Source organism: Cupriavidus sp. PB-02, from assembly GCF_058252315.1.
The window spans coordinates 2,434,075-2,490,190 of the sequence record NZ_CM177695.1 but is presented as its reverse complement, the minus strand read 5'-3'; the positions used below and the strand labels follow the sequence as shown (position 1 = coordinate 2,490,190).

53 protein-coding genes and 1 pseudogene (2 of these 54 running past the window's edge) are annotated in these 56,116 nt (G+C 66.8%); 35 read left to right on the top strand and 19 right to left on the bottom strand.

Annotation, left to right across the window (positions count from 1 at the left end; genetic code table 11):
• Positions 1–377, bottom strand: the 5' portion of a protein-coding gene (locus AC10V3_RS32085; RefSeq protein ID WP_022539433.1) for a flavodoxin family protein. Its footprint begins 247 nt before the window's first position; only the first 377 of its 624 coding nucleotides appear in the window; it begins with the start codon at positions 375–377; its stop codon lies off the left edge, out of view.
• 321 nt (positions 378–698) lie between these two features.
• On the opposite strand from AC10V3_RS32085, the gene AC10V3_RS32080 reads away from it, so the two are divergent.
• Positions 699–2,885, top strand: a complete 2,187-nt coding sequence (locus AC10V3_RS32080) for a TonB-dependent receptor family protein (protein ID WP_041681841.1) — start codon at positions 699–701, stop codon at positions 2,883–2,885.
• Between the two features lie 11 nt (positions 2,886–2,896).
• Here the strand turns inward: AC10V3_RS32080 and AC10V3_RS32075 are convergent, their stop codons facing one another.
• From AC10V3_RS32075 to AC10V3_RS32065, 3 genes are read right to left on the bottom strand one after another with little or no spacing between them, the layout of a single operon-like run.
• Positions 2,897–3,322: a universal stress protein gene (locus AC10V3_RS32075; protein ID WP_022539431.1), complete on the bottom strand. Its 426-nt coding sequence runs from the start codon at positions 3,320–3,322 to the stop codon at positions 2,897–2,899.
• Between the two features lie 12 nt (positions 3,323–3,334).
• Positions 3,335–4,354 carry a TerC family protein gene (locus AC10V3_RS32070; protein WP_022539430.1) on the bottom strand — a complete coding sequence of 340 codons (1,020 nt, stop codon included), beginning with the start codon at positions 4,352–4,354 and terminating at the stop codon, positions 3,335–3,337.
• Positions 4,355–4,413: 59 nt separating this feature from the next.
• Positions 4,414–7,260 (bottom strand): AMP-binding protein, encoded by a 2,847-nt coding sequence (locus AC10V3_RS32065; RefSeq protein ID WP_022539429.1) that lies wholly within the window; start codon positions 7,258–7,260, stop codon positions 4,414–4,416.
• Between the two features lie 280 nt (positions 7,261–7,540).
• Here AC10V3_RS32065 and AC10V3_RS32060 point away from each other — a divergent pair, with 280 nt between their 5' ends.
• The 8 genes from AC10V3_RS32060 (at position 7,541) to AC10V3_RS32025 (ending at position 15,628) form a co-directional block, all read left to right on the top strand.
• Positions 7,541–8,167 carry a TetR/AcrR family transcriptional regulator gene (locus tag AC10V3_RS32060; protein WP_022539428.1) on the top strand — a complete coding sequence of 209 codons (627 nt, stop codon included), beginning with the start codon at positions 7,541–7,543 and terminating at the stop codon, positions 8,165–8,167.
• Positions 8,143–9,237 (top strand): metal-dependent hydrolase, encoded by a 1,095-nt coding sequence (locus tag AC10V3_RS32055; protein WP_022539427.1) that lies wholly within the window; start codon positions 8,143–8,145, stop codon positions 9,235–9,237. Before AC10V3_RS32060 ends, AC10V3_RS32055 begins: the two co-directional genes overlap by 25 nt.
• A gap of 130 nt (positions 9,238–9,367) precedes the next feature.
• Positions 9,368–10,792 carry a multidrug transporter subunit MdtD gene (gene mdtD, locus AC10V3_RS32050; protein ID WP_490923931.1) on the top strand — a complete coding sequence of 475 codons (1,425 nt, stop codon included), beginning with the start codon at positions 9,368–9,370 and terminating at the stop codon, positions 10,790–10,792.
• Between the two features lie 341 nt (positions 10,793–11,133).
• A complete protein-coding gene (locus AC10V3_RS32045; RefSeq protein WP_022539425.1) occupies positions 11,134–11,286 on the top strand; it encodes a hypothetical protein in 153 nt (50 codons plus the stop codon).
• Complete coding sequence (gene treF, locus AC10V3_RS32040) at positions 11,273–13,042, top strand: alpha,alpha-trehalase TreF (protein WP_022539424.1); 1,770 nt, start codon at positions 11,273–11,275, stop codon at positions 13,040–13,042. Before AC10V3_RS32045 ends, treF begins: the two co-directional genes overlap by 14 nt.
• Before the next feature lie 93 nt (positions 13,043–13,135).
• Entirely contained in the window at positions 13,136–14,020 is an 885-nt protein-coding gene (ku, locus tag AC10V3_RS32035; protein ID WP_022539423.1) for a non-homologous end joining protein Ku, read from the top strand.
• Positions 14,021–14,026: 6 nt separating this feature from the next.
• Positions 14,027–14,860 carry a tetratricopeptide repeat protein gene (locus tag AC10V3_RS32030; protein WP_022539422.1) on the top strand — a complete coding sequence of 278 codons (834 nt, stop codon included), beginning with the start codon at positions 14,027–14,029 and terminating at the stop codon, positions 14,858–14,860.
• 177 nt (positions 14,861–15,037) lie between these two features.
• Entirely contained in the window at positions 15,038–15,628 is a 591-nt protein-coding gene (locus tag AC10V3_RS32025) for a TetR/AcrR family transcriptional regulator (RefSeq protein WP_022539421.1), read from the top strand.
• Between the two features lie 145 nt (positions 15,629–15,773).
• On the opposite strand, the gene AC10V3_RS32020 is transcribed toward AC10V3_RS32025, so the two are convergent.
• Positions 15,774–16,250: a nuclear transport factor 2 family protein gene (locus AC10V3_RS32020; RefSeq protein WP_022539420.1), complete on the bottom strand. Its 477-nt coding sequence runs from the start codon at positions 16,248–16,250 to the stop codon at positions 15,774–15,776.
• A gap of 272 nt (positions 16,251–16,522) precedes the next feature.
• Between AC10V3_RS32020 and AC10V3_RS32015 the strand changes: the two genes are divergently transcribed.
• A complete protein-coding gene (locus AC10V3_RS32015) occupies positions 16,523–16,708 on the top strand; it encodes a hypothetical protein (protein WP_349607496.1) in 186 nt (61 codons plus the stop codon).
• Between the two features lie 83 nt (positions 16,709–16,791).
• Here the strand turns inward: AC10V3_RS32015 and AC10V3_RS32010 are convergent, their stop codons facing one another.
• Positions 16,792–17,682, bottom strand: coding sequence for an alpha/beta fold hydrolase (locus tag AC10V3_RS32010; protein ID WP_022539418.1), 891 nt, complete (start codon positions 17,680–17,682; stop codon positions 16,792–16,794).
• A gap of 127 nt (positions 17,683–17,809) precedes the next feature.
• On the opposite strand from AC10V3_RS32010, the gene AC10V3_RS32005 reads away from it, so the two are divergent.
• Positions 17,810–18,421: a CGNR zinc finger domain-containing protein gene (locus AC10V3_RS32005; RefSeq protein ID WP_022539417.1), complete on the top strand. Its 612-nt coding sequence runs from the start codon at positions 17,810–17,812 to the stop codon at positions 18,419–18,421.
• A gap of 30 nt (positions 18,422–18,451) precedes the next feature.
• On the opposite strand, the gene uraD is transcribed toward AC10V3_RS32005, so the two are convergent.
• Positions 18,452–18,970, bottom strand: coding sequence for a 2-oxo-4-hydroxy-4-carboxy-5-ureidoimidazoline decarboxylase (gene uraD, locus AC10V3_RS32000; RefSeq protein WP_022539416.1), 519 nt, complete (start codon positions 18,968–18,970; stop codon positions 18,452–18,454).
• Between the two features lie 118 nt (positions 18,971–19,088).
• A complete protein-coding gene (locus AC10V3_RS31995; RefSeq protein ID WP_022539415.1) occupies positions 19,089–20,033 on the bottom strand; it encodes a LysR family transcriptional regulator in 945 nt (314 codons plus the stop codon).
• Between the two features lie 423 nt (positions 20,034–20,456).
• On the opposite strand from AC10V3_RS31995, the gene AC10V3_RS31990 reads away from it, so the two are divergent.
• The 5 genes from AC10V3_RS31990 to AC10V3_RS31970 all read left to right on the top strand — a co-directional run bounded on the left by AC10V3_RS31990 (position 20,457) and on the right by AC10V3_RS31970 (position 24,809).
• Entirely contained in the window at positions 20,457–21,797 is a 1,341-nt protein-coding gene (locus AC10V3_RS31990; RefSeq protein ID WP_022539414.1) for an MFS transporter, read from the top strand.
• 1 nt (position 21,798) lies between these two features.
• Positions 21,799–22,335 carry a hydroxyisourate hydrolase gene (gene uraH / locus AC10V3_RS31985; RefSeq protein ID WP_022539413.1) on the top strand — a complete coding sequence of 179 codons (537 nt, stop codon included), beginning with the start codon at positions 21,799–21,801 and terminating at the stop codon, positions 22,333–22,335.
• 30 nt (positions 22,336–22,365) lie between these two features.
• Positions 22,366–22,701, top strand: coding sequence for a hydroxyisourate hydrolase (gene uraH, locus AC10V3_RS31980; RefSeq protein ID WP_022539412.1), 336 nt, complete (start codon positions 22,366–22,368; stop codon positions 22,699–22,701).
• A 354-nt stretch (positions 22,702–23,055) separates the two neighbouring features.
• Positions 23,056–23,610, top strand: a complete 555-nt coding sequence (gene moaB / locus AC10V3_RS31975; RefSeq protein ID WP_022539411.1) for a molybdenum cofactor biosynthesis protein B — start codon at positions 23,056–23,058, stop codon at positions 23,608–23,610.
• Positions 23,565–24,809, top strand: coding sequence for a molybdopterin molybdotransferase MoeA (locus AC10V3_RS31970; RefSeq protein WP_349607492.1), 1,245 nt, complete (start codon positions 23,565–23,567; stop codon positions 24,807–24,809). The genes moaB and AC10V3_RS31970 overlap by 46 nt, the downstream gene beginning before the upstream one ends.
• A 23-nt stretch (positions 24,810–24,832) precedes the next feature.
• Here the strand turns inward: AC10V3_RS31970 and AC10V3_RS31965 are convergent, their stop codons facing one another.
• Positions 24,833–25,273 carry a helix-turn-helix domain-containing protein gene (locus AC10V3_RS31965; protein WP_022539409.1) on the bottom strand — a complete coding sequence of 147 codons (441 nt, stop codon included), beginning with the start codon at positions 25,271–25,273 and terminating at the stop codon, positions 24,833–24,835.
• Positions 25,274–25,432: 159 nt separating this feature from the next.
• Between AC10V3_RS31965 and AC10V3_RS31960 the strand changes: the two genes are divergently transcribed.
• Positions 25,433–27,028 (top strand): MFS transporter, encoded by a 1,596-nt coding sequence (locus AC10V3_RS31960; protein ID WP_022539408.1) that lies wholly within the window; start codon positions 25,433–25,435, stop codon positions 27,026–27,028.
• 59 nt (positions 27,029–27,087) lie between these two features.
• Complete coding sequence (locus AC10V3_RS31955; protein ID WP_022539407.1) at positions 27,088–27,549, top strand: MarR family winged helix-turn-helix transcriptional regulator; 462 nt, start codon at positions 27,088–27,090, stop codon at positions 27,547–27,549.
• 26 nt (positions 27,550–27,575) lie between these two features.
• Here AC10V3_RS31955 and AC10V3_RS31950 read toward each other — a convergent pair whose 3' ends face one another.
• Positions 27,576–28,244, bottom strand: coding sequence for a response regulator (locus AC10V3_RS31950; protein WP_490923930.1), 669 nt, complete (start codon positions 28,242–28,244; stop codon positions 27,576–27,578).
• A 363-nt stretch (positions 28,245–28,607) separates the two neighbouring features.
• A complete protein-coding gene (locus AC10V3_RS31945) occupies positions 28,608–29,567 on the bottom strand; it encodes a LysR family transcriptional regulator (RefSeq protein WP_022539405.1) in 960 nt (319 codons plus the stop codon).
• A 956-nt stretch (positions 29,568–30,523) separates the two neighbouring features.
• On the opposite strand from AC10V3_RS31945, the gene AC10V3_RS31940 reads away from it, so the two are divergent.
• The 4 genes and pseudogenes from AC10V3_RS31940 to AC10V3_RS31925 all read left to right on the top strand — a co-directional run bounded on the left by AC10V3_RS31940 (position 30,524) and on the right by AC10V3_RS31925 (position 33,203).
• Entirely contained in the window at positions 30,524–30,814 is a 291-nt protein-coding gene (locus tag AC10V3_RS31940) for an IS3 family transposase (protein ID WP_022539404.1), read from the top strand.
• 78 nt (positions 30,815–30,892) lie between these two features.
• Complete coding sequence (locus AC10V3_RS31935) at positions 30,893–31,294, top strand: hypothetical protein (RefSeq protein WP_022539403.1); 402 nt, start codon at positions 30,893–30,895, stop codon at positions 31,292–31,294.
• Between the two features lie 59 nt (positions 31,295–31,353).
• Positions 31,354–31,725: pseudogene (locus AC10V3_RS31930) on the top strand (DUF3300 domain-containing protein); the annotation flags it as partial.
• A 386-nt stretch (positions 31,726–32,111) separates the two neighbouring features.
• Positions 32,112–33,203, top strand: coding sequence for an extracellular catalytic domain type 1 short-chain-length polyhydroxyalkanoate depolymerase (locus AC10V3_RS31925; RefSeq protein WP_022539401.1), 1,092 nt, complete (start codon positions 32,112–32,114; stop codon positions 33,201–33,203).
• A gap of 94 nt (positions 33,204–33,297) precedes the next feature.
• On the opposite strand, the gene AC10V3_RS31920 is transcribed toward AC10V3_RS31925, so the two are convergent.
• The gene (locus tag AC10V3_RS31920) at positions 33,298–34,617 is read right to left on the bottom strand and encodes an MFS transporter (protein ID WP_022539400.1); all 1,320 of its coding nucleotides are present in this window, start codon (positions 34,615–34,617) and stop codon (positions 33,298–33,300) included.
• 312 nt (positions 34,618–34,929) lie between these two features.
• Between AC10V3_RS31920 and AC10V3_RS31915 the strand changes: the two genes are divergently transcribed.
• Positions 34,930–38,910, top strand: coding sequence for a DUF748 domain-containing protein (locus AC10V3_RS31915; protein WP_022539399.1), 3,981 nt, complete (start codon positions 34,930–34,932; stop codon positions 38,908–38,910).
• Positions 38,911–39,087: 177 nt separating this feature from the next.
• Positions 39,088–39,285, top strand: coding sequence for a rubredoxin (locus AC10V3_RS31910; RefSeq protein ID WP_022539398.1), 198 nt, complete (start codon positions 39,088–39,090; stop codon positions 39,283–39,285).
• Positions 39,286–39,346: 61 nt separating this feature from the next.
• On the opposite strand, the gene AC10V3_RS31905 is transcribed toward AC10V3_RS31910, so the two are convergent.
• Positions 39,347–39,514, bottom strand: coding sequence for a hypothetical protein (locus AC10V3_RS31905; protein WP_022539397.1), 168 nt, complete (start codon positions 39,512–39,514; stop codon positions 39,347–39,349).
• A gap of 48 nt (positions 39,515–39,562) precedes the next feature.
• Positions 39,563–39,742, bottom strand: coding sequence for a hypothetical protein (locus AC10V3_RS31900; protein WP_022539396.1), 180 nt, complete (start codon positions 39,740–39,742; stop codon positions 39,563–39,565).
• 285 nt (positions 39,743–40,027) lie between these two features.
• Between AC10V3_RS31900 and AC10V3_RS31895 the strand changes: the two genes are divergently transcribed.
• From AC10V3_RS31895 to AC10V3_RS31870, 6 genes are all read left to right on the top strand, one after another.
• Entirely contained in the window at positions 40,028–40,531 is a 504-nt protein-coding gene (locus AC10V3_RS31895; RefSeq protein ID WP_022539395.1) for a hypothetical protein, read from the top strand.
• Positions 40,532–40,801: 270 nt separating this feature from the next.
• A complete protein-coding gene (locus AC10V3_RS31890; protein ID WP_022539394.1) occupies positions 40,802–42,160 on the top strand; it encodes a cytochrome c oxidase subunit II in 1,359 nt (452 codons plus the stop codon).
• A 10-nt stretch (positions 42,161–42,170) separates the two neighbouring features.
• Positions 42,171–43,928 (top strand): cytochrome c oxidase subunit I, encoded by a 1,758-nt coding sequence (gene ctaD, locus AC10V3_RS31885; RefSeq protein ID WP_022539393.1) that lies wholly within the window; start codon positions 42,171–42,173, stop codon positions 43,926–43,928.
• Positions 43,925–44,572, top strand: coding sequence for a cytochrome c oxidase subunit 3 family protein (locus AC10V3_RS31880; RefSeq protein ID WP_022539392.1), 648 nt, complete (start codon positions 43,925–43,927; stop codon positions 44,570–44,572). Before ctaD ends, AC10V3_RS31880 begins: the two co-directional genes overlap by 4 nt.
• A gap of 39 nt (positions 44,573–44,611) precedes the next feature.
• Complete coding sequence (locus AC10V3_RS31875; RefSeq protein WP_022539391.1) at positions 44,612–45,319, top strand: heme-copper oxidase subunit III family protein; 708 nt, start codon at positions 44,612–44,614, stop codon at positions 45,317–45,319.
• 8 nt (positions 45,320–45,327) lie between these two features.
• Positions 45,328–45,717, top strand: a complete 390-nt coding sequence (locus tag AC10V3_RS31870; protein WP_022539390.1) for a cytochrome C oxidase subunit IV family protein — start codon at positions 45,328–45,330, stop codon at positions 45,715–45,717.
• 64 nt (positions 45,718–45,781) lie between these two features.
• Here the strand turns inward: AC10V3_RS31870 and AC10V3_RS31865 are convergent, their stop codons facing one another.
• Positions 45,782–47,209: an NAD-dependent succinate-semialdehyde dehydrogenase gene (locus AC10V3_RS31865; RefSeq protein WP_022539389.1), complete on the bottom strand. Its 1,428-nt coding sequence runs from the start codon at positions 47,207–47,209 to the stop codon at positions 45,782–45,784.
• Positions 47,210–47,396: 187 nt separating this feature from the next.
• On the bottom strand, positions 47,397–48,179 hold the full coding sequence (locus AC10V3_RS31860; protein ID WP_022539388.1) for an MHYT domain-containing protein: 783 nt from the start codon (positions 48,177–48,179) through the stop codon (positions 47,397–47,399).
• A 347-nt stretch (positions 48,180–48,526) separates the two neighbouring features.
• Between AC10V3_RS31860 and AC10V3_RS31855 the strand changes: the two genes are divergently transcribed.
• The 3 genes from AC10V3_RS31855 (at position 48,527) to AC10V3_RS31845 (ending at position 52,446) form a co-directional block, all read left to right on the top strand.
• Positions 48,527–50,017 (top strand): MATE family efflux transporter, encoded by a 1,491-nt coding sequence (locus tag AC10V3_RS31855; protein WP_022539387.1) that lies wholly within the window; start codon positions 48,527–48,529, stop codon positions 50,015–50,017.
• A 451-nt stretch (positions 50,018–50,468) separates the two neighbouring features.
• Positions 50,469–50,930, top strand: a complete 462-nt coding sequence (locus AC10V3_RS31850) for a tripartite tricarboxylate transporter TctB family protein (protein WP_022539386.1) — start codon at positions 50,469–50,471, stop codon at positions 50,928–50,930.
• Positions 50,931–50,943: 13 nt separating this feature from the next.
• Entirely contained in the window at positions 50,944–52,446 is a 1,503-nt protein-coding gene (locus AC10V3_RS31845; protein WP_022539385.1) for a tripartite tricarboxylate transporter permease, read from the top strand.
• Between the two features lie 138 nt (positions 52,447–52,584).
• Here AC10V3_RS31845 and AC10V3_RS31840 read toward each other — a convergent pair whose 3' ends face one another.
• Positions 52,585–53,019, bottom strand: a complete 435-nt coding sequence (locus AC10V3_RS31840) for a hypothetical protein (RefSeq protein ID WP_454752718.1) — start codon at positions 53,017–53,019, stop codon at positions 52,585–52,587.
• On the opposite strand from AC10V3_RS31840, the gene AC10V3_RS31835 reads away from it, so the two are divergent.
• Together AC10V3_RS31835 and AC10V3_RS31830 are read left to right on the top strand one after the other, a co-directional pair.
• Complete coding sequence (locus AC10V3_RS31835; protein ID WP_490923520.1) at positions 53,018–54,265, top strand: ISL3 family transposase; 1,248 nt, start codon at positions 53,018–53,020, stop codon at positions 54,263–54,265. The two genes, AC10V3_RS31840 and AC10V3_RS31835, sit on opposite strands and share 2 nt — an antisense overlap.
• A 138-nt stretch (positions 54,266–54,403) precedes the next feature.
• The gene (locus AC10V3_RS31830) at positions 54,404–54,733 is read left to right on the top strand and encodes a helix-turn-helix transcriptional regulator (protein ID WP_041681840.1); all 330 of its coding nucleotides are present in this window, start codon (positions 54,404–54,406) and stop codon (positions 54,731–54,733) included.
• 83 nt (positions 54,734–54,816) lie between these two features.
• Here the strand turns inward: AC10V3_RS31830 and AC10V3_RS31825 are convergent, their stop codons facing one another.
• A complete protein-coding gene (locus AC10V3_RS31825; protein WP_022539383.1) occupies positions 54,817–55,596 on the bottom strand; it encodes a DUF4397 domain-containing protein in 780 nt (259 codons plus the stop codon).
• Positions 55,597–55,952: 356 nt separating this feature from the next.
• A protein-coding gene (locus tag AC10V3_RS31820; RefSeq protein WP_022539382.1) for a diguanylate cyclase crosses the window boundary here: on the bottom strand, positions 55,953–56,116 show its end. Its footprint extends 865 nt past the window's final position; 164 of the gene's 1,029 nt are visible here — the last part of the coding sequence; its start codon lies beyond the right edge, outside the window — the gene reads right to left on this strand; it ends in the stop codon at positions 55,953–55,955.

The following is a 56,116-nucleotide window of genomic DNA, read 5'->3' as shown; positions in this document are numbered from 1 at the left end:
CCGTGCTGCGCGGCGAAGATCGCCATCTGCTGCAGCGTGGCCAGCTTGTCGCCCGAACGCGAGGCCGCGTTGGTGAAACCCGCTGCCACCTTGTTGGCCCACTTGCCGCCCTTGGCAAAGACATTGCGCGAGGTGGCGTCCATGAATCCCTTGAACTGCGCCGAGGCACTGCCCATGTAGGTCGGTGCGCCGAAGATGATGGCGTCGACCTGTTCCAGCGTGTCCCAGTGCTGGTCGATGTCTTCCACCGGGATCAGCAGGCTTTCGGCGCCTGCGACGCTGCCGGCGCCGCGTGAGACGGCCTGGGCTTGCCTGGCGGTATGGCCATAGCCGCTGTGGTAGACGATGGCGACGCGGGTGAGTTCGGTGGTGGTCATGGTGTCGGGTCCCTGATAGTTTCGGAAATCTGAATACCGTGATGCTGCAACTGCGTGATGGATTGGTGCGGTTGCGGCGGGTGGTGAATGCAGTGTAGGGAGCGGAGAGGGCGGTTGCGTGGACATTCCTGCAACCAGTCATTGAATTTTTTTGAATATCGCCCAGCCTGGTGATGGCATCGCTCCGCCCGCGGGTTTTCCCCGCAATGCCGCACGTGGTAATGACGGTTCGGACACGTTAAAGTTGCGACACATCCACCTGTGGCCGGCGCCCCAGAGGTGCTCACGTGCTGCGCCAGCTTCACAACCGCTTCCCCACCCATGAGACCAGCCGGCACGCAGCGTTTGGCGGTCAGGCAGCACTACCGTCTCCTTATCCCGAGCCCTGCCCGGCATGCGCTGGCGCTCGCCGTGCTGGCGCTGGCCGGCGCGGGCGCGCATGCCGCGGATGCGCCTGGTACGGAAGCGGCCGTTGCCACCGCCGAGACCCTGCCCGATGTGGTGGTCAGCGCCACCCGCAGCGAACAGCGCCGGTTCGATGCGCCGGCCGCGGTCGACAGCGTGCCGGTCGATCCGCTGCGCAGCGCCACGCCGCTGGTCAACCTGTCCGAGGTGCTGGCCGGCGTGCCAGGTGTGGCGGTGCGCGACCGGCAGAACTACTCGCAGGACCTGCAACTGGCGGTGCGCGGCTTCGGCACGCGTTCGACCTTTGGCGTGCGCGGCGTGCGGCTGTATGTCGATGGCATTCCCGCCACCATGCCCGACGGGCAGGGCCAGGCTTCCACGGCGGATCTCGCCAACGCCAGCCGGGTGGAGGTGCTGCGCGGTCCGTTCGCGCAGATGTACGGCAACGCCTCGGGTGGCGTGGTGCAGGTGTTCACGCCGGATCCTCCCAAGGATGGCTTCACCGGCCGCGTGTCGACCGGCTTCGGCTCGGATGGCCAGTGGCAGGCCGGCGTGGCGCTGGCCGGCGGCAACGAGCGGCTCGGCGGCACGCTCGATGCCTGGACTTACCAGACCGACGGCTACCGCGACCACAGCGCGGCGCGCCGGTACCAGCTCAATGCCAAGGTCGTGGCGCAGCCCGCCAGCGGCACGCGCGTGACGGGACAGTTCAACTACTTCAACCAGCCGCTGGCGCAGGACCCGCTCGGCCTGACGCGCGCGCAGGCCGATGCCAACCCGCGCCAGGCGGTGCCCGCCGCGACCCAGTTCGACACCGGCAAGAACGTCGAGCAGGCCCAGGCCGGCGTGGTGGTGGACCACCAGCTCACCGGGACCGACAGCCTGTCCGCGCGCCTCTACGGCGGCACGCGCAACCTGTACCAGCGGCTGGGCTTCAGCGGCGCCGCGCCAAACTCGGCCGGCGGCATCGTCGACCTCGACCGCACCTACGGCGGCGCAGCGCTGTCATGGAGCCGGCGCACCACCGCCAACGGCCTGCCGCTGCTGTGGAGCGCGGGCCTGGAAGCCAACGGCATGCGCGACGGCCGCAACGGCTACGTCAACCAGGACGGCACGCAGGGCCCGTTGCGCCGCGATGAAACCGATACCGCGACCGACCTCGGCGCCTTCGCGCAATTCGACTGGACCTTCCATCCGGCGTGGCAACTGGTGGGTGGCGTGCGCGCCAGCCGGGTGCGGCTGGGCATCGACGATCATTTCATCACCGCGGCCAGTCCCGACGACAGCGGCAGTTCAACCTACAGCAATGTCAGCCCGGTGCTAGGACTGGTGTGGCACGCGCTGGACTCGCTCAATATCTACGCCAACCTCGGGCGCGGTTTCGAAACGCCGACGCTGACCGAGGTCGCGTACGGTCCCGGCGGTGTCGGCAGCAACCTCGGCCTGCAGGCATCGACCAGCCGCCAGGGCGAGATCGGCATCAAGTGGCAGGCGGCGGGGCAGCGACTGGAGGCGGCGCTGTTCGATGCCGACAGCCATGACGAAGTGGTGCCGCTATCGAACAATGCCGGCCGCACCGTCTACCAGAACGTCAGCGGCGTGCACCGGCGCGGCTTCGAACTGGGCTGGCGCGGCGGCTTTCTCGGGCAGGTGGGGACACCGGGGCAGGGCGGCGGCAGCCGCATCGAGGCGGGCCTCGCCTATACCTGGCTCGACGCCTACTTCGGCGACAGCTTTTTCAACGCGCAGGGCCAGACCGTGGCTGCCGGCAACCGCCTGCCTGGCACCGCGCGCCACAGCCTGAGCGCAGACCTGTCATGGCGGCCGCTGGCCCCGCTGACGCTGGGCGCCGAGATGCGTGTCGACAGCCGCGTCTATGCCGACGACCTCAACACGCAGGCCGCGCCCGGCTACGCCGTGTTCAACCTACGCGCGGGCTATGAATTCCGCATCGGGCCGACGCGGCTCTATGTCTTCGGCCGCATCGACAACATCACCGACCGGCGCTACATCGGCTCGGTGATCGTCAACGAGGCCAACGGGCGGTATTTCGAACCCGCGCCCGGGCGGCGCTTCTTTGTGGGCCTGCGCGCCGCCCTCTGAGCCGCGCTGCACTAATTCTTGACCAGCAGCACCGGGCAGTGCGCATGGGCAAGGACTCGCCTGGCTACCGAGCCGACGATGGCATCGAGAAAGCCGCCGCGGCCATGCGAACCCATCACGATCAGGTTGGCGCCGATGCTGCCCGCATACTCGACGATGCGGGTCGGCGCGAAGCCGGTGAAGCCATGGCGCTCGAACGGGATACCGGCTGCGCCCAGGATGCTGGCCACCGACTGCATCGCCTTGTCGTTCTGTTCGCGATGCCAGGCGTCGAGGGTGGCCCGGTCGATGAAGGTCTTGATATCGCCGGGCACATCCGGTTCGCAGTGCACCACGTGCACGACGAAATCGCGGGTGAGCAGCGGACTTTCTACCAGGTAGCGGGCAGCCGCATCGCTATAGGCCGATCCGTCGGTCGCAAGCAGGATCTTGTTCATGGCAATTGCTCCTCATGTGCGCCGGTTCCCGGCCCTGCGCTCGCGCGATGCGCAGTGGCCACCCAGTTCGTCCCCCGCGTGCGCAAGTGCGTGCCTGGCCCTGACCCGGCTGATCAGGACGGACACCAGCAACGTCGCGGCGACGGCGCCGAGAGACCAGTGCACCGGCACATGGAACCACGGCTCAGCCAGCATCTTCGCGCCGATAAAGGCAAGCACGATTGCCAGGCCGTACTTCAGGTAGTGGAAATGCTGCGCCATGTTGGCCAGCAGGAAGTACAGCGCCCGCAGCCCCATGATCGCGAAGATGTTCGAAGTAAAAACGATGAAGGGGTCGGTCGTGACGGCGAAGATGGCCGGGATACTGTCGACGGCGAACACCAGGTCGGTCGCCTCGACCAGCAGCACCACCAGGAACATCGGCGTCGCGTAGCGCAGGCCGTCCAGGCGCACGAAGAAACGCTCGCCGTGATAGTCCGGGGTGATTCGCATATGCGCGCCCAAGAAGCGAACGATGGGATTGCGCGAGAGATCCGGGGCACGCCTGGAGACGAACAGCATCTTGATGCCGGTGAACAGCAGGAACACGCCGAACACATAGAGGATCCACGAGAATTCGCTGATCAGCCACACGCCGAGCAGGATCATGACAGCGCGCATCACGATCGCGCCGACCACGCCGAACAGCAACACCCTGCGCTGCAACTCCGGCGGCACCGCGAAATAGCCGAAGATCATCGCGAACACGAACATATTGTCGACCGACAGCGACAGCTCGATCAGGTAGCCGGTATAGAACTCCAGCACCTTGCGATTCGCGGCCTCGCGTCCGGCGCTCTCGGCCAGCAGCCACCAGAGTGCGATGCCGAAGAGCACGGCCAGGGTCGACCAGGCCAGGGTCCAGCCCAGGGCCTCACGTGTCGAAACGCGGTGCGCGTGCCGGCCGCCAAGGACGAACACGTCCACGACCAGCGTTCCCAGCACCAGGATCAGGAAGCCGACCCACATCGGCGCGGTGGCAAAGGTATCCATGCCGCTAGTTTCCTGCTTCGTCAGCAGATGTCATGGCGAGTTCCTCGCGGCGCGGGACACTAGGCCCGCCTCGCATCGCGGTGCGTCATGCGCCGGGCATCCGGTTCGCCGCAGTAATGCAGGATCTCGGCGCGGGCGGTATTGCGCAGGCGCATGGCGGCCGGCCAGTCTTCGCCGTCCGGCCAGAGCGGGCTGCCGATGACCACGCCGATCGGCCCCCGGCGCGGCAGCCACTGGCCGTCGCGCAGCACCGAGCGGGTGCCGCGGATGGCGATGGGCACCACCGGCGCGCCGGCCCGCGCGGCCGCCAGGAAAGCGCCCGAGCGGAAGGCCTGCAGCCCCGGCGCCCGCCCGAAGGTGCCTTCGGGGAAGAACAGCGCCGAATGCCCGGCACGCACCGTGGCCACCACGCGCTCCACGTCCTCGTGCTCGCGCACGTTGTCGAAGCGGTCGATGAAGTCGGCGCCGATGCTGGCCAGGTAGGCGCCGGGGATGCGCTGGCCCTGCAGTTCGCGCTTGGCGACCATGCATACCGGCGTGGGCAGCGCCGCCACCAGCACGATGCCGTCCAGGTAGCTGGCGTGATTCGAGACCAGGATGCAGGGCCGGTCGCGCGGCAGGTGCTCAATCCCTTGCACGAACCAGGGTACCGCGCCCAGCCTGAGAAAAAGCCGGGCGGCGTGGTGGCTGAGCGCCCAGCCCAGTGTCGGCCGGTGCAGCGCAACCGATGCCAGCCAGGTCACCGGCGCCAGCGTTGCGAACAGGATCCAGGTGTAGAGGGCATATGACAGGCCCACGGCGGTCTGCCGGCCACGCCGCAGCTCCGGCCACAGCGCCCGCCAGCCAAAGCGCGCGATCTGCAGCCAGGGCGCTTCCACGCCGCGGCCGGGGCGTCCGTGCTCGAAGCGCTCGCGGCAGGCGGCGCGCCGGATCTTGCCGCTCGACGTCTTCAGGATGGTGTGCGGTGGCACCAGGGCGATATGGTCGGGCGGCATGCCCAGCACGTCGAGGGCGGTCTTCAGCGCCTGCCGGTGCAGCGCGCGGCGCGCCTGCACATCCTTCTCGGAGGTTTCCGCCATCACCACGATGCGTTCGGTGCCGCTATCCGGATCGGGACTGCCGAACACGGCCACGCAGCCCTTGCGTATGCCCGGGATGGCGCCGACGGCCTGCTCCAGCTCGTAGGGATAGATATTGCGGCCGCCGCGCACGATGGTCTCCTTGGCGCGCCCGGTGATAAAGACCTCATCGGCGGCGATATAGGCATAGTCCCCTGTGTTCAGCCAGCCGCGGTCGAACAACTGGCGGGTCTGCACGGGATTGCGGAAATAGCCGGTGGTGGCCGAAGGGCCGCGGAACTGCAGCAATCCCTCATGCCGCTCGGCCAGTTCGCGCCCGGTGGCGTCGACGATGCGGACTTCGTGGCCGTCCAGCGGCCGGCCACAGGACGGGAATTCCAGGGTCTCGCGCTCGCCAGGGATCTCGCGTTCGCCGGCGGGCACTGCCACGGAAGTGCGCGTGAATTCGGCACGGTCGATGCGGTCGGACGCCAGTCCGCGGCCCAGCGGCGGAAAGGTCAGGCCCAGCGAAGCCTCCGCCAGCCCGTACACCGGCGCCGCGGCCTGCGGGCGCAAACCGTAGCGGGCAAAGCGCTCCATGAAGGCGCGCATGGTCTGCAGGCTCACCGGCTCCGCGCCATTGAAGGCGAAGCGCCAGCTGGAAAGGTCCAGCCCGGCCAGATCGGCGTTGGCCAGCTTGCGCAGGCACAGCTCGTAGGCAAAGTTGGGCCCGCCCGAGAGCGTGCCACGGTACTTGTGTATCGCCCAGAGCCAGCGCTCGGGCCGCGCCAGGAAGGCAAGCGGCGACATCACCACCAGCGGGTACGCGTAGTACAGGCTGCCCAGCCAGGCGCCGATCAGGCCCATGTCGTGATAGAGCGGCAGCCAGCTGACAAAGACGTCCTGCGAGCCGACGGCCAGGGTCTTGCCCATGGCGCGAAGGTTGGTCAGCAGGTTGGCATGGCTGAGCACGACCCCCTTGGGCGAGCCGGTGCTGCCCGAGGTGTATTGCAGCAGGGCGATGTCGTGCGTGCGCAGCATCGCATGGACCGGGGCGCCGGCGCCGTCCTCCAGCTCCTCCGGCGTGAGCACGCCTTGCAGCGTTCCCGTGCTGGCCTTGAGCAGGGCGGCCAGCGGCCGCGCCTGGGCCACCGTGATCAGGATCGGCGCCTGCGCGTTGGCCAGGATGCCGGCGTGGCGCTGCAGGTGGTCGCCGATCTGCGCCAGCCGCGCCGGCGGGTAGAGCGGTACCGGAATCCCGCCCGCCAGCAGCACGCCGCAGAAACTGTAGAAGTACCCGGGGCTGGTGGGCAGCATGATGGCCACTGCCGTGCCCGCCCGCACGCCGCGGGACACCAGCCCGGCGGCGATGGCCGCGGCGCGGCGGTGCAGCTGCGCAAAGCTGATCTGCGTGTCTTCGCCGTCGCCGTCCTGCAGGATGATGTGGGTGCGGTCCGGGTGGCTGCGCAAGTGCCAGCGCAGCACGTCCGGCAAGGTGGCGGCGCCCTCGGGCGCCTGTGCCGCCGGGGCAGGGCGGGCTTGCCGCAGGTGTGCGCCGCTCGCTTCTGGCGGCAGGTCCTTGGCGGCGAGCAAGGCACGCAGCAGGGCGCGCGGGGTGTCGGCCTGGGCCAGCACCTGCTCCGGCAGGCTGACGCCGAAGCGCTGCTCGAGGCGGGTCAGCAGCTCGGCACGCGTCAGGCTGTCGAAACCCAGTTCGCCTTCGAGGGTGCTGTCCAGCGAAACCGCTACCTCGCCCTCGGCTGGCGGGCGCATTGCCGAAGACATCTCCCTCACGATGCCGAGCAGGGCATCCTCGTAGTTCTGCCTCGGGGAGGAATCCTCTTTCATGCGCTTATGGCCTCTGTCCACGCGAAACGGTGGCCGCCGCCGGTGCTGGCTGGCACGGCGGCCTGTCCGGATGGCGCCTGGACTGACACCCTTAAGATAGGCTGCGTGTGGAAATTGTCGAGGCAGGTGCCGAGCCGGGCACAAGCCGGCAGGCCCCGCACTGCACACCGATTCGAAGATGCGGCATCGTGCACCTGGCGCAGAAATCGGCGCTCGCGCCCGCGCTGCCTTTCTATGCTGGAAGGGAGAGCGCAGACGCATTCCCGAGGATGGCAAAGCCATGAACGACGATGCAGCCCTGGCCGGCCGGATCCTGGAGGTCGCCCTGATGCTCGGCGAGCGCAGCGGCTGGGACGCGCTGCACCTTTACGACATCGCCGACGACATGGGAATCGGCCTGGATGAGATCCATCGGCACTACCGGACGAAGGACGACCTGGCCGAGGCCTGGTTCGAACGGGCCGATCGTGCGCTCGTGCGCATCTCCGCGCGCGAAGGCTGGGCCGCCCTGTCCTGCCGCGAGCGCCTGGAACAGGCCATTCTCGCCTGGCTCGAAGTCCTGGCCCCGCACCGGCAGCTCACCGCCCAGATGCTGCGCTACAAGCTGCAGCCGGAGCACCTGCATCTGCAAGTACAGGGCCTGCTGCATATCAGCAGCACCGTGCAGTGGATCCGGGAATCCGCCCGCCTGCCCGAATCCGGCTGGCGCCGTGAGATGGAAGAGGTCTTGCTGACCGGCATCTTTCTCTCCACCTTCGGCTTCTGGCTGCGCGACAGTTCGCCGGATGCCGGCCGCACGCAAGCCTGGCTCGAACGGCAACTGCGCTGCGCCGAGCGCCTCGCCTTGCGCCGCCCAGTCGACAAGGGACCGGCCCGGTCCGGATGGACACGATCACCCATGCCTTGATGGGGGCGCAGGCCGCGCTCGCCATCCCCACGGCCGAGGTCCCGGGCCAGCGGCTAAGCACACGCGAGCGCCTGCTGCTGGGCGCTGTCGCCGGGGCCTTTCCGGATCTGGATTTCCTGGGCTTCCTGGTCCATCCGCTGCGCTTCCTGGCGCAGTGGCACCAGGGGCCGACCCATTCGCTGCTGCTGCTTCCCGCCTGGGGAGCGTTGCTTGCCGGCCTGTTCTGCCTGGTGGCGCGCCGGCGCGACGCCTGGCGAGAGGCGTTGGCCGTCAGTTGCCTCGGCGTGGCCAGCCATATCGCGCTGGACCTGATCACGGTCTATGGCACCCGCATCTTCTATCCCGGCTCCGAACGGCGCTTCAGCCTTGGCACCAGCTTCCTGGTCGATCCGCTGCTGAGCGGCATCGTCGTATCCGGCCTGGCCCTGGCACTGTTCCTGGCGCCGCAGTGGCGCAGCCGGGGCGCACTGGCGGGCATGGCGCTGCTCTGCGCCTATGTCGGCGTCCAGGCTGTGCTCAAGCAACGGGCGCTGGAACTGGGCAACGAATCCTTGCGCGCCGCCGGCTTCCAGGCGCAGGGGGTAGACGCGCTGCCCCAGCCGTTTTCCCCGTTCAACTGGAAACTGATCGCCCGCGCGGACATGGATTACCGCGTCGCCCACGTCAACCTGGCCGGGCATCCGGCGTGGATACCGCCATGGCAGGCGCTGGGGCGCCTGCCTGCCATGGCCAGGGCCTATGTGGCGCCCGGGCGCATGGTCTGGATGGCGCGGTCGCGGCTGCCGGAGGCGCCGGACGAGCGGGCCCTGGCATCGCAGCTCTGGCTGCGGCCTGACTTTGCGGATTTCAGGCAATTTGCGGTCTATCCGGCCTTGTCCGCCATAACGGCCATGCCGTCCCTGCCAATTGGTGGAACCGCCGCCTGCGTCTGGTTCACCGACTTGCGCTATGACCTGCCCGCGGTGGAAGACATCTTCCGCTATGGCTATTGCCGCGACAGTGCGCAGGCACCATGGCGGCTGCACCGGCTTGCTTACTTCAGCCGCGACCAGCGCCAGCGTATCGATTAGGGCGGCGCCACCAGCAGCGCTGCGAGTGCCGACGCATGGATTTGCCTGCTCAGCGATTGCCCTTTAAGGTGTTGGCTTTGGCCGGCGCGCACCGGGATGCCGGGGCCCGGCCGGACCGGAGCCTGCAAACATGACCACGCCACCGCCCGACGACCGCACCCGCCGCATCATGCTGTGGGTGGTGGCGGTCGGCTTCTTCATGCAGACGCTGGATTCGACCATCGTCAACACCGCGCTGCCGTCGATGGCGCGCAGCCTGGGCGAAAGCCCGCTGCGGATGCAGTCGGTGGTGATCGCCTACTCGCTGACCATGGCGGTGATCATCCCGGCCTCGGGCTGGCTGGCCGACCGCTTTGGCACCCGCACCATCTTCCAGACCGCGATCGCGCTGTTCGTGGCCGGCTCGCTGCTGTGCGCGTATGCGCCGACGCTGAACTTCCTGGTGGGCGCTCGTGTGGTGCAGGGCGTGGGCGGGGCGATGCTGCTGCCGGTGGGGCGGTTGTCGGTGCTGCGCACCTTCCCGCGCGACCAGTACCTGCAGGCGCTGAGCTTTGTCGCCATCCCCGGCATGATCGGACCGCTGATCGGGCCGACGCTGGGCGGCTGGCTGACGCAGGCGCTGTCGTGGCACTGGATCTTCCTGATCAACGTGCCGGTCGGCGTGCTGGGGGCGCTGGCCACGGTGCACTATATGCCCAATGCGCGGCTGGCGGGCATCGGCCCCTTCGATATCGCGGGCTACCTGCTGCTGGCGGTCGCCATGCTGGCGCTGTCGTTCTCGCTCGACGGGCTGGCCGGGCTCGGCTTCCAGCACGCCACCGTGCTGATGCTGCTGATCGCCAGCATGGCCGCGCTGACCGCCTACGGGCTGCACGCCAACCGCCGCAAGCAGCCGCTGTTTCCGCTGCGGCTGTTTCGCATCCACAGCTTCAGCGTCGGGCTGCTGGGCAGCCTGTTCGCGCGCATCGGCAACGGCTCGATGCCGTTCCTGATCCCGCTGACGCTGCAGGTGAGCCTGGGGTATTCGCCCTTCGACGCCGGCCTGATGATGCTGCCCGTCACTGCCGCCGGCATGGCCTCCAAGCGGCTCGCCACGCGGCTGATCCAGCGCTACGGCTATCGCCGCGTGCTGGTGACCAATACCTTTGCGGTCGGGGTGGTGATGGCGGCGTTCGCGCTGATCACGCCGCAACTGCCGCTGTGGCTGCTGATCCCGTTGCTGGCGATGTTCGGCATGGTCAATTCGATCCAGTTCACGGCGATGAACACGGTCACGCTGAAGGACCTGAGCGGCGCGGGCGCGAGCAGCGGCAACAGCATGCTGTCGATGGTGCAGATGCTGTCGATGAGCCTGGCGGTGACCTCTGCGGGGGCGCTGCTCGCGACCTTCCAGCACCGTTTCGGCGGCGAGGCGGCGGCGGTGCTGCCGGCGTTCCACGCCACCTTCATCTGCATGGGGCTGATCACCTGCGCATCGGCGTGGATCTTCATGCAGCTCGGCGCGCAGGAGGCGGCGCTGGCGCTGGCGGTGCGGCACGGCGAGAAGGAGGTGTGAGCTGCGGCACCGGGCTGCTCGCGTCATCGGCCCAACCCGCCGGCTCACCCCGCCGGCTCAGCGCCGCCGGGCGTTGCAGCGTGCGGCTCAGAACTACACTGACATGCTGAGCCAGTAGCGCCGGCCGTCCTCGACATTGCCGGCGCGGTCACGGAGGGTTTGCCGGCTGCCTGCCTGACTCACTGGCATTCGCAGTGCCTGAAGCCTCGTACTCGCCACAAGACGGATCGCGCATCGCCGCGCGGATAGCGGCTGCCGGAGAACTTCCCGGCCGGCCACGGCTCCTAATGGTCATAGGCCCGCGACGCCCCCGCCGCGCGCTCATGCACGGAGACGCCCCCATGAAGCTGACAGGCAGGACGGCATTCGTCACCGGCGGCGCCAGCTGCGTGGCCGATATCGCGCGCATGATGGAGCAGGCGCTGGCCGCGGCAGGCGCCATCGACACCATGCTGGTCGATGGCGGCCTGCAGTGGAACTATGCGGAACAGTGACCCCACCCCCGCGCCCGGCACGATCTCCGCCGCGGGCGGCTACACGGTGCCGCGCACGGACCCGGCCACGCCGGATGGCGCCGGCGCAGTCGCGGGGCCGTCCGCCGCGCCCGCCAAGGTCCACGCGGTGGCCAGCCCGCCGCTGGTCACGCACCGCGAATGCCCCGCGCCGCATGTGCTGCCAAGCTGCGCGCAGGCCGATGCGCTGTCACCGGCGTCGCGCTATGGCGAACTCTTCGTTGACGTGCAGCACAGCGGCCTGTTTGCCGACAGTAAGACCTTCCCGGACTGCATCCCCAACTGCGATCCCGAGTTGATCCTGGCGCGCTACCGCGAACAGCGCAACTCGCCGGGCTTCCTGCTGGCCGATTTCGTGCAGGCGCATTTCACCCGCGCCATCGTGCCGGACAGCCACTATGTCTCCGATCCCGCCTGCACGCTGCGCGAACATATCGACGGGCTGTGGCCGGTGCTGACGCGCGAGCCGGTGGAGCACCCGCCGCGCTCGTCGCTGTTGCCGCTGCCGCACCGCTACGTGGTCCCGGGCGGGCGTTTCGGCGAGCTGTACTACTGGGATTCGTACTTCACGATGCTGGGGCTGGCGGGCAGCGGCCGCGGCGGCCTGCTGCTGGAGATGGTGCAGAACTTTGCCTACCTGATCGACAACTACGGGCTGGTGCCCAACGGCACGCGCAACTACTACCTGAGCCGCTCGCAACCGCCGGTGTTCGTGCTGATGGTCGACCTGCTGGAGCGCGAGCAGGTCGCCCGCGCCATCGACTTCCTGCCGGAGCTGCGGCGCGAGTATGCATTCTGGATGGATGGCGCGCATGCGCTTCGGCCCGGGCATGCGCACCGGCGCGTGATCCGCCTGCCCGACGGCGTGGTGCTCAACCGCTACTGGGACGACCGCTGCTGCCCGCGCGAGGAAGCCTTCCTGGAAGACATGCAGACCGCGCTGTGCAGCGGCCGGCCGCACCATGCGGTGTTCCGCGACCTGCGCGCCGCCGCGGAATCAGGCTGGGACTTCAGCTCGCGCTGGCTCGACACGCCCGCCGCCGCGCAGCCCGCGAGCCTCGCGACCATCCACACCACGGCCATGTTGCCGGTGGACCTGAACGCCTTGCTGTGGCACCTGGAGACGCGCCTTGCCGAACTCGCCGGGCAGGCCGGCGACGCGGATGCGGAGGACTATCGCGCCGCCGCGCAGCAGCGCAAGGCGGCCATCATGCAGACCATGTGGGACGACGCAGCAGGCGCCTTCGTCGACTATGACTGGTGCCGCGGCGAGCCGCGCCGCTGCCTGACCGCGGCGACGGTGATGCCGCTCTACCTTGGCCTGGCAACACCTGCGCAGGCGCAGGCCGTGGCGCAGGCGATTTCTGCGCGGCTGCTGGACCAGGGCGGCCTGGCGACTACCGAACTCTCATCCGGGCAGCAGTGGGACAACCCCAACGGCTGGGCGCCGCTGCAATGGCTGGCCGTGCGCGGCCTGGCGCGCTACGGCCATGACACGCTGGCGCGCGAGATCGCGCAGCGCTGGCTGGCCACGGTGGCCAGCCTCTACACCCACGAATGCAAGCTGGTGGAGAAGTACCGCATCGAAGCGTGCGAGGCGCATGCCAAAGGCGGGCGCGGCGGCGAATATCCGCTGCAGGATGGATTCGGTTGGACCAATGCCATCGCCAGCGCGCTGATGGCCCTGTATGGCGATGTACCCGCGACGTGCCGGGCCGAAGGCGGCATGCTACCCTGACTCGTGCCGTCGGCGCCACTGCCAGCGGGCACCTTTGCCGACATCACGCTCACGGTATAGCCTTTCAGGAACCCTGTTTCGCGGGAGCCCCCCATGGCCGCACGCTCCATCGCCTCCCTGTCCGTCAGCTTTGGCCTGGTCTCGATACCGGTCAAGGTCTACTCGGCTACCGAAAGCAAATCGTCCGTCACCTTCAACCTGCTGCACAAGGACTGTGGCTCGCGCCTGCGCCAGCAGTACATCTGCCAGCGCGAGGACGTGGTCGTCGACCGCACGGACATGGTCAAAGGGTATGAGTTCGAGAAGGACCGCTACGTCACCTTCACGGCGGAAGAGCTGAAGGCGCTGGAAGATGCGGCACAGCACACCATCGACATCATCGCCTTCATGCCGGTCAAGGCCGTCGATCCGATCTACTATGACAAGGCCTACTACCTCGGGCCCGACAAGCGGGGCGCCAAGCCTTACACCCTGCTCTCTGAAGCGATGCGCAAGACCGACACCTGTGCGCTGGCCAAGTGGGTGTGGAAGGGCAAGCAGTACATGGTCCAGATCCGCGTTGGCGACGATGGCCTGATCCTGCAGCAACTGCTGTACGCCGACGAGGTGCGCTCGATGGCAGACCTGCATGTCGAGCACACCGACGTGCTGCCCGCGGAACTGGCACTTGCCGAGCAGCTGATCGGACAGAACACGGTGGAGGGCTATGACCCCTCGGCCTATACCGACGACGAGAAGCAGCGCATCCTGGAGCAGATCGACAAGAAGATCGCCGGCAAGAAGATCACCGTCGCGGCGGAAGCGCCGGAGTCCGCCGGCGGCGAGGTGATCGACCTGATGGAAGCGCTGCGCAACAGCCTCAGCACCGCGAAGAAGCGGCCTGCGGCCACCAAGACTGCGCGCGAGCCCGCGCCACGCAAGAGCGCAAAGCGCGTGGAAACCGTGACGACGCTGCCGAAGCGGGCGGCCAGGAAATAGCCGGCAATGGAGTTCTACACGCTGCGCGACGTGCAGGCCCTGCTTGGCGTTCCGCGCTCGGTGGTCAATGCCCTGGTCTCCGCGGGCGTGATCGCGCCGCGCCGGGGTGCGCGCGGTCAGCTGCAATTCGCCTTCCAGGACGTGCTGTTGCTGCGTACCGCGCAGTCACTGAGGGCGTCGCATGTGCCCACGCGCCACATCGTGCGCGCATTGCAGCGACTCGATACCATGGGCGCGGGGCGCCCTGCGACGGGCATGCGCGTGCGGGCCGTCGGTGGCGCAGTTGCGGTCAGGGACGAGTACGGTGCCTGGCAGGTCGATACCGGGCAGCGCATCATCGATTTCGAGCCGGAAGGCAGGCCCGGCACCGTGGTCGAGTTTGCGCGGCGGGCAGGGCATGATGCCTCTGGCAGCTTCAGTGGTACCGAACTGTTCGAGATGGCGCTGGAGCTGGAGCCGGCCGATCCGGCGGCGGCCGAATCGGCGTACGGCCGGGCGCTCACCGAGGATCCCGGCCTGCTTGACGCCTGGCTGAACCTGGGTTGCCTGCTGTGCGACCAGTCGCGCTTCGCGGAGGCGATCGAGCTGTACCGGCAGGCGCTGGCGCGTTTTCCGGATGCGCCCCTGGTCTACTACAACCTCGCGGTGGCCATGGAAGATGCCGGCGCCTATCGCGAGGCGCTCGCAAACTACCACGAGAGCATCAGCCTGGCGCCGGATTTTGCCGACGCCCACTATAACGCCGCGCGGCTGCATGACGAGCTGGGGGACACGCAACGTGCCATTCGTCATTACAACCGGTACCGGCAGCTTGGCGCGGGCAAGCGGGAGACGGACTGAAGGGGGCGGTCGGCGCGGTGGCGTGGCTTGCGCGCGTCCGCACATCGGTCACATGCGGTGCGTCAATTTATAGGACAGGTCTGTCTGCAGGACATTCTCCCAGCAGCGGCTCCACCTTTACAGAGACAGGTCTGTCTGCAATACTCCAGTCATCAACTTGAGCAAAAGGTGGTCGGCATGGCACAGGCTTCTGCACGTGACCGGATCCTTGAGACCGCGGCGCGCCTGTTCTACCAGGACGGATTTCGTGCGACCGGGATCGACAAGATCATTGCGGAGTCGGAGGTGGCCAAGATGTCGCTCTACCGGCACTTCGCTTCCAAGAATGACCTGATTACGGCCTTCCTTGAGCGGCGGCACGACTTCTGGATGCAGTGGTTCACCGAGGAAGTGGAGGCGCGGTTTGCCGAGCGGCCCGGCCTGGCGGTCATCGCCGACGCGCTTGGCGTGTGGTTCGCGCAGGCGGACTTCCGCGGCTGCGCGTTTATCAACATGGTCGCCGAGGCCGGTTCGACGGGCGACGCCACGCATTTGCAGCAAGCCGTGGCGCACAAGAAATCGCTGGAGACCTATATCGAGACGCTGGCCCGACGCATTGGCCTGGAAGATGCCGCGACCGTCGCGGCGGACGCTATGCTGTGCATCGAGGGCATGATCGTGCGGTACCAGATGACGCACGGCCCGGCCATCGTGGAATCGGGCAAGCGGGTACTTGGCCATATCGAGGGCGCGGCGCGCCCGGCGAAGAAGACAGCCAGGGCGGCATAGCCTTCGCGCACGCGCGACGCAGTCTGCGGGCTGTGTCGTTTTTTTTGCGCCGACAGTGCCCGGAGCGGCTCGTCCGCCCAATGCAAAGCAGGCTCCGGCAGCATGTCGCCACCGGAGCCCGCTCCTTGTTGCCGCAGCGCCCGGATCAGAACCCGAATGAGGACAGGCCCGGGTGATCGTCGGGACGACGGCCAAGCGGCCAGAAAAACTTGCGCTCGGACTCCTTGATCGGCATGTCGTTGATGCAGGCAAAGCGGCGCTGCATCACCCCTTGCTCGTCGAACTCCCAGTTCTCGTTGCCGAACGAGCGGTACCAGTTGTTGGCGTCGTCGCGCCACTCATAGGCAAAGCGCACGGCGATGCGGTTGCCTTCGAACGCCCACAATTCCTTGATCAGGCGGTACTCCAGTTCCTTGTTCCACTTGCGGGTCAGGAACTCGATGATGGCTGCGCGGCCGTTGACGAACTCGGCGCGGTTGCGCCACGCGCTGTCCGGCGTATAGGCCAGCGCAACCTTTTCCGGGTTGCGGCTGTTCCAGCCGTCTTCGGCAAGGCGAACCTTTTCGATTGCGGTTTCGAGGGTGAACGGGGGGGCCGGCGGGCGGACTTCATTGGTGGACATGGCTTTCTCCTGACAAGATGGATGGCATGTTGCTGACGGATAGGGTAGGCGATCTGCCGACTGGCGCATTGGTGGACTAGCAGCGCTGGCGCATGCCTTGCGCCACCTTTGTCCAGACTTCCCGGCGAGACCAGGTCGTGAGATGCAGTGTGGAAGAAAAGCCGTCGAAGCTATATCGAGATCGCACGGTTTCCACTCAATTGGCACGGCATCGCGGGCTGGGCACAGGGCCCGTGCCTCAGAACGGCTTGGTCGGCAGGTACTTGCCGTTCGTGAAGCGAACCCGGATGGCGACCATGCTGCCGGCCGCGGTCGCGCGCGAGCATGAAGCGTTGTTCCAGATACGGCTCCAGCCGGAGCCGCCGCAGCGCACGGCGGCGCTGCTGCAGCGCAAGGGCGCTTACCGTAGCGCGGCGGCAAAGGCGTTCGTGGCCATCGCGCTCGAAGTCGTCGGCTGACGCAGGCCCCACCGGCATTGCATCGGCCAATGCGAAAGCGGGAAGTGTTTTAGCGCTTCCCGCCCCGTCCCGCCTGCGTCAGGCTACGCGGTCCAGGCCGCCGACTCCATCAGCGACAGGATCGCGCCGGCGATCTCTTCCAGATGGGTTTCCAGTGCGAAGTGGCCGGTGTCCAGCATCTGCACGCGCGCATTCGGGTTGTCGCGCCGGTAGGCCTGCGCACCCGCGGGGATAAAGAAAGCGTCGTGCTTGCCCCAGATCGCCAGCGTGGGCGGCTGGTATTCGCGGAAGAACGCCTGGAATGCCGGGTAGAGCTTGAGGTTGTTGGCGTAGTCCAGGAACAGGTCGAGTTGGATCTCCTTGTTGCCGGGGCGTTCCAGCAGCGCGGCGTCGAGGAAATAGGCCTCGGGCTCGATCACCTCCGGGTTGGCCACGCCATGTTCATATTGCCAGCGCGTACCTGCCAGCGTCAGCACGTCATGCAGCGCTTCCCGGTTGGCCTGCGTGGGCTCCTGCCAGTAGCGTCGAATCGGGTCCCACGCGTCGCCCAGCCCTTCGAGGTAGGCATTGCCGTTCTGCGAAATGACCGCGGAAACGCGCTCGGGGTGCGCGAGCGCGAGGCGCAGGCCCACGGGCGCGCCATAGTCGAAGACATAGATGCCATAGCGGGTCAGGCCGAGCGCGTCGACAAAGGCCAGCGTGGTCGTGGCGAGGCTGTCGAAGGTGTAGCGGTAGTCGCGCGCTTGCGGCACCACCGTGAAGCCGAAGCTCGGCAGGTCGGGGGCGATCACGCGGTAGCGCTGCGCCAGGATCGGGATCAGGTGGCGAAACATGTGCGACGACGACGGAAACCCGTGCAGCAGCAGGAGCACGGGCGCGTCGGCGGGGCCGGCCTGCCGGTAGAAGACCTGGACTCCGTCCGCTTCCACGGTGTGGACGGTGACGGCCGGGATGGTGGGGGTGGCGTTTGGCATGGAGACTCCTCATTGAGAACCGTGTGAAACCGTTAAAAGTTTACGATAACGGTTACAGGATAATCGCGTCATGTAACTTGTCAATGTCATTTTTGATGGTTACACTTGTTCGCAGGAGATACCTGCCATGAGCGCCATGACCCGCCACACCCACGAACCCGATGCCCATATGGCCCCGAGGCTGCTTGCCGACCACGTCGCCCTCGACCTGATCAATACAGTCGAGCAGGTCGACGGCGTCCCGACGGACCGCTGGCAGGGCAATGCGGATGTGATGGACTGGCTGGTGGCGACCGGCCTGGTCGCACAGGCGGAGCGGCCGAAGAAGCTGCCCGAGGATCTGCTGGTCGCGGCCAGGGCGCTACGCGAGGTTGTGCGCGGTGCGGTGCACAAGCGCAAGCATGGAGAAGCGGTAGATCTGGCGGCGCTGAACTGTATCCTGGCGCAAGGCGCAAGTCATCTTGAGCTGCGACGGGACCGGGACGGCGCGGTCACGGTGCACCGGTGCCATGACCGGACCGGTGCCTCAGGCTGGCTGGCACCGCTGGCCGAGGCGGCCGCCGAACTGCTCGCGTCCGGCGACTTCGCGCTGATTCGCAAGTGCGAGAGCGACGATTGCGCCCTCTGGTTCTACGACCGCACCCGTTCGCACCGGCGCCGCTGGTGCAGCATGGCGCTCTGCGGCAACCGCCACAAGGTGGCTTCGTTCCGCAAGCGCAACGAAGCGGCCGCCGGGTAGGCAGGCGAGGCGGGGCTCGCTATTTCAAGCTCACGCGGGCAGGCGCGCGTTGAGGCGCCCGCGCGTGATCGCGGCGATCTGCGCCAGCGCTTCGTCCAGTTCCTGCGGCGTGCTGCGGCCGATGCGGCGTTCGAACGCGGCGAAGATGCCTTCACGCGTGTAGTGCCGCACGCAGATGATGAACGGAAAGCCGTGGCGCCCGAGGTAGTCGGCGTTGAGCCGGTCAAGCTCGCCTTCCTGCTGTTTCGACATCGCATCGAGCCCCGCGCTCTTCTGCTCGGCATTGGAATCCGCCGTCATCGTCCCCGCACGGATATTGCGCGCCGACAGCTGCGGGTGCAGGTTGAGGAAATCGCGCTGGCCCTGTTCGTCCAGCTTGCGCACCACGTCCATCATGGCTTCATGCAGCGCCGCGACCGACGCAAACGGACGGCGCGCCCACGCGCCTTGTGCCGCCTGCGGAAAATGCTCGAATACGCTGCCAAAGGCGCTGGCAAAGCCCGCGTGGTCCAGCGCGTTGACCGAAGCCAGATCGAGTGGCTGTGACATGGACTGCTCTCCCGTAAAGATCCCGAAGACTCGGTGAATACGGGCCGAGTATAGAAAGGGCCCATCGCCGCGGCGAGAGGCCCTGTCCTATAGGTCGCATAACAGAATCCGATACCGCCTACCGCTGCATGTCGCGCAGCTCGCGCAGTTCATGCGAGGCGGCGGTCAGCATGCCGCGCAGCCAGATATGCGAGGCCGAGCGGTGGCGCGACGGATGCCACAGCTGGTAGAAGCGCATGAACGGGAAGTCGATGGGCGGTTCGAGCACCGCCAGCGGCACATGCTGCGCGTGGTAGTTGGCAAAGTGGCGCCCGGTGGTCAGGATCAGGTCGGTGCCGGGGATCAGGCTGGGCGCAAGGTTGAAGTACGGGCAGCTCACGCGGTTGTCGCGATGCACGCGCATCGTGCTTAGCCCGGAATCGACCAAGCCACGCTGGTCGCGCGAGTAGGGCGTGGGCACGATATGCGACGCGCCGAGGTAGGCCTGCGCGGTGAACTTGCCGGGCTGCGTGTGCGTGCTGTCCTGCGCCACCACGCACACCACCTCGTCTTCCAGCAGGACCGACAGGTGCAGGTGCTCCGGCGGATTCGGCCAGTTGCCGATCACGATATCGGCCGAGCTTTCCGACAGCGCCTGCTCGTAGTCGAAGCTGGAGCCGAGCGGCATGGCCACCAGCCGCGCGTGCGGCGCGGCACGGCGGAACTCGCGCACCACGTGGGCAAAGAAGGGCGGCGCCAGGTAGTCGGGCATCGCCACGACAAAGCTCTGCTCGGTGGTGGCCGGGTCGAAGCGCTCGTCGGACACCAGCAGGTTGTCCAGCGCGCTGAGCGCGGCCTGTGCATTGCGTGCCAGCTGCAGCGCGCGCTCGGTGGGCACCATCACGTTCTTCTCGCGCGTGAGCAGCGGGTCGTTGAAGATCGCACGCAGCCGCTTGAGCGCCGCGCTGATCGCCGGCTGCGACTGGTTCAGGCGGATCGCGGTGCGCGACACGCTGCGCTCCGCGATCAGGATGCACAGCACCCGCAGCAGGTAGGTGTCGAACGGATCGTCGGCGCGAATCATGGTGAATCCGGTGAGCTAGTGGGAGGCTGGTGCACTGGGCGCCGCAAAAGCTGGCACGCCCCGGCCGCCAATGGCGACTTTGTAGCGTGTCGCGCACCGCGCGGCAACGCGGTGGAACCCGGACAAAGCGAGCGGCCGACTACGCAGCCGGCGCCCGATCCGCCCCCCATGGGGGTGCAAAGGCCCGCCTAGGGGTAATCCATAGGTGGGCGCCGGGCCCTGCCAGATCCCCGGAAAGCCGCTCCACACAAGGCTTTGCGGCCCATATCGCGGCTGCTATAGGGCCTATACCAGCACCCGCGTTTCCCATTGCCGGGCCGTTTCTATACTTGCACCCAACCAAGCGGACGCCGGGCCCTGCGCCCCGGCTGCAAGCCGCACAGGACTAGCAAGACGTAACGACACGATAAGACAGGAGACACCATGTCAATCACAAAGCAAGGGATTCCGATCTACGCCGGCGCGGCCGACGACACGGAAGACAGCGTCTACCGCAAGGTCTCGTGGCGCCTGCTGCCGTTTCTCGGCGTGCTGTGGGTGCTGGCGTGGCTGGACCGCGTGAACATCGGCTTTGCCAAGCTGCAGATGCTCGACGCGCTGCAGTTCAGCGAAGCGGTGTACGGGCTGGGCGCGGGCATCTTCTTCCTCGGCTACTTCTTCTTCGAAGTGCCGTCGAACATGCTGCTGCAGAAGATCGGCGCCAAGAAGACCATCATGCGCATCACGATCTGCTGGGGCGTGATCTGCATGCTGCAGACCTTTGTCACCACGCCCACGCAGTTCTACATCCTGCGCTTCCTGCTCGGTGCCTTCGAGGCGGGCTTCTATCCGGGCGTGATCCTGTACCTGACCTACTGGTACCCGACGCAGCGGCGCGCCCGGGCGTTCGGCACCTTCATGTCGGCATCGGCCATCGCCGGCGTGCTGGGCGGTCCCCTCGCCGGCTGGATCATGACCTCGATGGGCGGCGTGCAGGGCATGCACGGCTGGCAGTGGCTGTTTATCCTGGAAGGCATTCCGTCCGTGCTGGCCGGCATCTTTGCCTGGTTCTACATGACCGACAAGCCGGAGCAGGCGCGCTGGCTGAGCGAGAGCGAGAAGCGCGTCGTCCTCGAAACGCTCAAGCATGACAACGCCGCCATGGGCGAGCGCGGCCACGACTGGCGCAAGCTGTTCACCAACGGCAAGGTCTGGCTGCTGATCGCGATCTACTTCTGCCTGCTGTGCGCCAACTCCACGCTGACTTTCTGGATCCCGACCGTGATCAAGGACGTGGGCTTCAGCGGTCCGATGGCGGTGGGCTGGATCGCGGCGGTGGCGTACCTGTGCGGCGCGGCCGGCATGATCGCCAACGGCGCCCATTCGGACCGTCGCAACGAAGTGCGCTGGCACTTCAGCTGCGCGGCGCTGGTGGGTGGCGGTGCGATGGCGGTGCTGGCGGTGTTGCTCGGCGCGCAGGTGATGTCGCCCATGGTGGCACTGTTTGCGATGACGGCCGCGCTGGTCGGCACCATGAGCGCCATCCCGGTGTTCTGGCAGCTGCCCAACCGCTACCTGGCCGGCAGCGCCGCCGCGGTGGGCGTGGCGCTGATCAACTCCGTGGCGAACCTGGCCGGCTTTGGTGCGCCGTATGTGATGGGCCTGATCAAGAACACCACTGGCAAGCTCACCACCGGCCTGTATCTCGTCGCCGTGATCGAAGTGCTGGCCGCGCTGCTGGTGCTGGTCGGCATCCGCAAGCTGGGCAACAAGCGCGAGGCCTGACATGAGCCAGGACAACCACGACAGCCACGACAAATTCGATGCAAGCCGCCGGCGCTTCGCGCTGCAATCGATGACGCTTGGCGGCGGCGCGCTGCTCGCCGGTGCGAGCTGGGGCGCGACGCCTGAAGCGACATCGCCGGCCGTGCCCAACCAGGCCACCGGCCCGGTGCAGCAAGGTGGCCTGGGCCCGCGCCTGACCATGCACGCGCTCGACACCTGGCACGGCACGCCCGCCGCCGGCATGCGCGTGGACCTGTTCCGCATCGACAACGGCCAGCCGCGCCTGATGCAGACCGTCACGCTCGCCGCCAATGGCCGTAGCGAACCGCCGCTGCTGATCGGCGACAGCTACCGCACCGGCACCTACGAACTGCTTCTGCACGTGGACGAGTACTTCGCCGCGCGCAAGGCCAGCCTGCCGCAGCCGCTGTTCCTGTCGAAGATCCCGCTGCGGCTGCGCGTGACCGATGCCAGCCAGCGCATCCACCTGCCCGTGCTGGTCGGGCCGTGGAGCTACAACTACTACCGCGGCAGCTGAAGCCGCGCACCTATCCGGAGGCATCGCATCATGGCAGGCATCAGCACGCATGTTCTCGACGTATCGCTGGGCAAGCCCATCGCCGGCATGCAGGTCGAGTTGTTCGACATGGGCACGCAGCCGCCGCGGCTGATCGCCCGCACCCGCACCAACCAGGACGGACGCACCGACGCGCAGATGCTGCCCGCGGCACAGGCGCGTACCGGCGAGTTCGAACTGCGCTTCTGGGTTGCGGACTATTTCAGGACACCGGACGTGTTCGCCGATATCGTTCCGGTGCGCTTCACCATTGCCGATGCCGCGCAGCACTACCACGTGCCACTGCTGTGCTCGCCGTGGAGCTTCGGGACATATCGGGGCAGCTGATGCGGTGGGGTTCTGTCGCCGTCCCACCTCGGCGCAGGCCTCGAAATCAAGACGGCGCTCCCTCGTATTCCTCGATCAACCAAAAAAACGGTGCGCCGCGACAGGGGAAATATAGGCGCGCCAGGCCGCGGTGCCAGAGCACAGTCCTCTGGGTTGCGCCTGGATACAGTCTGCCGCCTCCGTGTCGCCGGCCTGGTTGTGCCGCATTCCGGCGATGAACTGTACTCCGGAATCTGCCGCCTCTTTGTGCGCCTCGGTTACCGCTGGCCGCGCCTATTCTGGCCAGGTTGCATCAAGGGCTGGCCCGGCCCGATCCCTGCCGGGCAGCCCATGCGCCTACCAGAGGAAACCGCCATGAGTTCGCCCGCGCCAGAAAAAGGCCAGATCGCCCCCCTCGACCGATTGCTTTCCCTTTCCTGCGCCGTGCTGACGGTAAGCGACCATCGCACGCCCGCGACCGATACCTCCGGCGACCTGCTCGTCCGCCACCTCGAAGCAGCGGGACACCGCTGCATTCGCCGCGACATGTCGGTGGACAACGTCTACGCCATCCGCCGCATCCTGAGCGACTGGATCGTGGCCGGCGACGTAAAGGTGATCCTGACCAATGGCGGCACCGGCTTCAAGCCGGGCAACTCGGTGCCCGATGCGGTAGTGCCGCTGCTCGATCGCGAGATCGACGGCTTCGGCGAGCTGTTCCGCATGGTTTCCTACCGGGAAATCGGCAGTGCGGCCATGCAGTCACGCGCCTTGGCCGGCGTCGCCAACAGCCGCATCATCTTCTGCCTGCCGGGATCCGAGGGCTCCTGCAACCTTGGCTGGGAACACCTGATCCGGCCGCAACTGGATAGCCGCACCCGCCCGTGCAACTTCGCTACCGCATTCCGGCAGGGGGCCACGACATGCTGAGCTTCGATGCAGCACAAAGCCTGTTTGCCGGCAGCGTCGTGCCTGTCGCCGACACCGAGCCGGTCTGGCTGGGGCTGGCATCGGGCCGGGTGCTGGCGCGCGATGTGCCGGCACGGCTCGACGTCCCTGCCGCCGACAAGAGCGCCATGGACGGCTATGCCATCCGCATGGCCGACTGGCGTCGGGGGCAAAGCTTCCCGGTCCAGCAAGTCTGCTACGCAGGCAGCTGCCCGGAACCACTGGCAGCCGGACATGCCATCCGCCTCTTCACCGGATCGCTGGTTCCGCAAGGCGCCGACACGGTGATTGCCGACGAGCATGCCGTGCTGTCCGAGGACAAGGTGTCGTTCCTTCGCGCGCCGGTAGCGGGGCGCAACATCCGCCGCCAGGGGGAGGACGCACGGGCCGGCGGCCCGTTGCTCAGCGCAGGCACGCTGCTCCGCCCCGGGCATATTGCCGCGCTTGCGTCCCAGGGCGTGACCACCATCCCGGCCGTGAGGCTGGTCGAGGTCGCGCTGCTGATCTCGGGCGACGAAGTCGCGGCGCATGACGAGCCGCTGGGCCGCCACCAGATCCACGATATCAACGGGCCCATGCTTGAATCGCTGGTGGAGTCGCTTGGCGCCATCGTGGTCACGCGCAAGTACATCAGGGACGAGGAGCGGGCGGTCCACCAGTCGCTGCTTGAACTGGTGGACGACGCCGACATCGTGCTGCTGACCGGCGGCGCCTCGGGCGGCGTCAGGGACCTGGCGGCGCCGGCGCTGGTGTCGGCGGGCGGCGAACTGCTGTTCCACCAGGTCAACATGAAGCCGGGCAAGCCGGTCGCGGTGGGGCGGCTGCGCGCAAAGCCGGTGGTCTGCCTGCCGGGCAATCCGGCTGCGGCCTACACCACCTTTGCGCTGCTGGTGACACCGATGCTGCGCAAGCTCCAGGGGCGGGCGCAGATCTATCCTGCGGTCAGCCACGTCCGCGTCGACCTCGGCAAGCGTGAGAAGGGCCAGCGCGATGAGTTCTGGCGGGCTACCAGGGTCGCGCGCCAGGTCGGCTACGACAGGGCGCAGGTCCACAGCCAGCAGGGTGCTGCGTCGGTTTCCGCACTAGGCGATGCCGCCGGCTTTATCCGCGTTTCGCCGCAGGCGGATATCGCCGCCTACGATCTCGTGCCGTACTACGACCTGCGTTGCTGGCTGGCCTAGCACGCGGTTCCACGCCGCCCGGCTCAGGCCGCCGAGCGCTTGCCGTGGCGATGCCGCCAGCGCGACGGCGTATCGCCCGCGAAGCGCTTGAACACGCTGGCGAAATGCGCCTGCGTCTGGAAACCGACGTCCATGGCGACGTGCACGATCGGATGATCGGTCGAGGCCAGCAGGTCCTGGGCGCGTTCGATGCGCCGGCGCAGCAGGTAGTCGTGCGGACGCTGCCCGGTCGTGGCCTTGAACTGCGCGGCAAAATGCATGCGCGTGAGGCCGGCGGCTTCGGCCAGGTTCGCCAGCCTGATGGCGTCGGCCAGATTTGCCTCGATGTACTCGGTCGCCTTGCGCAGGCGCCACGCGGCCAGCGGTGCTGTGGCCGGCGCGCCGCGCCGCGAAGGCGGTGCAGTGTGGCCTTCCTGCTCCGGCCGCTGCGCGACGGCTGCCGCTTCGAAGGTTGTCGTGCTCATCGCGCCATTCCTTACTATGATACAGACCTGTCTCATTTGTAATGGATACAGATCTGTCTGTCAAGGTGAAATCCAATCAGCAGTTATCCCATTCCTCAGCCACTTCTCAGTTTCCTGTCCTATAATCATTGACAACGCAACGATTGACCGAGCAACAAAATGACACCACAGCCACAAAGCGACCACGCCAACGGCCAGGTCCTGCCATTCCGGGAGTCCTTGCTGGCCATGCTGGGCGTGGCTTTCGTGGTGATGCTGGTGGCGCTGGACCAGACCGTGGTCGGCACGGCGCTGCCGACGGTGGTCGCGGAGTTGCAGGGCTTCGAGTACTACGCGTGGGTGGCCACGGCCTACCTGCTGACCTCGGTGATCACCGTGCCGATCTTCGGGCGGCTGGGGGACTATTACGGGCGCAAGCCGTTCGTGCTGGCGTCGATCGTGGTGTTCTCGGTGGCCTCGGCGCTGTGCGGCATGGCGCCGAGCATGCCGTTCCTCGTGCTGGCGCGCGCGCTGCAGGGCATCGGTGGCGGCATGCTGGTCGGTACGGCCTTTGCCTGTATCGCCGACCTGTTCCCGGATTCGCATGTGCGGCTGCGCTGGCAGGTGATGCTGAGCGCGGCGTTCGGCATTGCCAATGCCGTCGGTCCTTCGCTGGGCGGGGTGCTGACGGAGTGGTATGGCTGGCGCGCGGTGTTCTACGTCAACCTGCCGGTGGGCGTGCTGGGGCTGTGGTTCGCGTGGCGCTACCTGCCGCACCTGCGCCAGCAGGCGCACAGCGGACCGATCCGGGTGGACTGGCTGGGCGCCTTGCTGATTGCGGCGGGGCTGGGCTGCATGCAGCTGAGCGTGGAACTGCTGCCGGAGCGCGGCTTCGATGCATATACCGGCGGCCTGCTGGTGCTCGCCGTGGCTGTGCTGGTGGCGCTGTGGCACTGGGAGAAGCGCTGCGCCAACCCGATCCTGCCGGTGGAGATGTTCCGCAACCCGGGGCTGGCGCCGCTGTTCCAGTTGTCGGTGTTCGCGGGCTTCACCATGTTCGCGCTGCTGCTCTACGCGCCGCTGCTGTTCCAGGGTGGCTTCGGCTATTCGCCCAAGGAGGCGGGCCTGCTGATTACGCCGCTGGTGGTCTGCATCACCGTCGGCAGCATCGTCAACGGCCGCATCGTCACGCGTATCCGCCACCCCAATGCCATGCTCTATGCCGGCTTCGGCATGCTGGCCGTGGCGTGCCTGGGGCTGTCGCAGGCCACGCGCGGCATGCCCCACGGGCTGCTGATGGCGATCATGCTGGTGGGCGGGCTGGGGCTGGGTTTTATCATGCCGAACCTGACCGTGTTTGCGCAGCAGACCGCGGGGCGCGAGCATCTTGGCATCGCCACCGCCATGCTGCAGTCCCTGCGCATGGTGGGCGGCATGGTGGGCACGGCGATCGTGGGCACGCTGGTCACGCGCAGCTACACCGGTGGCGTCGACCATGCGCTGGCGGCGGCCAATGCGAGTCAGTGGGCGGCGCGCATGGCCGACCCGCAGGTGCTGATCGACAAGGCCTCGCAGGCGGTGCTGCTCGGCCAGCTCGGCCAGGCCGGGCACAATGGCGCGCTGCTGCTGGAGCAGGCGCGCGTGTCGCTGGTCAGCGCCATCCACCTGGGCCTGCTTGCCGCCGCGGCCGCGGCGGCGTTCGGGGTCTGGCGCGCGCGCCAGGTGCCGCCGGTGACGCTGGCGCGCACCGCGGCACCGGCGATGGCGGCAGACTAAGATACGGGCCAGCAACGGGGCCAGCAACGGGGCCTGCAATGCACCCCTGAGGAGAACGGATGGAACTGGAGCGACAAAGCGTGGCCGTACTGCAGCAGTTCGGGCGCACCTACCGCGCCTACGCGGCGGCGTTCGAGCAGCGTATGGGCCTGCCGCTGGCGCGCTGGCGCGTCTTGCATGCGCTGCATCTGCAGGACGATGCGATCGCGCAGAAAGCGCTGGCCGACCGCGTTGGCATGGATCCGGGTGCGTTGACGCGCCAGCTCAAGGCCATGCAGGAACTCGGCTGGGTGGAGCGCTCCACCTCCGAGCGCGACAACCGCGTGACGCATGTCACGTTGTCACGGGAAGGGCAGCAGATGGTGTCGCAGATGATGCCCGTGCGCTCGGCCTTCCTCGAAGACGTACTGGCCGAGGTCACGCCTGCCACCATGCAGGAGCTGTCGCACGGCCTGGCGCAACTGGAAGCCGGCATCGCATACGCGCAGGCACGCGCGGCGGAAGCGGTCGACGCAGCCTGAAGCATCGCCAACGGCGCCGCGCAGGTTCAGGAGGCCGTCAGCAGCATGCCCTTGAGCGCGGCGAACTCGAACAGCTCGCGGTCATTGGTGACGCCGAGCTTGTGCATGGCGCAATTCTTCTGCCGGCTGATGGTCTTGACGCTGCGGCACAGCAGGTTGGCGATCTCGCTGACCGAGCGGCCGGCCAAATACAGCCGCAACACTTCCATCTCGCGCGCGGAGAGGCGGTCGGCGCCGGCCTGGCCTGGCGCGACCGGATTGCCCGGATCGGCTTGTGTCAGGACCTCCATGGCCGACTTGCCGATGTAGTGGAAGCCGCGCTGGATGCGGTACACCACGGTAACCAGTTCCGACAGCGGTGAATCCTTCAGCAGCAGGCCATGCACATGGGTGTCGAGGATGGCGCGCAGCACCAGCGGGTTGGTGATCATGGTCAGCACGATCACGGCGAGCGAAGGATGGCGCCGCCGCAGGCTGGCCAGCAGGCGCAGCCCGTCGCTGTTGCCCTCTTCCTGCGCGGGCATGTGGTAGTCGGTGATCACGACATCGGGACGCAGCACCTCGACACTGTTCAGCAGCGCTGCCGCGCTGGTCACTCTGCCGCAGACTTCCCAGCCGGTCTGGGTACGCAAGCGGTCGGCAACGGCCGCGCTTACCACCGGATGGTCGTCGGCAAGCAGGATCCTCAATGCCATCGGGTTGCTCCTCGGTTCTTGTTTGCGGCGGCGCCGGCGACCGCGCCGGCCTCAAGAAAACGCCGCACGTCTCCAGACGTGCGGCGCAAGAACGACGCCAGACAAAACGGCGCCAGACAACTGCGTGCATTGCCGCAGGACCTGGCCAAACGGGAGACGGCCGGAGTGCGCCAATGCCAGGGCAGGATACCGGCCGCGCTTGCGGGCGAAGCTAGGATGATTCGCAAACCGCGCCGGGGACGGGGCGCGAGGCATGCGGCGCCGGACAAAACTCGAGCGAGTGTAGTGCAGGCCCGGGATTCGGGAAAATGTCTAAGGACTGCAATAAACGGCCGGCGCGCAGGCGCGTCCGGCCGCTGGAAGTCAGGCCAGCGCAGGCTCGGCCTGCGCGGCCGGGCGGCCCTTGCGGCGGCCGTCGATGGCCTTGAGCGGATCGCGCAGCACGGCACTGCCCACGTCCATGATGTCGCGCAGCACGCCTTTGTCGCGGCCACGTTCGGGCGACCAGAAATGCAGCGCGGCCCATTCCGGGAAGCTGCTCGGCGGCGCCAGCAGGCGCGTCTTGCGCTCGCGCGTGACCAGCGGCACGTTGAAGTCCAGCACCGGACAGATGCCGCCGGCCGCATGCAGCAACGTGATCTGCGTATGCCAGGACGGCACCACGGTCTCGCGGTGCCCGGGCGTGCTGGCCTGCCGGCTCAGGAAGGCACGCAGCGGGCTGCCAGCCTCGCAATCCTCCTGCAGCAGGATCCAGTCGCTTTCACTGTCGTCATAGCTGCCTTCGCGCGTGGCGCTGACCAGCCGGCGCGGCGTGGCCATGATGTTTTGTTGCCGCACATGTTCGGGGACGTGCCCGCCGTCGACGACGAAGGCGCAGTCCAGTTCGCCGGCATCGAGGTGGCCTGCGAGCGCGGCATCGGCAATCACCGGGCGGGTGATAAAGCTGTCATGCGGGAACTGCTCGCACAGCGCGGTCAGGATCTCGGTGATGACGGGGTCTCCGATCGATGACGAAAACCCGATGGAAACGCGCCTGCCGCCTTCTTGCCGCCTGCTCAGGCCCGACTCGCCGGGCCGCACCAGCTGGTTCCATTTGGCCAGGATCTGGCGCGCGGTCTGCTCCAGGCGCAGCGCATGCGGGGTGGGCTCGAGCATGCCGTTGCGCTTGACGAACAAGGGATCGCCGGTGATTTCGCGCAGGCGCGCGAGGCTGTAGGCGACCGTGGGGACGCGTCCCTGCGTGCAGGCTGCGACGGCGTTGAGGTCGCGGTACTCCATGACAAGGACAAAGACGTGCAACAACTTCGTGCTGACATGACGCATTCCGACTTCTCCCGATTCATGACTTTGTTTTGGTTTTTAGTTTGTCTGATGCGTACGGTGCTGCGCGACTAAGGAGCGCAGTAGCGGCGCCGAAGCCCGGTCAGGCGCAGGGGCGACTGTCCCGGCTTCTGGTGTGCGCGGCTGGCATGAAGTGCCGATGCGGCAATGTCGCCGGGTGAGCGCGGTCCAGGCAGGATGCGGTGCAAAAGCATGACACGACTCCTAGATGTCTGACTTGCGTGTCGACAAATGGCGCAGTGACTCTTCGATCCTTCAGGCCTGGTGCTTGCCGGCAGCGTGAGGGCGCGCACCTGGGCGGGGTAGGGCCTGGTGCGGGCTGCCGGGCCGCCATCTCTGCATGCGCTGCGTGGCGCATCGCGATTGGCGTGCCAAATTTAGTTGATGCCGAGGAAGCTTAATACACGCATGGCAAAAGTCATAGAAACTTGATTTGATGACAGTGTTCTAATTTCGTTTTTTTCGGCTTTGTCTGAACATCCGGACATGGCGGGAAATGCGGAAAAATAGCGGATAGAACGGGCCCTGGCGCCGTCGCGGTGCAACCGTCCTTGCCGGGCGTAACACCGGTGAAACAGAGTGCGCTCCAATTTGGCATAACAAAATTTGCGCGGGAAGATGCCGATGCCAGCGCAATGGCGCAGGCCCGCAGGCCTGGCGACGGATTGAATGACCAGCTGGAATCTCTTTCCTGATCTCTTGCCTGTGCCAAGTCAACCTGGTGTGGGAATCACCCGGCTCCGTCGCATGACGATCACTGCCGGGCACCGATGCCTGCATCCCCGGCCGAGAAAATTTTCTTAACTCGGCCCGCGAAGACACTGAATTGCTTTTTGCCGCGGGCGTGGGCTAACGTACCGCCAGAGTCGGCACGGTTGGTGGCGCGGCTGGTGGCGCTCGTGGCGCCGCGCATGGCGCCGTGCGAAGCGGAGAAATTCGTGAACAGACGGTATTCAGAAGAACAGATCCGCAGCTACCTGGCCGAGGCGGCCAGCGGCGTGCCGGTGCGTGAGCTGTGCGCGCGCTACGGCTTCAGCGATGCCTCGTTCTACGGATGGCGCGCCCGCTACGGCCAGCCAAGCCAGGGCGATGCGCGCGACGGGCGCAAGCTGCGCGAGCTGCAGGAAGAGAATGCCCGGCTCAAGAGTATGCTTGCGGACGCGCTGCTCAAGCTCGAGCTGCTGCGTAACCGTACCGGCCGCCGCAACGGCAACAGCAAGGATCGCTAGCGGCGGACGGTTTCCGCAACGCACCGTGCCGCGACCCGTGCATCCCCCATGCACCGCGCACGGCTCTGGAGTATTGGTTTGACGAAGTTCCTGTTCAAGGCGGGCGTGCTGGCATGCGCCGCGATGGTGGCCGTTCCGGTGCTGGCGGCAAGTGATACGAAAACGGGTACTGCAACCGGCGCGGCAGGCAATGCCGCTGCCGCCGGCACGCCGATGGTGGCACCGCCCCCGCCACGGATGCTGGATGAAGGCACCGCCGTGGTGGAAGGCACCGACGGCACGTTGTCCGCATCGCAGCGCCAGCATTGCCAATCATTGCTGGACAAGATCAACGCTCTGCCCGCGGGGCCGCAGTGGTCCGAGGGTAAATCGTCGGTGACCACCGCCGACGGGCGCAAATACCCTGCGCTGGAGCGGCAGGCCGACCGCAAGCGTCTGGAGGAAGCCTATCGGCAGGAGTGCACGCAGCAACGTCGCTGAGTGCGCAACCCGGGCAGCACGCTCTCACCAGGCCCCTGCGCAGATCCTGGAGAGCGAACATGCAACGTTTCAAACACCTCTTCGCATGGTGCCTCGCGCTGATGGTGCTGGCGCCGGCGGGCATCGCGCAGGCGCAGTCCACGCTGAGCAATGCTCAGCTCGACCAGCTGACCGCACCGGTCGCGCTGTACCCGGATGCGCTGCTGTCGCAGGTGCTGATGGCGGCCACTTATCCGGCCGACGTCGCGGCCGCGGCGCAATGGTCCAGGTCCAACCCCAGCCTGTCGGGCGATGCCGCGACCAAAGCGGTCAGCAACGAGTCGTGGGATCCGAGCGTGCAGTCATTGGCGGCCTCTGGGGCCCTTCACCGCCGCGCGCGTCAAGTCCATCCGCAGCTTTGCCCCCGATGGCTGGGGGCGCGTGGCGGAGCGCTGAGCCGCAGCGCGCCGGCTGGCCGTTTTCAGGCCAGCCCAGCCCGGGCTCGATGCCGCAAGCGGTGCTGAACTCGATCGCAACGGTGGCGTCCCGCGGCTTGGCCGGGGCCGGCTCCAAGTCCGCATAGACCGCTGCCAGCCCGTCCCGGTCGACGTCAACGCAATCTATCTGACTGCGATCTGCATTCTTTCGTGTCCATCATTTATGTTTTCGCCATTTTTGACGAATGCGGAATTCCCGCGGCGCTGCGAGGCGTGGGCCAGGCCGTGACCCATAACCTACATGCGCGGAGTGCGCCTCGACCCGCTTGCCGAGTGTGGTATGCTGCAACGCAACAATAAAGGCACTAGGGGGAGATTCCGTCATACGACCAGGAGTCCTCATGACCAAAAGCCTCGCCCATGACTGGCATGCACGAATCCGGCGACTGAGCCGGGTGCAGGCCCGCACGGAAGCCCAGGTGAAGTCCTGGCTGGAACGCATGGATTCGCTGAATCCGCTGACGCCGGCGCGCCCGGCTGACAAGCCCGGCAAGCGCCGGCGTGCCAGGCCAGCGCCCGAGCCCGGCCAGCTGCCCGGCACCTGGCAAGCGCACCGCCTGCGCCTGGCGCCGCTGCCGGGCGAGCTGGTGCCGCAGCTGTCTTACCATCTCTATATCCCGTCCAAGGCACATCGCGGCCCATTGCCCGTGGTGGTGGTGCTGCACGGCTGTCGCCAGACGCCGGACGACCTGTCCGCGGGTACCCGCATGAATGAACTGGCCGAGCGCGAGGGCTTTATCGTTGCCTATCCGCAACAGCCGCTGCGCCGTCAGGTGCAGCGCTGCTGGCAATGGTTCGACCTGGGCGCGGCCGAAGGCGGGCGCGAAGCGCAGGCGGTGGCGGCGCTGCTCGACGCGCTGGCGGCCCGCCACGAGGTGCGCGAGCGCGAGATCTACCTGGCTGGCATGTCGGCCGGCGCGGCTATGGCCGCCGTGGTGGCGCTGCGCTACCCAGGCAAGGTCGCCGCCGCGGCGCTGCACTCCGGTGTGGTCATCGGTGCGGCCGATACGCCGCGCGCGGGCCTGCGGGCGATGCAGCACGGCTCGGCGGCCGACCCGTCATGGCTGCTGGATGCCGCGGGGGTGACGCCCGGCGGTCCCGAGATGCCGGCCCTGGTGCTGCACGGCCTGGCCGACGACGCGGTGCATCCGGTCAACGGCCGCCTGCTCGCGCGCCAGTTCCTGGCCTACAACGGGCTGGAGGACCGGCTCGCCGGTGTGCCGGACAAGCCACAGGAGGGCGCGGGCGAGCGCCCGGGCCGCTCGCATGAATACCGCTTTGGCCGCTGGAGCCGCGACCTGGTGACGCTGGTGGAAGTGGAAGGCCTGGGCCACGCCTGGAGCGGCGGCGATGCCAGCTATGGCTACCACAGCGAAATCGGCCCCGATGCCAGCGCGATGATGTGGCGGTTCTTCCGCCAGCACCGGCGCTGAGCCGGGGCGTGATTACGCACAAGCTCACACAAAAGCAGCGCATGAAAAAGGGAGGGCATCGGGCCCGCCCTTGTCTTTTAGGCCGATGCGGCCGTCAGCCGCGCGAGCGGTCCTTGACGAACAGCGCCGTCACCATGCCGAGCACGCACAACGCCACCACATAGTGCGCCGGCGCCAGCCGGTCGTGCTTGAGCATCAGCGTGACCACCATCGGCGTCAGGCCGCCGAAGATCGCGTACGACACGTTGTACGAGAACGACAGCCCCGAGAAGCGCACCTGCGCCGGGAATGCATTGACCAGCACAAACGGCACCGCGCCGATGGTGCCGACCAGGAAGCCTGCCAGCGCGTACAGCGGTAGCAGCAGGTCGGGGCGGGTGAAGATCGTGGTGTAGAAGGCATACGCGCAGATCGCCAGCAGCAGGCCGCCGAAGAACAGCGTGCGGCGTGGGCCGATGCGGTCGGCCAGCGCGCCGGACACGATGCAGCCGACGGTCAGGCACAGGGTGGCGACGCTGTTGGCCACCAGCGCGGTGCGCGCGTCAAAACCGTACAGCTTCTGCAGGAAGGTCGGCGTCATCAGGATCACCACCACGATGCCGGCAGACAGCATCCACGTCAGCAGCATCGACACCGCCACGCCGCGGCCGTGGTCGCGCACCACGGACTTCAGCGGCATCTCGGCCGCCAGCGCCTTGCGCTGCTTCAGCTCGGCAAACACCGGGGTCTCGTGCAGCCAGCGGCGCAGGTACACCGAGGCAATGCCGAACACGCCGCCGATCAGGAAGGGCACGCGCCAGCCGTAGTCGGCCAGCTCCGCCGGGGTGAACACGCTGTTGATGCCGGTGGCCACCAGCGAGCCCAGCAGGATGCCCGCGGTCAGCCCCGCGGTCAGCGTGCCACAGGCGTAGCCAACGTGGCGTGCCGGCACGTGCTCGGACACGAACACCCAGGCGCCCGGCACTTCGCCGCCGACGGCGGCGCCTTGCAGGATGCGCAGCACCAGCAGCAGCACCGGCGCGGCCAGTCCGATAGACTGGTAGGTCGGCATCAGGCCCATCAGCAGCGTCGGCACCGACATCAGCAGGATGGACAGCGTGAACATCTTCTTGCGGCCGAGCAGGTCGCCGAAGTGGGCCATGATGATGCCGCCCAGCGGCCGGGCCAGGTAGCCCGCGGCGAAAATGCCGAAGGTCTGCAGCTGGCGCAGCCAGTCCGGAACCGACGGCGGGAAGAATAATTGCCCGATGACCGTCGCAAAAAAGACGAAGATGATGAAGTCGTAGAACTCGAGCGCGCCGCCGAGGGCGGCGAGGGAAAGCGTCTTGTAATCCTGGCCGATCAGCGGGCGCGCGCTGGCACTGGTATGGGCCGGCGCGCCGACACCTGCGGCGGTACTGCTGGTGGTGGACATGAAGGGACTCGCATGGAAAAGATCGCATGCGAAGCGCGCAACACGGAGTACGTGGAGGGTGTGGCCGGAGGGTACAGCGCAGGTGAGGCAGGCACGGTGTGGCGGGTAAGCCGCAGGCTTGCGACGAAACGCTTCGCAAAGCCCGTAAAGATACCAGATCGGCCTGTCCCTCATTGTCCGAGTGGTTGAACAGACAATTTTGCTTTCTTTGCATTGTACGAATCCGTTGCGATAATGTCGGCAAAAAAGTGAAATCCGGGGCACAAACCGTCGTGCAGCACCGGTAAGCGGGGTCAGATCTTCTGGAACGTCATGGCTTTCAAGCAATCCATCCAGGCAGTGGCGGCGACGCCCCGTGGCCGTCTGGCTACCCGTGTCGTCGGCGGCGTGGTGGCCGCGCTCGCGGTATTCGGGCTGGCCGGCTATTTCGGCGGACCGCCGCTGCTCAAGTACCTGATCGAAAAGAACGCGACCGAGGCGCTCGGGCGCAAGGTCACGCTGGGCAAGGCACATGTGCGCCCGTTCGAACTGGCGGCCACGCTCACTGACCTGACCATCTACGAGCGCGACGGCAAGACCCCCGCGCTGACGCTGGGCGAGGCCGAGGCCAATACCTCGCTGGCGTCGATATGGCACCTGGCGCCGGTGGTCGACAACCTGCATATCGACCGGCTCGCCGTGCGCGTGGCGCGCGGCGCCGACGGCCGCGTGAGCTTTGCCGATGTCCAGGACAAGCTCGCGGCCCAGCCGCCCAAGCCGGCCGATGCCAAGCCCGCGCGCTTCTCGGTCAACAACATTGCCGTGACCGGCAGCAGCTTCAGCTATGACGACAAGCAGCTCGATACCAGTCTGCGCGTCGACCACCTGACGCTGACGCTGCCGTTCCTGTCCAACCTGCCGCACGACGTGGAGATCGTGACCCGGCCCACGCTGAGCGCGCAGGTCAACGGCACGCCGCTGGCGCTCGACGGCGAGGTGCTGCCCTTTGCCGATTCGCGCCAGACGCGGCTGAACGTCAACCTCGACGGGCTCGACCTGACGCGCTTCATGGCGTTCGCGCCGCCGCTGCGCGATGCCGAGGTCAAGGCCGGCAAGCTCGATACGCGCCTGACGGTGACGTTCCGCCAGCAGAAGGACACGCAGGAAATGCTGCTGATGGGCACGGCCACGCTGCGCGATGCCGATATCCGCACGCGCGCGGGCCAGCCATTGATCAAGACCAGCCGCCTGGCTGTCGACATCGGCAAGCTCGAGCCGCTGGCGCACCGCGCGCAACTGCGCAGCGTGGAGATCGAGGGCCTGGGCGTGGAGGCCGCGCGGCGCGCGGACGGCACGCTGAACCTGGCGACTGCGTTCCTGCCGCAGGCGGTGAGCAAGTCGACCGATGGCGTGGCGCCGGCCCCGGCATCCGCGCCCGCCGCGGCGTCGGGCGTGCAAGCGCAGCCCGCCACACCGGCCGCGACGGCGAAGAAAGACGAGCCATGGCGCTACGCGGTCGACCGCATCGTCGTGAAGCAGGCGAAGCTGGGGTTTGAAGACGCGCTGGCACCATCCGGCCCCGGCAAGCTGGCGCTGGGCCCGCTCGATGCCGAGGTCAAGGGCTTTGCCGGCACCGAGGGCGACAAGCCCGCCCGCATCGAAGCCACGCTCACCGTGGCCGACGGCCAGACCCTGCACCATACCGGCGACCTGCTGCTGCGCGACGGCACGCTGGCGGGCACGCTCGAAACCACTGGCCTGCGCCCGCAGGGCTTTGCCGCGTGGTGGCCGCGCGAACTGCGCAGCCAGTTCGGCGAGTCCGCGGTCAATGCCGAGCTGCACTACCGCATGGCCTGGGCCACGCCGCAATTCCAGTTCGTGCTGGAAAAGTCGCGGCTGGAGCTGGCGCCGCTCTATGTCGCCACGCGCGAGCCGGTGACGATGCCGGTCTCGGCGGCAGCGCGCATGGGCAGCGACACGCGGGCGCAGCCCGCCGCCAACGGTGACGCCACCCCGCGCGCCAGCCGCCGCGCGCGCGAGCGCGCCGCTGCCGACCGCGAGGGCGCCAACCTGCCGCTGCTGCGCGCGGAAAAGCTGGTGCTGGAAGATATCCAGTTCGACCTCGCCAAGCAGACCTTCGCCACCAGCCAGGTCACGCTGGCACAGCCGCAGATCTCCGCCACGCGCGACCACCGCGGCCAACTGCTCGAGATGGCGCGGCTGTGGGCCAGCGAATCGGCACAGCAGGCGCGTAGCGCGCCGCGCCGCACAGCCGCCAATGGCACCCCCGCCACCAACGGCACCACCAACGGCGCGCCTGCCGCGGGCGTGTGGAAGGCCAACATCGGCAAGGTCACCGTTGACGGTGGCAGCGCGCGCCTGGCGGACTACCAGCCCGCCGAGGCCAACCGCGGCCGCCCGGTGATCCACGAGTTCCGCAATATCGCGCTCGCCACCGGCGCCATCGCCTGGCCGCTGACGCCGGCGGCGGTGCCAGTCAAGCTGCATGCGGAGTCAGGCCGGCGCGGCGTGATCGGCGTGGACGGCTCGGTGCTGCCGACCGTCCCGGCCAGCCGCCTGCAACTGGACCTGCGCGAGGTGGAAATGCGCCCGCTGCAGCCCTATTTGGCCGACCGCTTCAACGCCGCGCTGCGCAGCGGCACGCTGACGGTCAAGGGCAAGCTCAACGTCGACGCGCCCACCGGCAAGCCCATCGCGGCGCAATTCGCCGGCAACGTGCTGTCCGGCAACGTGCGCACGGTCGACCGCGTCAGCGGCGACGACTTCCTGCGCTGGCGTTCGCTGGCGGTCTCGGGCATCGACTTCGCGATGGACGAGAGCAAGGGGCCGATGCGCGTGAGCCTGGGCAACATCGCGCTGTCCGATTTTTATGCGCGCGTGATCCTGAACGCCAACGGCCGCCTGAACCTGCAGGACGTAATGGCCGGTGGCGCGGCCAAGGGCGAGGCGGCGCCGTCCACCAGCCTCACGCAGGCCAATCCGGCGTCCGCGCCGGCGACGCCGCCGGTGCAGGCCGGCGGCACGCGCACCGCCCAGGTCGAGCAGAAGCCGGGCGGGCCCAAGCCGCAGGTGCGCATCGGCGGGGTGTCAGTCAGCCAGGGCAACATCAATTTCTCGGACTTCTTCGTCAAGCCCAACTACACCGCCAACCTGACCGGCATGAAGGGTTCGGTGTCCAAGGTGTCGTCGGGCGATCCCACGCCGGCCGACCTGGTGCTGGACGGCCGCATCGATGACGACGCCCCGGTCAATATCAACGGCAAGATCAACCCGCTCGGCGAGCAACTGTTCCTGGACATCGCCGCCAAGGCATCGGGCGTGGAGCTGACGCGGCTCACGCCCTACGCGGCCAAGTACGCCGGCTACCCGATCACCAAGGGCAAGCTGACCGTGGACGTGGCCTACAAGATCGAAAACGGCAAGCTCGATGCCAGCAACCACCTGTTCCTGGACCAGCTCACCTTCGGCGATCGCGTCGACAGCCCGGATGCGACCAAGCTGCCGGTGCTGCTGGCGGTGTCGCTGCTCAAGGACCGCAACGGCGTGATCGACGTGAACCTGCCGGTATCGGGTTCGTTGTCGGATCCGGAGTTCAGCATCGGCGGCGTGATCGTGCGCGTGATCGTCAACCTGCTGACCAAGGCGATCACCTCGCCGTTCTCGCTGATCGCGTCGGCATTCGGCGGCGGTGGCGGCGAAGAACTGGGCTATGTCGAATTCGCTCCCGGCACTTCGACCCTGACGCCGGCGGCCAGGGAGAAGATCGGCAAGCTCGGCCAGGCACTGAACGACCGCCCCGCGCTGCGGCTGGAGATCAGCGGCCGCATCGATCCGGCCACCGACGAGGCCGGCGCGCGCCGCGCCTGGCTGGATGCGCGCGTGACCGAGCAGAAGCGACGCGACCTGCGCGCCAGCGCCCAGTCCGGCGACGAAGCCGGCGACGGCGAGGCGGGCGAGCAGGGCGCCGAGGTCAAGGTGTCGAAGCAGGAGTACCCGAAGTACCTGGAAGAGGTCTACAAGCGCACCTCGATGAAGAAGCCGCGCAACTTCGTCGGCTTTACCAAGTCCTTGCCGCCCGAGGAAATGGAAAGGCTGCTGATGGCCAACGCCACGGTGACCGAGGCTGACCTGAAGCGCCTTGCCGAGCAGCGTGCGCTGGCAGTCAAGCAGGCGCTGGAGCGCGAGGGCAAGGTGCCGGAGAGCCGGCTGTTCCTGACGGCGCCGAAGCTCAGCGCCGAGGGCATCAAGGACAAGGGTGCGCCCAACCGGGTGGACTTCTCCATCCGCGGGTAGACGCGCGGGTAGACGTGTCGCAAAGCCGCCCGCCGCATGGCGGGCGTGTCATGCCGTCACATCTCCGGCATGCTGCGCGTTCCGGACTGGGATTTCAACACCTGCTCAAGCCCAGCCGCGAAAACCGGTATGATTCCGCCCGGACAATCCGTTCCATAGCCGATTCAGGAGTGTGTTTTGCAGCAGGAGCAACTGGAAGCCGCCGTCGCCTTCAAGACCTGGGTGTGCGTGATCTGCGGCTGGGTTTACGACGAAGAACAGGGCTGGCCGGAAGACGGCATCGCCCCCGGCACGCGCTGGGAAGATATCCCCGAAGACTGGCGTTGCCCGGAATGCGACGTCGGCAAGGCCGAGTTCGCGATGATCGAGCTGTAACGCGACAGGCGCTTTTGCAGCGCCTGTGGAAGTGGTTGGAAAGGCCTGCCGCAGCGGTGGGCTAGCCGTAATGCCGGCGGGGTGCCTGCCGGCCCAGGCCCATGCGGCGCTTTTGCACAATGCAGCGGCGGTAGCGCATCCGGTACGGATGGCTGCAGCGCCAAATGGCCCGCAAGACGGTCAGGAACAGCAAGGCCGCCATGACGGCGGCAAGCAAGCCGATGGACATGGCGGCCCTCCCTCTGCGGACACTGCCCGGCAGGCTCCCTGACGGAAGTCAGATCAGCATCGGTAATGCCTCCAGCACCAGCACCGCGACCAGCGCACCAATCAGCGCACCCATGGTCCGGCAACTGATGCGCAGGTATTTGGCGGTCACCGGGATCGAACCCATGGCGATCACGCCTACCAGCGCCATCGGAATCAGGAATACAAGATCATGCGCTGTGATGTGCATGGCGGTCTCCTGTCTCTCTCTCTTGTGATTCCAGTATAGGCAGTGTGTGCCCGATACAAGGCGGCGCGCATCGGGATTGTCCCGTAGGGCGCACGCTGCGTGCGGCGGCAGGTATCTGCACCAGCACATCGACCGCGGGGGTGTTGCGCCGCGCACGCATTGCCCACGTTTTTGCCCCCCTGAAGGCCGATGCACAAGCCGCGTGTCCTATGCTGATCAGATACGCGGGGCCGGTTCCCACTCATGTCCATGCAGCCCCGCCATTTGAGAGAGACGGAGGTGGATATGGAACTACACATGCAATCGCACCACTACGTGCGGCGGCAGCCGGACTGGAAAGCGGCAGCGGTTTCCGGGCTGGCGGCCGGGGCCTTGCTGCTGGTGCTGGAACTGTTCTGGTCGTCGATGGTGTCCGGCGTCAACCCGTGGGTCGCCACGCGCATGATCGCGGCGATCGTGATGGGGCCTGACGTGTTGCAGACGGCGCTGTTCAGTGTCGGCACCGTTGCCGCGGCGCTGCTGATCCACTTCGTGCTGGGGGCCGTGCTGGGCATGATCCTGGCTGCCATCATCGCGCCGTTCACGCTCGATTCCAGCCTGGGCATGGCGCTGCTGGCCGGCGCGGTGTTCGGCCTGGTGGTCTATGGCTTCAACTTCTTTGTGATGACGCGGGCCTTCCCGTGGTTCACGGAAGTGCGAGGCTGGCACACCTTCGTCGGGCATCTGATCTTCGGCATGACCGCGGCGGCGTGCTACTGGAAGCTGGAAAGCAAAGACGTATCGCATTGACGGCTTGACCGGATCAGGCGCATCGCGGTTTCGCCGCACGCGCTTGCCACTACACGGGCCCGCGCGCGACGGATGCGGCGGAGGGAACCTGCGTTCCTTCCGCCGCTTTTTCTTGGGCGCGCACTGGTGTCACGGCTGCAGAAACGGCTTGTGCGGCGCCGCATGCGACGCCTGCCGTGTCGCCTTGCAGTGACCTGACGGGATGCACTAGTCTTACTCTACTTGCGTGCCTTACGCATCCCTCGCCGCGTGCGAGGAGGGAGGGTGGATATGGCGTTGGCCATCGCGCTGGTAGTCATGGTCGTCGCTTCGGTGCTCTTTCATTTCCTGAGCCCGTGGTGGGCGACCCCGCTGGCGTCCAACTGGAAGCAGATGGACGACACGCTCACCATTACCCTGGTCATCACCGGGATCTTCTTCGTCGTCATCAACCTGTTCGTCGGCTATATCGTCTGGCGCTACCGGCACGAGGCGCCGCATCCCAACGGCGGCACCGGGCACCGCGCGGCCTACCAGCCTGAAAACAGCAAGCTCGAGCTGTGGCTGATCGCCGGCACCACGCTGGGCGTGATTGCGCTGCTGGCGCCGGGGCTGTTCGTCTACGCGGACTATGTGCGTCCGCCGCGTGAGGCGATGGTGATGGAAGTGGTGGGGCAGCAGTGGCAATGGGCCTTCCGCTTTCCCGGCAAGAGCGGCGTGCTGGGCGCATCGGATCCGCGGTTCGTCACCGGCACCAACCCGCTCGGGCTGGACCCCGACGACCCGCGCGGGCTGGACAATATAGTGATCGTCGGCCCGGAAGTCCACCTGCCGTTGAACCGGCCGGTCAAGGTGCTGCTGCGCTCCAAGGACGTGCTGCACGACTTCTACGTGCCGCCGTTCCGCGCGCGCATGAACATGGTGCCGGGCATGGTCACGTCGTTCTGGTTCACACCGACGCAGCCGGGGCGCTTCGACATCCTGTGCGCGCAGCTTTGCGGCGTGGGGCACTACAACATGCGCGGCACGGTGGTGGTGGAAGAGCCGGCCGCCTATGAGGCCTGGCTGGCGAAGCAGCAGACCTTCGCCATGACACTGGCCAAGGCGGCCGCGCCGCCGGCCGCGCTGGCCGCCGCCGCGCCGGGCGCCGCGGGCGACGCCGGCACCATCGAGAAGGGACGCGCGCTGGCGCAGAGCAAGGGCTGCACCGGCTGTCACAGCATCGACGGCAACCCGGGCGTCGGGCCGACCTGGAAGGGCCTGTACGGCAAGACCGAGACCTTTGCCGACGGCAGCAGCGCCAAGGTCGACGATGCCTTCCTGCACAAGGAGATCGTCGACCCGCACGCGCGGCTGGTGAAGGGCTTCGGCCCGGTGATGCCGAAGCTGCCGATGAGCGAGGACGAGGTCGCGGCGCTGACCGCGTACATCAAGTCTGCCGGCAGTGGTGAGGGTGCGCCAGGCACCGTTGCGCCGGTAGCACCGGAGGCCGTACCCGCTGGCCCCGCCGCCGCGACCAGCGCCGCCACGACCGCCGCCGCCGGCACCGCGGCGCCAGCGCCGACGCCGGGCGCGGCGTCCGGCACCTATACGACTTCGACGGCCGTGGCCGTGCCGCCTTCGGCGGTGGTCGCGCCCGCCACGAAGTGAGGAGACCCGCATGGCTTACGCCGACGATGCCGCCCATCACGCGCCGCAGAGCTTCTGGACCAAGTACGTCTGGAGCCAGGACCACAAGGTGATCGCCGTGCAGTACACGATCGTGGCGATCGTGGTCGGGCTGGTGGGCGTGGCGCTGTCCAACCTGATGCGGATGCAGCTGGGCTTCCCGGGGCGCTTCGAATTCATCGACGCCAACCGCTACTACCAGTTCGTCACCATGCACGGCATGATCATGGTGATCTACCTGCTGACCGCGCTGTTCCTGGGCGGCTTTGGCAACTACCTGATCCCGCTGATGGTGGGGGCGCGGGACATGGTGTTCCCCTTCCTCAACATGCTCAGCTTCTGGGTCTACCTGCTGTCGGTGATCGTGCTGCTGACCAGCTTCTTCGTGCCGGGCGGGCCCACCGGCGCGGGCTGGACACTGTACCCGCCGCAGGCCATCCTGCCCGGCACGCCGGGCTATGAGTGGGGCATCATCCTGATGCTGGTGTCGCTGGCGATCTTTATCGTCGCGGCAACGATGGGCGGCCTGAACTATGTCACCACCGTGCTGCAGGCGCGCACCGAGGGCATGACGCTGCTGCGCATGCCGCTGTCGGTGTGGGGCATCTTCATGGCCACCATTCTGGCGCTGCTGGCCTTCCCGGCGCTGTTCGTCTCCGCGGTGATGATGCTGCTGGACAAGACGCTCGGCACCAGCTTCTTCATGCCGGCGATGGTATCGATGGGGCAGCAGCTGCAGTACAAGGGCGGCAGCCCGCTCCTGTTCCAGCACCTGTTCTGGTTCTTCGGCCATCCCGAGGTGTATATCGTGGCGCTGCCGGCCTTCGGCATCGTCTCGGACCTGGTCAGCGTGCATTCGCGCAAGAGCATCTTCGGCTACCGCACCATGGTGTGGGCGATCCTGGCGATCGGCGTGCTCTCGGTGGTGGTGTGGGCGCACCATATGTTCGTCAGCGGCATGAACCCGTACTTCGGCTTCTTCTTTGCCACCACCACGCTGATCATCGCCATTCCCACCGCGATCAAGGTCTACAACTGGGTCATCACGCTATGGCGCGGGGATATCCATTTCACGGTGCCGATGCTGTTTGCCATCGCCTTTATCAGCACCTTCGTGATCGGCGGGCTGACGGGGCTGTTCCTTGGCAATGTCAGCGTCGATATCCCGCTGTCCAACACGTATTTCGTGGTGGCGCACTTCCATATGGTGATGGGCGTGTCGCCGATCCTGGTGGTGTTTGGCGGCATCTACCACTGGTATCCCAAGGTCAGCGGGCGCATGCTCGACGACACCATGGGCCGCGTGCATTTCTGGATCACCTTCGTCGGCACCTACGCGATCTTCTTCCCGATGCACTACCTCGGCGTGCTGGGCATGCCGCGGCGCTACTACGCCTACGAGAACTACGCCTTTATCCCGGAATCGGCGCACGTGATGAATATGTACATCTCGGTGGCGGCCTTTGTCGTGGCCGCGGCGCAGCTGCTCTTTGTCTTCAACCTGGTCTGGAGCCTGCGCTATGGGCGCAAGGCCGACGGCAACCCGTGGCGGGCCGCCTCGCTGGAATGGCAGACGCCGCAGACGCCGCCGGTGCACGGCAACTGGGGCCCGCACCTGCCGGTGGTGTACCGCTGGGCCTATGCCTACAGCGTGCCGGGCGCGCGCGAGGACTTTATCGCGCAGAACGCACCGCCTGAAGAGGGCGGGTCCGAGCCCGAACCGCATGCCAGCCGCGGAGCCGTCGCATGAATGCCGAAGCCCTCTACAAGGTCAGCCGCGACGACTTCGGCGGCAACCCGTCTGGCGAGAACGCCGCCAACCACCGCCCGCGCGGGCGCGCGCCCGCGAGCATCGGCCTGTGGGTGTTCATGGGCGTGGTCAGCTCGCTGTTCGCGTTGTTCCTGACGGCCTATGCGCTGCGCATGGACAGTCCGGACTGGCACCGCATCGCGCTGCCGTGGCAGGTGTGGCTGTCCACCGTGCTGCTGGCGGCGGGCAGCGTTGCGATGGAAGTGGCGTCGCGCGCCGCGCACAAAGGCAGCATGGCCGCTGCCCGGCTCGCGCTGCGCCTGGGCGGGCTGGGTGCGGCCGGCTTCGTGGTCTCGCAGCTATGGGCATGGCAGGCGCTGGCGGCGATGCAGGTGGTGCCCGCCGGCAATCCCGCAGGCAGCTTCTTCTACCTGCTGACGGCGATGCATGGGCTGCACGTGCTGGGCGGCCTGGGCGGCTGGGCCTTCGCCGTATCGTCGCGCGGCAGCGGCGACGCGACGGTGCTGCGCATGACGCTGTGCGCGCGCTACTGGCACTTCCTGCTGGGAGTATGGGTGGTGTTGCTGGCGGCGCTGGGCTGGCTCACGCCCGAGCTGGTGCGCTACATCTGCGGCACGGCCTAGCGGGCGACGGCAGCACGACGGGCAACAAGGGGGACCGGCATGTCAACGCAACTGTCTTCACCTTCGGCCAGGCCGGCCGTCGCGCCACCGCCGCCGCTGGGCGGCCTGCGCGGCATGCTGGCCGACTGGTCGTCGGACCAGCAGGCCTTCAAGGTGTCGTGGGGCAAGGCCATGATGTGGATCTTCCTGCTGTCCGACACCTTTGTCTTCAGCTGCTTCCTGACCGGCTACATGACGGTGCGGATGTCGACCACGGTGCCATGGCCGAACCCCAGCGAGGTGTTCGCACTGCACGTGGGCGGCGCTGACATCCCGCTGCTGCTGATCGCCATCATGACCTTCGTGCTGATCACCAGCAGCGGCACCATGGCGATGGCGGTCAACTTTGCCTACCGGCGCGAGCGCCGCCAGTGTGCGATGCTGATGCTGGCGACTGCGGTGTTCGGCATGCTGTTCGTCGGGATGCAGGCCTTCGAGTGGACCAAGCTGATCGTCGACGAGGGCGTGCGCCCGTGGACCAACCCGATGGGCGCCGCGCAGTTCGGCTCGACCTTTTTCATGATCACGGGCTTCCACGGCCTGCACGTATCGTGCGGCGTAATCTACCTGCTGGTGGTGGCCACGCGCGTGCTGCGCGGGCGCTATGAGGCCACCGGCAACTACCAGATCGTCGAGATTGCCGGCCTGTACTGGCACTTCGTCGACCTGGTGTGGGTGTTTATCTTTGCGTTGTTCTATCTCTGGTGAGGGCGGCCATGGCTTCCACTTCCGCAACTCCCGCAACTCCCGCACAGCCGGCCCCGCACGAGGCTGGCCACGATGCCGGCCATGCCGCGGCACAACACGGCCAGCAGCATCCCATCGGGCTGTACCTGAAGATCTGGCTGCTGCTGTTCGTGCTGTCGACACTGTCCTACCTGGTCGACTATTTCCATGTCACCGGCTACCTGCGCTGGACGCTGATCCTGGTGTTCATGGCGCTGAAGGCGGGGCTGATCGTGGCGGTGTTCATGCATATGGCATGGGAGCGCATGGCGCTGATCTGCGCCATCCTCGTGCCACCGATGTGCCTGCTGGTGCTGGTCTGGCTGATGGCGGAAGAAGCGAACTATACGTTCCTGACGCGCGGCGCGTTCTTCCGCTGACGGGGAGGCGCCGCCGGCTCCGGGAGGGAGCCGGCGGCACGCCGCCTTGCCTGGATATGGACGGTCAGACCTGGGTGATGAACTTGGTCACCAGGTAGCCGTCGAAGGTCTCCTGGCCGCCTTCGCTGCCGATGCCCGAGTCCTTGATGCCGCCGAACGGCGTCTCGGCCAGCGCCATGCCGAAGTGGTTGATATTGACCATGCCCGCTTCCAGGCCGTTCGACACTTCCGTGGCGGTCTTCAGCGAGTTGGTGAACACATACGACGCCAGGCCGTAGGGCAGGCTGTTGGCGCGGCGCAGCACTTCTGCCGTGTCCTTGAAGCGCGTCACCGGCGCCACCGGGCCGAAGGGCTCGTCGGTCATCAGGCGCGAATCGTCGGGCAGGTCGGTCACCACGGTCGGCGCGAAGAAGTAGCCCTTGTCGCCCAGGCGCGCGCCGCCGGCCACCACCTTGCCGCCGCGCTGGCTGGCGTCGTCCAGGAACTGCTCCATCGACAGCACGCGGCGCTCATGCGCCAGCGGGCCCATCTGCGTGCCGTCTTCCAGGCCATTGCCGACCTTGATCGAGCCGATCACCTCGGTAAAGCGCGCCAGGAACTTGTCATACGCCTTTTCCTGGACGTAGAAGCGCGTCGGCGACACGCATACCTGGCCGGCGTTGCGCAGCTTGAAGCGCGCCAGCATCTCGGCCGCCGGCTCGATATCGGCATCGTCGAACACCAGCACCGGCGAGTGGCCGCCCAGCTCCATGGTCACGCGCTTCATATGCGAGCCGGCCAGTGCCGCCAGCTGCTTGCCCACCGGCACCGAGCCGGTGAACGAGATCTTGCGCACGATCGGCGATTCGATCAGGTAGGTCGAGATCTCGCCCGGCACGCCCCAGACGATGTTCAGCACGCCCGGCGGCAGGCCGGCATCATGGAACAGCTGCGCCAGCGCCACCACCGCGCTGGGCGAATCCTCCGGTCCCTTCAGGATCAGCGTGCAGCCGGCGCCCAGCGCCGACACGATCTTGCGGATGGCCTGGTTGAACGGGAAGTTCCACGGCGTAAAGGCCGCGCACACACCGATCGGCTCGCGCACCACGATCTGGCGCACATTGGGCTGGCGCGGCGGGATCACGCGGCCATAGATGCGGCGGCATTCCTCGGCGTGCCAGTCGGCGTGCTCGGCGCAGATCATCACCTCGCCCACGGCTTCGGCGAGCGGCTTGCCCTGGTCCAGCGTGATATTGCGGCCGATCTCCCTGGCGCGCTCGCGGGTCAGCTCGCCCACGCGGCGCAGGATCCTGGAGCGCTCCAGCGGCGAAGTCTTCTTCCAGCTTTCGAAGGCGCGCTGGGCGGCGCCGAGGGCGCGGTCCAGGTCGGCGCGGGTGGCGTGCGGCAGCTTGCCCAGCACCTCTTGCGTGGCCGGATTGATGACGTCCTGTTCGCGCCTGTCGCCTCCCTTGATGAATTCCCCGTCGATATAGAGCGCGAGATCCTGGTACATGCGTGTTCTCCTGGTGGGCGTTGTGCGTGGCGGCAGCCGCGGCAAAGGGGGCGGGCCCCGGCCGCGGCCGTCAGTGAAACCGCAAGCTTACCCCGACTGCGGCGATCATGCAGTGGGCCAGGTGCCCGGACGGCCCCGGCATCAGAAGGAATGTGCCGCAACGTCCCCGGCGCGGGGGCGGGAGCACTCAGGCGGGATCGCGCCGCTGCGCCGCGGCCTCGGCGCCGGCGCGGGTGGCTTCCACCACCAGGATCACCAGCAGCGTGATCAGCGTCAGGCCGAACACCGCATAGCCGATGCTCTCGCCCTCGATCGCGAACAGGCTCGGCGCATAGGTCGGGCTGGTGCAGACCATGGTGCCCGCCGACATGCCGGTGTAGTGCATGCCGCAGACCGCCACGCCCATCACCACCGCCGCCGCAAACTGCTTGCCGCCGGTCTTGACCGTGGTGGCCAGCCACAGTGCGACCACCGAAACCACCACCGCGATCACGGCGGACAGCGCGATCACGCCCAGGTCCCAGTCAAAGCGCGTATTGGAGCGGATCGCGGCCATGCCGGTGTAGTGCATGGCCACCACGCCCAGCCCGGTCAGCACCCCGCCCCTGACCACGTTGTCGGTGCGGCTGCCGCGCGGGCGCGAGGCGATTGCCAGCCCGGCGCCTGCGAGCACCATCACCACCAGCAGCGAAGCCAGCGTCAGGAACAGGCCGAACTCGCGGTGGGTCGGCGTCTGGTAGGCCACCATGCCGATAAAGTGCATCGACCAGACCGCGCCGCCGCCCAGCGCCACGCTGGCGCACAGCAGGCGGTCCACGTCCAGCCGGCCGTCGGGCAGGCGCACGCGCCGCGACCAGCGCAGGCCCACATAGGCGCCGCAGACAGAGATCAGGAACGACAGGCCCACCATCGGCCAGTCATAGGCGAACGGCACCAGGGCGCCGGGAACAGGCTGGAAACCGACAAACATGACCCCACCTCCTCGTTATGACTGCGCGTTTGGACGGCGTCTCAAGTTCGCTCGCGTAAGCGGGTACGCAGCGTTTGCTGCCGGGGTTGCGGGCGGCCCTCCGCGCGGCGGGTATCCCGTCCGGCAGCGGGCCTGGCGCGCGCTGGCCCCGCGCCGAGTATGCCGCGCGCGGCCAGCGCAGCGGAATAACTCATTCAGGTAGAAAGCGCGCCGTGCGGCAGGGCGGGCGCGCTTGTGGCGCCCCCGACTCAGGGATAGACTGGGCCGATTTCCCGATCCCGCCTCCATCCCTCTCCCCGAAGCGCCCACGCGTCGCGCCGCCGGTGCCGCGCACAGCGCCACGCCCCATGAAGCCAGACGCCAGACTGACCACCGGCCCGATCGGCCGGACCCTGCTGCTGTTCTCGCTGCCGGTGCTCGGCAGCAATATCCTGCAGTCGCTGAACGCCTCGATCAATTCGGTCTGGGTCGGGCGCTTCCTCGGCGAAGCTGCGCTGACGGCGACCTCCAACGCCAACATCATCCTGTTCTTCCTGCTGGGCGTGGTGTTCGGCATCAGCATGGCCAACACCATCATGATCGGCCAGGCGGTGGGCGCGCACGACCTGGACGAGGCGCGCCGCGTGGTCGGCACCAGCACCACTTTCTTCGTCGCGATGTCGGTGCTGGCGTCGGTGCTGGGCTTTATCTACACGCCCGACATCCTGGCCGCCATGAACACGCCGGAAGATGCCGCGCCGCTGGCGGTGACCTACCTGCGCATCATCTTCCTGGCGCTGCCGTTCATGTATTTCTACAACTTCGTGATGATGACGCTGCGCGGCGCGGGGGATTCGCGCACGCCGTTCTGGTTCATGCTGCTGTCGGTGGTGCTGGACGTGGCGCTCAACCCGGTGCTGATCTTCGGCGTGGGGCCGATCCCGCCGCTTGGCATCGGCGGCTCGGCGCTGGCGACGCTGATTGCGCAGCTGGTGAGCCTGGCGGCGATGATGGTGCTGCTGTACCGGCGCCGCCATTTCCTGTTGCTGCATCGCGGGCAGCTCGCGTTGCTGCGGCCGGATCCGGCAATCCTGCGTGCACTGGTGGTGAAGGGGCTGCCGATGGGATTGCAGATGGTGGTGATCTCGTCGTCGGCGATCGTGATGATGGCATTGGTCAATGCCTACGGTTCGCAGACGACTGCGGCTTACGGGGTGGCTTCGCAGTTGTGGACGTACGTCCAGATGCCGGCGCTGGCGGTTGGCGCGAGTGTTTCGTCGATGGTGGCGCAGAACGTCGGCGCGGGGCTGTGGCAACGCGTGTCGCGCATTACGCGCGTCGGGCTGGTGTTCAACGCGGCGATGACCGGCGCGCTGGTGGGGTTGATCTACCTGTTCAACCGGCATTCGCTCGGGCTCTTCCTCGGCACCGACGGCGTGGCCATCGGCATCGCCCAGCATATCAACATGGTGGTGCTGTGGTCGTTCATCCTGTTCGGCTTCACCATCGTCATCTTTGGCACGGTGCGTGCCACCGGCGCGGTGATGGCGCCACTGGTGATCCTGTTCCTGTCGATGTGGGTGATCCGGCTGCCGTTCGCGTGGGCGCTGGGGCCGCGCATCGGCGCGGATGCGATCTGGTGGAGCTTCCCCGTGGGCTCGGTGGTGTCGCTGGTGCTGGCGGTTGGCTACTACCGCTTTGGCAACTGGCGTCGTAGTCATATCCTGCCGGCGGGGGCGCATGTGGGTGAGGCGGTTGGGCAGGCGCCGGATACCAGCATGGGTACGCCGTGCGAAGACGCGGGTCCCGTCGCGGACGAGGCCGAGACCGCAACGCCTGCGGCGCAAGGCGTGCGCTGATGCGGCGTTTTCCAGGCAAAAAAAATATCGCGTCTTGAAAGCCGTTCGAAAGATCGGCGTGTCATCTTGTCACCGCTGGCACTCCCTCCCAGCACACGCGCGTCCTGTCGCCAAGGCTGTGATCGCGCGTCTTTCCGGCCGCGCCTTGCGTTGATGCAAGCGCGCGTGCCGTCTTGTTCGGCACTCTCCTCAGCCGAATTCATCCCCAATTTTCACAAGCGAAAATACATCACAACGTGATGCATTGACACGCGCTCGCCCCGCAGCATTAGCCCTGTTTTTCAGGTGCATCGGTAAATACCCCTAAGCCAAGACAAATGAAAGGCGCCTGAAAGATCGCGTCTCTAAGGTTCGGTTCAACCGTCGGGGAGCATGCCTTGCGCATGTCTCGTTGCGCCAGAGCCAGCGCGCGGCCCGGCACGGAATTTCGTGAACTTTGAGGAGAATCATTTTGCGCATACGCAGCCAAAAGGACTTTGCCTCCGGCCTGATGTTCGTTCTGGTCGGTCTGGGCTTTTCCTGGGTCGCTCGCGGCTATTCCATGGGAACGGCCGCAAAGATGGGACCCGGATATTTCCCCTTCCTGCTGGGACTGGTGCTTGCCGCGCTTGGCGCGGTGGTGCTGTTGTCTTCGCTGTCGTCCAGGGGCGAGGAAGACCATCTCGCACGCTGGGACGTAAAGACGCTGCTGTGGATCCTGGGCTCGGTGGTGCTGTTCGGCCTGCTGCTCAAGCCGCTGGGCGTGGTGCTGTCGGTGTTCGTGCTGGTCATGGTGTCGTCGATGGCGAGCCATGAGTTCAGCTGGAAGGGTGCGCTGCTCAACGCCGTGGTGCTGGTGCTGATCAGCCTGGGCGCCTTCGTCTACGGCATCAACCTGCAGATGCCGGTGTGGCCGGCCTTCATCACCGGTTAAGGAGACGCCGACCATGGAATTGCTTGATCACCTTGCGCTGGGTTTTTCCACGGCGCTGTCGCTGCAGAATCTCGCCTACGCCTTCCTCGGCTGCGTGCTGGGGACGCTGATCGGCGTGCTGCCGGGCCTGGGGCCGCTGGCCACCATCGCCATGCTGCTGCCGATCACCTACACGCTGCCGCCGGTGGCCGCGTTGATCATGCTGGCGGGCATCTACTACGGGGCCCAGTATGGTGGTTCGACCACCGCCATCCTGGTGAACCTGCCCGGCGAATCGTCCTCGGTGGTGACCACCATCGACGGCTACCAGATGGCAAGACGAGGGCGAGCGGGGGTGGCGCTGGCCACCGCCGGCCTGGGCTCATTCTTCGCCGGCTGCGTCGCCACGCTGATCCTGGCCGCGTTCGCCACGCCGCTGTCGGAACTGGCTTTCAAGTTCGGCCCCGCCGAATACTTCTCGCTGATGGTGCTGGGCCTGATCGGCGCCGTGGTGCTGGCCTCGGGCTCGCTGCCCAAGGCGATCGCGATGATCGTGCTGGGCCTGCTGCTGGGCCTGATCGGCACCGACGTGAACTCGGGCGCCGCGCGCTTCTCGTTCGACGTCCCGGAACTGACGGACGGCATCGACTTCGTCGCGCTGGCCATGGGCATGTTCGGCTTTGCCGAAATCATCGCCAACCTGGAGCAGAAGGAAGCGCGCGAGACCTTCACCGACCACGTCACCAACCTGTTCCCGACCAAGGCCGACTTCAAGCGCATGATCCCCGCCGTGCTGCGCGGCACCGCGTTGGGCTCGGCACTGGGCATCCTGCCGGGCGGTGGTGCGTCGCTGGCCTCGTTTGCCGCGTACTCGCTGGAGAAGAAGACCTCCAAGTTCGCGCATGAGTTCGGCAAGGGCGCGATCGAAGGCGTGGCCGGTCCGGAGTCGGCCAACAACGCCGCGGCGCAGACTTCGTTCATCCCGCTGCTGACGCTGGGCATTCCGCCCAACGCGGTGATGGCGCTGATGGTGGGTGCCATGACCATCCACAACATCCAGCCCGGCCCGCAGGTGATGACCAGCAACCCGGCGCTGTTCTGGGGCCTGATCGCCTCGATGTGGATCGGCAACCTGATGCTGATCATCCTGAACCTGCCGATGATCGGCATCTGGGTGAAGCTGCTGACCGTGCCGTACCGCTTCCTGTACCCGGCGATCCTGGTGTTCTGCGGCATCGGCGTGTACTCGGTCAACAACCAGACCTTCGACGTGTTCATGGCCGCCGGCTTCGGCGTGATCGGCTACCTGTTCCTGAAGCTCAAGTGCGAGCCGGCGCCGTTGCTGCTGGGCTTCGTGCTGGGGCCGATGATGGAAGAGAACTTCCGCCGCTCGCTGCTGCTGTCGCGTGGCGACTTCACCGTGTTCGTGACGCGCCCGCTGTCGGTCGGCCTGCTGATCGCAGCCGCGGCGCTGGTGGCGGTGGTGGCCCTGCCGTCGATCAAGGCCAAGCGCGAAGAAGCGTTCCAGGAAGAATAGCGCCGCACGCGCCCCGGGGCTGCGCCGTCCTGACTTCCAGTCAGGGCGGCGCATACAACGCAAGCATTCGGGGTGCCTTCGTGCACCCCTCTTTTTTTCGGGCTCGTCAGCGGAATCTGTGGGTGAATCGAGGCGCGGTCAGGCGTTCGGCGACCGATTCAGATAGTGGTAGAGCTTTCGGCAGGTTGCATCAAACGAATTTTGCTCGGACTCGGAGATACGTGGCCAGATGAGGGGGCCGCCGTCCTCCTCGATGAGGTTGTGCAAGAGGGTCACCACGGGCATGGCAAGCGCGTCGGGATCCTCGTAGCGTCGCCGGATCATTTCGCCGCCGAGCATCCAGAGGTGATCGCGGTGGCGAAGAAGTGTCTTGCGTGCGTATCCCAGGGTCAGCAGATGCTCGAGGAAAGGCGTGAATATGGCCACGATTGCTTGTCCGGGCGGGATATCCCTGTCTTCGACGCGCCACGATGCAGGCCATTCCTGCAGGTCGGGCACATATCGCACCAGTGTGTCTGGATCCTGCGCGACAATAGCCGGTTTGCCCTTGCCGCTCGCGGCCTTGCTAGCCATGTTGCTGACCCGCCTGCTCAATGCCTGCCATCATGTTCCCGGTTTTGTTTATGAAGGTGCGCGGCTGTGCGAGCTCACCCAGTCCATCGAAATCGACGTACGTCCGCGCAAGGGCTCAAAGGCGATCTGCTCATGCTGTAGTCGGCCCGCCCGGGGCTACGACACGCTCGCACAGCGCAGGTTCGAGTTTATCCCGGTGTGGGGCTTTGCGGTGTTTCTGCTCTATGCCATGCGCCGCGTCGACTGCCGCGATTGCGGCGTGAAGGTTGAAGAGGTGCCGTGGGCCAGCGGCAAGCACACGTTGACGAAGGCATACATGCTGTTCCTGGCGCAATGGGCTCGCAAGCTGTCCTGGAAAGAAACGGCACGAAGCTTCCGGACCAGCTGGGAGAAGGTCTTCAATGCAGTGGAATGGGTGGTGCAGTGGGGACTGGCCCATCGTGAGCTGGGCACGATCCGCGCCTTTGGGGTCGACGAGATCCAGTATGGCCGTGGACACCAGTACCTCACGCTGGTCTACCAGATCGAGGCCGGCTGCACGCGGCTGCTCTGGGTCGGGCAGGAGCGCACGAAGGAAAGCTTCGCACGATTCTTCGCCATGATCGGCGAACGGCTATGCGAAAGCGTCGAGTTTGTCTGCTCCGACATGTGGCAGCCCTACCTCGACATGGTTGCAAAGCACTGCCCCAACGCACTGAACATCCTCGACCGTTTCCACATCGTGGCGAAGATGAACAAGGCGATCGACGAGGTCCGTGCTGACGAAGCCCGCCGCATGACCCGCGACGGCTATGAACCGGTGCTCAAGAAGACCCGCTGGTGCCTGCTCAAGCGGCAGGAAAACCTCACCGGCAAACAGCGGCTGCGCCTGCGTGAGCTGTTGCAGTACAACCTGCGTACCGTGCGCGCCTGGCTGCTCAAGGAGGAATTCCAGCAGCTCTGGGAATACGTCTCGCCGGTCTGGGCCGAAAGATTCCTTGATCAGTGGTGCACCCGGGTCATGCGCTCACGCATCGAGCCGATGAAGAAGTTCGCCCGTACCGTGCGCGTGCACCGGCAACTGATCCTCAACTACTTCCGCGCACGCGGGCAGTTCTCCAGCGGCATCGTTGAGGGCTTGAACAACAAGGCCAAAGTCACCATGCGAAAAGCCTATGGTTTCAAGACCTTCAAAGCGACGGAAATCGCGCTATATCATGCACTTGGCAAACTCCCTGAGCCGCCGACAACCCACACTTTTTACTGACGAACCTTTTTTCGCGGGCCGCACGCGCTGCAGCGCAGGCTGCGCCCGCACGACAAGAGAGTGCCCGACTGCGGCAGCAGTCATGGGCTGCGCATGATGATCAGGATTCCCGCACCATCGGGTGCGCCGACAGCGCCCATGAAACCGCCTACCATTGACCGGTTTTTTTCCCGCGTCTACGTTCTCAAGCTCGTCCAGTCAAGCCCGTCCACGGTCCTGAACCTGGTTGACCGCCTGCGCGAGCGCGGCATCGACAAGAACATCCGCTCGCTGCGGCCGGTGCTGCGCAGCCTGATGATGGCGCGTGCCATCACCGCCGAACTGGTCGAAGGCAGCGGCCGTGTCTACTGCATTACCGAACGCGGGCGCGCCGAGCTGGAGCAGTACATAGCGCATCTCGCCGTGCTGAAGGCGGACCTGGTGCCGGGCGACGGCGACGACGCCCATCAAGGCTGCGCTACCACATAGAAAAAAGGCCGACCTTCTCGGATCGGCCTCCTGCCTGCCTGCCCCACACACGCGGTGCAGGGAGGCGAAACCAGCTGCGGCGCTTACTGCGTCACCAGTTCCAGGCCGGCTTGCGACTCGTCATCGCCGCGCGCCACCAGCACCTTGATCTTGTTCGGCACGGTCGCGCCGATGCCGTCGACCGGGATGGTCGTGATCAGCCAGTCGGCATTGTTGGCCAGCGTGAGCGCACCGGAGTCAAAAATAACCGTCTTGCTTCCCGCCGGCGTGATGCGCAGGCGATAGGTGCCGCCGTCCAGGTCAATCGAGTCCTGGCCCGAAGCCGGCGAGGCCTGCTTGTACGCCACGGCGCCGAAGGTCGGTCCGACCGAGTTCAGGTCGATCGCGGGCATGGTCACGTAGATATCAACGTTCTGCGCATTGAACGAGGCGTTCAGGCTGCGCACCCGCGCCTTGTTCGACAGCAGGCCCTTTTCGAACGGATCGTCGATGGTCAGCGCTTCGGCAACGGTCGAAGCCGGCAATGCCACCACGGTGTACTTATGGCCGGTGGCCGCGACAAACGAGGCCCGCGCCAGTTCGGTCTGCGTGCCGGCGACATTGAAGGCGATCAGCTGGTTGCCTGTCTCGACGTTGAAATAGGTCGAGACGAACTTGTAGGGCTTGTCCAGGAAGCTGGTCTTCGCACCGTTCTGCAGCACGTCGACGTTTGGGCCGCCAGTCACTGCGTGGATCGCGCGGATCGAGGGCTTGCTCAGTCCGACGCGGTCATCGATGCCATCGTCGCCGCCACCGCAGGCGGACAGGACTGCCGTTGCGGCCAGGGCGAGGCCGAGGATAAGACTGGTCTTGGATCGGAACATGGGTCACCTCTTACCGTTGGAATCAGAGACGAGCTGGCCCATGCCCGCGCTGGGCGCGACGGTCGCGTGGCCAGTTTGCTATCTGCTGCAGGCGCGGCGATTGCGCTTGCGGTGATGCAACGATAGGTAGCAGCGCTAATACAAGGCAGGCGCGCGGTTCCGAATTCCATGTCGGACGATTCCGACAAGAAGCGATTCGTACAGGAGGCGGTGTGGGGCAAAGCCAGTCGGCGCATGGCCGCGCGGGCGGAAGGAGGGCGGCTGCGCAAAAGGTCCCAGTGTGTAACCGGTTGTTGCAGCCGGGTGCTCGTGCACAGACCGACGTCCCGTGGTCCGGTGCGGCAGTCTGCTTCTGTTCACGGCAATGACATCATCACCTGGTTGCGGCCATTGCGCTTGGCCTGGTAGAGGCCGCCGTCCGCCACTTCCACCAGCCGGCTTGCCGGCTCCGCAGGCTGCGGCACCAGTACGGCACCACCGATGCTGACGGTGACGCAGTCGCTGGTGGTCGAGCCGCTGT

Bases quoted from the DNA above. Each gene is read 5' to 3' on its own strand.
- AC10V3_RS32080 (WP_041681841.1), top strand. From the start codon at position 699: ATGAGACCAGCCGGCACGCAGCGTTTGGCGGTCAGGCAGCACTACCGT.
- AC10V3_RS32075 (WP_022539431.1), bottom strand. From the start codon at position 3,322: ATGAACAAGATCCTGCTTGCGACCGACGGATCGGCCTATAGCGATGCG.
- AC10V3_RS32070 (WP_022539430.1), bottom strand. From the start codon at position 4,354: ATGGATACCTTTGCCACCGCGCCGATGTGGGTCGGCTTCCTGATCCTG.
- AC10V3_RS32065 (WP_022539429.1), bottom strand. From the start codon at position 7,260: ATGAAAGAGGATTCCTCCCCGAGGCAGAACTACGAGGATGCCCTGCTC.
- AC10V3_RS32060 (WP_022539428.1), top strand. From the start codon at position 7,541: ATGAACGACGATGCAGCCCTGGCCGGCCGGATCCTGGAGGTCGCCCTG.
- AC10V3_RS32055 (WP_022539427.1), top strand. From the start codon at position 8,143: ATGGACACGATCACCCATGCCTTGATGGGGGCGCAGGCCGCGCTCGCC.
- mdtD (WP_490923931.1), top strand. From the start codon at position 9,368: ATGACCACGCCACCGCCCGACGACCGCACCCGCCGCATCATGCTGTGG.
- AC10V3_RS32045 (WP_022539425.1), top strand. From the start codon at position 11,134: ATGAAGCTGACAGGCAGGACGGCATTCGTCACCGGCGGCGCCAGCTGC.
- treF (WP_022539424.1), top strand. From the start codon at position 11,273: ATGCGGAACAGTGACCCCACCCCCGCGCCCGGCACGATCTCCGCCGCG.
- ku (WP_022539423.1), top strand. From the start codon at position 13,136: ATGGCCGCACGCTCCATCGCCTCCCTGTCCGTCAGCTTTGGCCTGGTC.
- AC10V3_RS32030 (WP_022539422.1), top strand. From the start codon at position 14,027: ATGGAGTTCTACACGCTGCGCGACGTGCAGGCCCTGCTTGGCGTTCCG.
- AC10V3_RS32025 (WP_022539421.1), top strand. From the start codon at position 15,038: ATGGCACAGGCTTCTGCACGTGACCGGATCCTTGAGACCGCGGCGCGC.
- AC10V3_RS32020 (WP_022539420.1), bottom strand. From the start codon at position 16,250: ATGTCCACCAATGAAGTCCGCCCGCCGGCCCCCCCGTTCACCCTCGAA.
- AC10V3_RS32010 (WP_022539418.1), bottom strand. From the start codon at position 17,682: ATGCCAAACGCCACCCCCACCATCCCGGCCGTCACCGTCCACACCGTG.
- AC10V3_RS32005 (WP_022539417.1), top strand. From the start codon at position 17,810: ATGAGCGCCATGACCCGCCACACCCACGAACCCGATGCCCATATGGCC.
- uraD (WP_022539416.1), bottom strand. From the start codon at position 18,970: ATGTCACAGCCACTCGATCTGGCTTCGGTCAACGCGCTGGACCACGCG.
- AC10V3_RS31995 (WP_022539415.1), bottom strand. From the start codon at position 20,033: ATGATTCGCGCCGACGATCCGTTCGACACCTACCTGCTGCGGGTGCTG.
- AC10V3_RS31990 (WP_022539414.1), top strand. From the start codon at position 20,457: ATGTCAATCACAAAGCAAGGGATTCCGATCTACGCCGGCGCGGCCGAC.
- uraH (WP_022539413.1), top strand. From the start codon at position 21,799: ATGAGCCAGGACAACCACGACAGCCACGACAAATTCGATGCAAGCCGC.
- uraH (WP_022539412.1), top strand. From the start codon at position 22,366: ATGGCAGGCATCAGCACGCATGTTCTCGACGTATCGCTGGGCAAGCCC.
- moaB (WP_022539411.1), top strand. From the start codon at position 23,056: ATGAGTTCGCCCGCGCCAGAAAAAGGCCAGATCGCCCCCCTCGACCGA.
- AC10V3_RS31965 (WP_022539409.1), bottom strand. From the start codon at position 25,273: ATGAGCACGACAACCTTCGAAGCGGCAGCCGTCGCGCAGCGGCCGGAG.
- AC10V3_RS31960 (WP_022539408.1), top strand. From the start codon at position 25,433: ATGACACCACAGCCACAAAGCGACCACGCCAACGGCCAGGTCCTGCCA.
- AC10V3_RS31955 (WP_022539407.1), top strand. From the start codon at position 27,088: ATGGAACTGGAGCGACAAAGCGTGGCCGTACTGCAGCAGTTCGGGCGC.
- AC10V3_RS31950 (WP_490923930.1), bottom strand. From the start codon at position 28,244: ATGGCATTGAGGATCCTGCTTGCCGACGACCATCCGGTGGTAAGCGCG.
- AC10V3_RS31945 (WP_022539405.1), bottom strand. From the start codon at position 29,567: ATGCGTCATGTCAGCACGAAGTTGTTGCACGTCTTTGTCCTTGTCATG.
- AC10V3_RS31925 (WP_022539401.1), top strand. From the start codon at position 32,112: ATGACCAAAAGCCTCGCCCATGACTGGCATGCACGAATCCGGCGACTG.
- AC10V3_RS31920 (WP_022539400.1), bottom strand. From the start codon at position 34,617: ATGTCCACCACCAGCAGTACCGCCGCAGGTGTCGGCGCGCCGGCCCAT.
- AC10V3_RS31915 (WP_022539399.1), top strand. From the start codon at position 34,930: ATGGCTTTCAAGCAATCCATCCAGGCAGTGGCGGCGACGCCCCGTGGC.
- AC10V3_RS31905 (WP_022539397.1), bottom strand. From the start codon at position 39,514: ATGTCCATCGGCTTGCTTGCCGCCGTCATGGCGGCCTTGCTGTTCCTG.
- AC10V3_RS31900 (WP_022539396.1), bottom strand. From the start codon at position 39,742: ATGCACATCACAGCGCATGATCTTGTATTCCTGATTCCGATGGCGCTG.
- AC10V3_RS31895 (WP_022539395.1), top strand. From the start codon at position 40,028: ATGGAACTACACATGCAATCGCACCACTACGTGCGGCGGCAGCCGGAC.
- AC10V3_RS31890 (WP_022539394.1), top strand. From the start codon at position 40,802: ATGGCGTTGGCCATCGCGCTGGTAGTCATGGTCGTCGCTTCGGTGCTC.
- ctaD (WP_022539393.1), top strand. From the start codon at position 42,171: ATGGCTTACGCCGACGATGCCGCCCATCACGCGCCGCAGAGCTTCTGG.
- AC10V3_RS31880 (WP_022539392.1), top strand. From the start codon at position 43,925: ATGAATGCCGAAGCCCTCTACAAGGTCAGCCGCGACGACTTCGGCGGC.
- AC10V3_RS31875 (WP_022539391.1), top strand. From the start codon at position 44,612: ATGTCAACGCAACTGTCTTCACCTTCGGCCAGGCCGGCCGTCGCGCCA.
- AC10V3_RS31870 (WP_022539390.1), top strand. From the start codon at position 45,328: ATGGCTTCCACTTCCGCAACTCCCGCAACTCCCGCACAGCCGGCCCCG.
- AC10V3_RS31865 (WP_022539389.1), bottom strand. From the start codon at position 47,209: ATGTACCAGGATCTCGCGCTCTATATCGACGGGGAATTCATCAAGGGA.
- AC10V3_RS31860 (WP_022539388.1), bottom strand. From the start codon at position 48,179: ATGTTTGTCGGTTTCCAGCCTGTTCCCGGCGCCCTGGTGCCGTTCGCC.
- AC10V3_RS31855 (WP_022539387.1), top strand. From the start codon at position 48,527: ATGAAGCCAGACGCCAGACTGACCACCGGCCCGATCGGCCGGACCCTG.
- AC10V3_RS31845 (WP_022539385.1), top strand. From the start codon at position 50,944: ATGGAATTGCTTGATCACCTTGCGCTGGGTTTTTCCACGGCGCTGTCG.
- AC10V3_RS31835 (WP_490923520.1), top strand. From the start codon at position 53,018: ATGTTGCTGACCCGCCTGCTCAATGCCTGCCATCATGTTCCCGGTTTT.
- AC10V3_RS31840 (WP_454752718.1), bottom strand. From the start codon at position 53,019: ATGGCTAGCAAGGCCGCGAGCGGCAAGGGCAAACCGGCTATTGTCGCG.
- AC10V3_RS31830 (WP_041681840.1), top strand. From the start codon at position 54,404: ATGAAACCGCCTACCATTGACCGGTTTTTTTCCCGCGTCTACGTTCTC.
- AC10V3_RS31825 (WP_022539383.1), bottom strand. From the start codon at position 55,596: ATGTTCCGATCCAAGACCAGTCTTATCCTCGGCCTCGCCCTGGCCGCA.